The 57,671-nt window shown below is 61.0% G+C and carries 49 protein-coding genes, 3 tRNA genes and 1 pseudogene (1 of these 53 running past the window's edge); 12 read left to right on the top strand and 41 right to left on the bottom strand.

Annotated features, from left to right (window positions below; genetic code table 11):
* From BT116_RS22625 to BT116_RS22595, 7 genes are all read right to left on the bottom strand, one after another.
* A protein-coding gene (locus BT116_RS22625) for an autotransporter domain-containing protein (protein ID WP_371856179.1) crosses the window boundary here: on the bottom strand, positions 1-2,660 show its 5' portion. The gene continues 361 nt to the left of window position 1, outside the view; the window shows 2,660 of its 3,021 coding nt (coding positions 1-2,660); it begins with the start codon at positions 2,658-2,660; its stop codon lies beyond the left edge, outside the window.
* 250 nt (positions 2,661-2,910) lie between these two features.
* Entirely contained in the window at positions 2,911-4,260 is a 1,350-nt protein-coding gene (locus BT116_RS22620) for a TolC family outer membrane protein (protein WP_072347204.1), read from the bottom strand.
* Between the two features lie 14 nt (positions 4,261-4,274).
* Entirely contained in the window at positions 4,275-5,609 is a 1,335-nt protein-coding gene (locus BT116_RS22615; RefSeq protein ID WP_072347203.1) for an HlyD family type I secretion periplasmic adaptor subunit, read from the bottom strand.
* Positions 5,606-7,405 (bottom strand): type I secretion system permease/ATPase, encoded by a 1,800-nt coding sequence (locus BT116_RS22610; RefSeq protein WP_072347202.1) that lies wholly within the window; start codon positions 7,403-7,405, stop codon positions 5,606-5,608. The genes BT116_RS22615 and BT116_RS22610 overlap by 4 nt, the downstream gene beginning before the upstream one ends.
* 140 nt (positions 7,406-7,545) lie before the next feature.
* Positions 7,546-7,968 (bottom strand): AprI/Inh family metalloprotease inhibitor, encoded by a 423-nt coding sequence (locus tag BT116_RS22605; RefSeq protein WP_072347213.1) that lies wholly within the window; start codon positions 7,966-7,968, stop codon positions 7,546-7,548.
* 71 nt (positions 7,969-8,039) lie between these two features.
* Positions 8,040-9,497 carry a serralysin family metalloprotease gene (locus BT116_RS22600; protein ID WP_072347201.1) on the bottom strand — a complete coding sequence of 486 codons (1,458 nt, stop codon included), beginning with the start codon at positions 9,495-9,497 and terminating at the stop codon, positions 8,040-8,042.
* Positions 9,498-9,837: 340 nt separating this feature from the next.
* Positions 9,838-10,734 carry a LysR family transcriptional regulator gene (locus BT116_RS22595; RefSeq protein ID WP_072347200.1) on the bottom strand — a complete coding sequence of 299 codons (897 nt, stop codon included), beginning with the start codon at positions 10,732-10,734 and terminating at the stop codon, positions 9,838-9,840.
* A 132-nt stretch (positions 10,735-10,866) separates the two neighbouring features.
* On the opposite strand from BT116_RS22595, the gene BT116_RS22590 reads away from it, so the two are divergent.
* Together BT116_RS22590 and BT116_RS22585 are read left to right on the top strand one after the other, a co-directional pair.
* Positions 10,867-12,330 (top strand): MFS transporter, encoded by a 1,464-nt coding sequence (locus tag BT116_RS22590; protein WP_072347199.1) that lies wholly within the window; start codon positions 10,867-10,869, stop codon positions 12,328-12,330.
* Between the two features lie 193 nt (positions 12,331-12,523).
* Complete coding sequence (locus tag BT116_RS22585; RefSeq protein ID WP_003201764.1) at positions 12,524-12,802, top strand: DUF1652 domain-containing protein; 279 nt, start codon at positions 12,524-12,526, stop codon at positions 12,800-12,802.
* 24 nt (positions 12,803-12,826) lie between these two features.
* On the opposite strand, the gene BT116_RS30780 is transcribed toward BT116_RS22585, so the two are convergent.
* Both BT116_RS30780 and BT116_RS22580 read right to left on the bottom strand, forming a co-directional pair.
* The gene (locus BT116_RS30780) at positions 12,827-13,036 is read right to left on the bottom strand and encodes a hypothetical protein (RefSeq protein WP_139209480.1); all 210 of its coding nucleotides are present in this window, start codon (positions 13,034-13,036) and stop codon (positions 12,827-12,829) included.
* Between the two features lie 34 nt (positions 13,037-13,070).
* Positions 13,071-13,742 (bottom strand): Bax inhibitor-1/YccA family protein, encoded by a 672-nt coding sequence (locus BT116_RS22580; RefSeq protein ID WP_063321310.1) that lies wholly within the window; start codon positions 13,740-13,742, stop codon positions 13,071-13,073.
* Between the two features lie 124 nt (positions 13,743-13,866).
* On the opposite strand from BT116_RS22580, the gene BT116_RS22575 reads away from it, so the two are divergent.
* The 3 genes from BT116_RS22575 to BT116_RS22565 all read left to right on the top strand — a co-directional run bounded on the left by BT116_RS22575 (position 13,867) and on the right by BT116_RS22565 (position 16,966).
* Positions 13,867-13,954, top strand: a tRNA-Ser gene (locus BT116_RS22575).
* Between the two features lie 124 nt (positions 13,955-14,078).
* Positions 14,079-14,933 carry a prohibitin family protein gene (locus tag BT116_RS22570; RefSeq protein WP_083569183.1) on the top strand — a complete coding sequence of 285 codons (855 nt, stop codon included), beginning with the start codon at positions 14,079-14,081 and terminating at the stop codon, positions 14,931-14,933.
* A gap of 236 nt (positions 14,934-15,169) precedes the next feature.
* Complete coding sequence (locus BT116_RS22565) at positions 15,170-16,966, top strand: DAHL domain-containing protein (protein WP_072347198.1); 1,797 nt, start codon at positions 15,170-15,172, stop codon at positions 16,964-16,966.
* Positions 16,967-17,116: 150 nt separating this feature from the next.
* On the opposite strand, the gene BT116_RS31500 is transcribed toward BT116_RS22565, so the two are convergent.
* The gene (locus BT116_RS31500) at positions 17,117-17,308 is read right to left on the bottom strand and encodes a hypothetical protein (RefSeq protein WP_013693334.1); all 192 of its coding nucleotides are present in this window, start codon (positions 17,306-17,308) and stop codon (positions 17,117-17,119) included.
* Positions 17,309-17,411: 103 nt separating this feature from the next.
* A complete protein-coding gene (locus BT116_RS22555) occupies positions 17,412-18,311 on the bottom strand; it encodes a polysaccharide deacetylase family protein (RefSeq protein ID WP_072347212.1) in 900 nt (299 codons plus the stop codon).
* 230 nt (positions 18,312-18,541) lie between these two features.
* On the opposite strand from BT116_RS22555, the gene BT116_RS22550 reads away from it, so the two are divergent.
* From BT116_RS22550 to BT116_RS22540, 3 genes are all read left to right on the top strand, one after another.
* The gene (locus BT116_RS22550) at positions 18,542-18,796 is read left to right on the top strand and encodes a DUF6555 family protein (protein ID WP_072347197.1); all 255 of its coding nucleotides are present in this window, start codon (positions 18,542-18,544) and stop codon (positions 18,794-18,796) included.
* Between the two features lie 152 nt (positions 18,797-18,948).
* Positions 18,949-19,179: a hypothetical protein gene (locus tag BT116_RS22545; protein WP_072347196.1), complete on the top strand. Its 231-nt coding sequence runs from the start codon at positions 18,949-18,951 to the stop codon at positions 19,177-19,179.
* A gap of 123 nt (positions 19,180-19,302) precedes the next feature.
* Positions 19,303-19,728 carry a hypothetical protein gene (locus BT116_RS22540; protein ID WP_072347195.1) on the top strand — a complete coding sequence of 142 codons (426 nt, stop codon included), beginning with the start codon at positions 19,303-19,305 and terminating at the stop codon, positions 19,726-19,728.
* Between the two features lie 25 nt (positions 19,729-19,753).
* On the opposite strand, the gene BT116_RS22535 is transcribed toward BT116_RS22540, so the two are convergent.
* Together BT116_RS22535 and BT116_RS22530 are read right to left on the bottom strand one after the other, a co-directional pair.
* Complete coding sequence (locus BT116_RS22535; protein ID WP_042731642.1) at positions 19,754-19,981, bottom strand: PLD nuclease N-terminal domain-containing protein; 228 nt, start codon at positions 19,979-19,981, stop codon at positions 19,754-19,756.
* An 88-nt stretch (positions 19,982-20,069) separates the two neighbouring features.
* On the bottom strand, positions 20,070-20,255 hold the full coding sequence (locus BT116_RS22530) for a hypothetical protein (RefSeq protein ID WP_003201747.1): 186 nt from the start codon (positions 20,253-20,255) through the stop codon (positions 20,070-20,072).
* Positions 20,256-20,540: 285 nt separating this feature from the next.
* Between BT116_RS22530 and BT116_RS22525 the strand changes: the two genes are divergently transcribed.
* A complete protein-coding gene (locus BT116_RS22525) occupies positions 20,541-20,903 on the top strand; it encodes an NUDIX hydrolase (RefSeq protein ID WP_003201745.1) in 363 nt (120 codons plus the stop codon).
* A 128-nt stretch (positions 20,904-21,031) separates the two neighbouring features.
* Here BT116_RS22525 and BT116_RS22520 read toward each other — a convergent pair whose 3' ends face one another.
* From BT116_RS22520 to BT116_RS22510, 3 genes are all read right to left on the bottom strand, one after another.
* Positions 21,032-21,499, bottom strand: a complete 468-nt coding sequence (locus BT116_RS22520; protein WP_083569184.1) for a hypothetical protein — start codon at positions 21,497-21,499, stop codon at positions 21,032-21,034.
* A 230-nt stretch (positions 21,500-21,729) separates the two neighbouring features.
* Positions 21,730-21,816: transfer RNA gene (locus BT116_RS22515), tRNA-Leu, on the bottom strand.
* 192 nt (positions 21,817-22,008) lie between these two features.
* Positions 22,009-22,082, bottom strand: a tRNA-Cys gene (locus BT116_RS22510).
* 391 nt (positions 22,083-22,473) lie between these two features.
* Here BT116_RS22510 and BT116_RS22505 point away from each other — a divergent pair.
* Positions 22,474-23,253 carry a TSUP family transporter gene (locus BT116_RS22505; RefSeq protein WP_072347193.1) on the top strand — a complete coding sequence of 260 codons (780 nt, stop codon included), beginning with the start codon at positions 22,474-22,476 and terminating at the stop codon, positions 23,251-23,253.
* On the opposite strand, the gene nudC is transcribed toward BT116_RS22505, so the two are convergent.
* From nudC to BT116_RS22390, 23 genes are all read right to left on the bottom strand, one after another.
* Positions 23,221-24,051 (bottom strand): NAD(+) diphosphatase, encoded by an 831-nt coding sequence (gene nudC, locus BT116_RS22500; protein ID WP_072347192.1) that lies wholly within the window; start codon positions 24,049-24,051, stop codon positions 23,221-23,223. The two genes, BT116_RS22505 and nudC, sit on opposite strands and share 33 nt — an antisense overlap.
* A 6-nt stretch (positions 24,052-24,057) precedes the next feature.
* On the bottom strand, positions 24,058-24,870 hold the full coding sequence (locus BT116_RS22495; protein WP_072347191.1) for a crotonase/enoyl-CoA hydratase family protein: 813 nt from the start codon (positions 24,868-24,870) through the stop codon (positions 24,058-24,060).
* A 286-nt stretch (positions 24,871-25,156) separates the two neighbouring features.
* Entirely contained in the window at positions 25,157-26,632 is a 1,476-nt protein-coding gene (locus BT116_RS22490) for an efflux transporter outer membrane subunit (RefSeq protein ID WP_072347190.1), read from the bottom strand.
* A complete protein-coding gene (locus tag BT116_RS22485) occupies positions 26,629-29,733 on the bottom strand; it encodes an efflux RND transporter permease subunit (protein ID WP_072347189.1) in 3,105 nt (1,034 codons plus the stop codon). Before BT116_RS22485 ends, BT116_RS22490 begins: the two co-directional genes overlap by 4 nt.
* A gap of 199 nt (positions 29,734-29,932) precedes the next feature.
* On the bottom strand, positions 29,933-33,028 hold the full coding sequence (locus BT116_RS22480) for an MdtB/MuxB family multidrug efflux RND transporter permease subunit (RefSeq protein WP_072347188.1): 3,096 nt from the start codon (positions 33,026-33,028) through the stop codon (positions 29,933-29,935).
* Positions 33,025-34,341, bottom strand: a complete 1,317-nt coding sequence (locus BT116_RS22475) for an MdtA/MuxA family multidrug efflux RND transporter periplasmic adaptor subunit (protein WP_072347187.1) — start codon at positions 34,339-34,341, stop codon at positions 33,025-33,027. The genes BT116_RS22480 and BT116_RS22475 overlap by 4 nt, the downstream gene beginning before the upstream one ends.
* A 177-nt stretch (positions 34,342-34,518) precedes the next feature.
* Positions 34,519-35,019 carry a thiol peroxidase gene (tpx, locus tag BT116_RS22470; RefSeq protein ID WP_013693326.1) on the bottom strand — a complete coding sequence of 167 codons (501 nt, stop codon included), beginning with the start codon at positions 35,017-35,019 and terminating at the stop codon, positions 34,519-34,521.
* A gap of 127 nt (positions 35,020-35,146) precedes the next feature.
* Positions 35,147-35,818, bottom strand: a complete 672-nt coding sequence (locus BT116_RS22465; RefSeq protein ID WP_072347186.1) for a DUF3313 domain-containing protein — start codon at positions 35,816-35,818, stop codon at positions 35,147-35,149.
* A 92-nt stretch (positions 35,819-35,910) separates the two neighbouring features.
* A complete protein-coding gene (locus tag BT116_RS22460; RefSeq protein WP_072347185.1) occupies positions 35,911-36,405 on the bottom strand; it encodes a hypothetical protein in 495 nt (164 codons plus the stop codon).
* A 99-nt stretch (positions 36,406-36,504) separates the two neighbouring features.
* Positions 36,505-37,002 (bottom strand): GNAT family N-acetyltransferase, encoded by a 498-nt coding sequence (locus BT116_RS22455; RefSeq protein ID WP_072347184.1) that lies wholly within the window; start codon positions 37,000-37,002, stop codon positions 36,505-36,507.
* A gap of 143 nt (positions 37,003-37,145) precedes the next feature.
* Positions 37,146-38,126, bottom strand: coding sequence for a LysR family transcriptional regulator (locus BT116_RS22450; RefSeq protein WP_072347183.1), 981 nt, complete (start codon positions 38,124-38,126; stop codon positions 37,146-37,148).
* A gap of 218 nt (positions 38,127-38,344) precedes the next feature.
* On the bottom strand, positions 38,345-39,289 hold the full coding sequence (locus BT116_RS22445) for a peptidylprolyl isomerase (protein WP_072347182.1): 945 nt from the start codon (positions 39,287-39,289) through the stop codon (positions 38,345-38,347).
* The gene (locus BT116_RS22440; protein WP_072347181.1) at positions 39,286-39,765 is read right to left on the bottom strand and encodes a YbjN domain-containing protein; all 480 of its coding nucleotides are present in this window, start codon (positions 39,763-39,765) and stop codon (positions 39,286-39,288) included. The genes BT116_RS22445 and BT116_RS22440 overlap by 4 nt, the downstream gene beginning before the upstream one ends.
* A 22-nt stretch (positions 39,766-39,787) precedes the next feature.
* Complete coding sequence (locus tag BT116_RS22435; RefSeq protein WP_072347180.1) at positions 39,788-40,435, bottom strand: DNA repair protein; 648 nt, start codon at positions 40,433-40,435, stop codon at positions 39,788-39,790.
* A 15-nt stretch (positions 40,436-40,450) separates the two neighbouring features.
* Positions 40,451-42,142 carry a putative porin gene (locus BT116_RS22430; RefSeq protein WP_072347179.1) on the bottom strand — a complete coding sequence of 564 codons (1,692 nt, stop codon included), beginning with the start codon at positions 42,140-42,142 and terminating at the stop codon, positions 40,451-40,453.
* 39 nt (positions 42,143-42,181) lie between these two features.
* Entirely contained in the window at positions 42,182-42,886 is a 705-nt protein-coding gene (locus BT116_RS22425; RefSeq protein ID WP_072347178.1) for an energy transducer TonB family protein, read from the bottom strand.
* A gap of 2 nt (positions 42,887-42,888) precedes the next feature.
* Positions 42,889-43,317, bottom strand: coding sequence for an ExbD/TolR family protein (locus tag BT116_RS22420; RefSeq protein WP_072347177.1), 429 nt, complete (start codon positions 43,315-43,317; stop codon positions 42,889-42,891).
* Between the two features lie 10 nt (positions 43,318-43,327).
* The gene (locus tag BT116_RS22415; protein ID WP_072347176.1) at positions 43,328-45,127 is read right to left on the bottom strand and encodes a DUF2341 domain-containing protein; all 1,800 of its coding nucleotides are present in this window, start codon (positions 45,125-45,127) and stop codon (positions 43,328-43,330) included.
* A gap of 17 nt (positions 45,128-45,144) precedes the next feature.
* Entirely contained in the window at positions 45,145-46,749 is a 1,605-nt protein-coding gene (locus BT116_RS22410) for a ShlB/FhaC/HecB family hemolysin secretion/activation protein (protein ID WP_072347175.1), read from the bottom strand.
* 26 nt (positions 46,750-46,775) lie between these two features.
* A complete protein-coding gene (locus BT116_RS31915; protein WP_072347174.1) occupies positions 46,776-47,378 on the bottom strand; it encodes a transposase in 603 nt (200 codons plus the stop codon).
* A gap of 465 nt (positions 47,379-47,843) precedes the next feature.
* Complete coding sequence (locus BT116_RS22400) at positions 47,844-48,641, bottom strand: transglutaminase family protein (protein ID WP_072347173.1); 798 nt, start codon at positions 48,639-48,641, stop codon at positions 47,844-47,846.
* Entirely contained in the window at positions 48,638-49,588 is a 951-nt protein-coding gene (locus BT116_RS22395) for an alpha-E domain-containing protein (RefSeq protein ID WP_003201699.1), read from the bottom strand. The genes BT116_RS22400 and BT116_RS22395 overlap by 4 nt, the downstream gene beginning before the upstream one ends.
* Before the next feature lie 3 nt (positions 49,589-49,591).
* Complete coding sequence (locus BT116_RS22390; RefSeq protein WP_072347172.1) at positions 49,592-51,001, bottom strand: circularly permuted type 2 ATP-grasp protein; 1,410 nt, start codon at positions 50,999-51,001, stop codon at positions 49,592-49,594.
* 920 nt (positions 51,002-51,921) lie between these two features.
* On the opposite strand from BT116_RS22390, the gene BT116_RS22385 reads away from it, so the two are divergent.
* Positions 51,922-52,929 carry an acyltransferase family protein gene (locus tag BT116_RS22385; RefSeq protein ID WP_170845977.1) on the top strand — a complete coding sequence of 336 codons (1,008 nt, stop codon included), beginning with the start codon at positions 51,922-51,924 and terminating at the stop codon, positions 52,927-52,929.
* 69 nt (positions 52,930-52,998) lie between these two features.
* Here the strand turns inward: BT116_RS22385 and BT116_RS22380 are convergent, their stop codons facing one another.
* Positions 52,999-55,122: a TonB-dependent siderophore receptor gene (locus BT116_RS22380; RefSeq protein ID WP_072347171.1), complete on the bottom strand. Its 2,124-nt coding sequence runs from the start codon at positions 55,120-55,122 to the stop codon at positions 52,999-53,001.
* Between the two features lie 290 nt (positions 55,123-55,412).
* Between BT116_RS22380 and BT116_RS22375 the strand changes: the two genes are divergently transcribed.
* The gene (locus BT116_RS22375; protein ID WP_072347170.1) at positions 55,413-57,209 is read left to right on the top strand and encodes a methyl-accepting chemotaxis protein; all 1,797 of its coding nucleotides are present in this window, start codon (positions 55,413-55,415) and stop codon (positions 57,207-57,209) included.
* A gap of 182 nt (positions 57,210-57,391) precedes the next feature.
* Here BT116_RS22375 and BT116_RS22370 read toward each other — a convergent pair.
* Positions 57,392-57,671 (bottom strand): annotated as a pseudogene (locus BT116_RS22370) (IS110 family transposase); the annotation flags it as partial.

Genomic DNA, 57,671 nt, shown 5'->3' with positions numbered 1-57,671 from the left:
TTCTCATGGAAGCTGTCGCTGTCCAGGTGCACATAGGCCAGGTTGGCGAACGGCTCCAGGGCTACCGGTTGCAAGTTGAGGCGATACGCCGCTTCGGTGAAGAACTGGGTGGTCCGGGCATCGCGCTTGGTTTTCTCCCGGCCACTGACGTCGCCCCATTGCAGGTCCCGCTTGACGTCGATGCGATGCCAACTGTGGGCACCGCCAACGGTCAGGCGCAGCGCGTCGATTTCATGTCCCAGGTAGGCCCCCAGGTGATAGCTGTCGGCCTTGGCCGAGGAATGGGTGCCGTCACCCATGCTCAACGAACTGTCGCTGTAGCCGGTGACGAAGCCCAGTCGCGTCTGGTCGCTGATCAGTCCGTCGACACCGGCCAGCAGCCCGCCGATGGAACTGGTCGTACTGGCGTGATCATTTCCACCATCGTTTTTGCCCCAAGCGCCCAGCACCTTGAACCAGGCATTGCTGCTGGCATCGGTCGGCGTACCGGCGTCGTACAGGGCGTCCTGGCGCAGGCGATCACCCATGGCGTCGCGCAACTGACGACTGTCGTTGATCAACAGTGTGCCAATGGCCGGATGGATTTCACCGGACAGTTGCTCGAATGCCTGTTGCGCCACGGCGGCGCTGGGCGAAAGCAGCAAGGCTTCGTAGAGTCCGTTGCCCGCGCCCAGTCGTTCGGCGGCCGAGGCGACGGAGCGCTGGTTAGGTGTCAGGCCGAGGCTGGCAAATGACGCGTCGTTACGCTCGACCGCCAGTTGAATGCCACTGGTGCTGTACGCCAGGTCGCCCCCCAGAAACGCATAGTTGGGCAAGACGCCAGCGAAGTGCCCCTCAATACCATCGGCGGCCTGCAGGATATTGAACTGCCGGCCCAGCAGGCTTTTCACCTCGCCAGCCGTCAGCAGTGTCGGGCTGTTTTCCAGGGACAGCGACACCGTCGCTCCGTCAACGGACGCCTTGCCGCCCGCCACGATCAGGTCGCTGGCGGTGGGCGAGACTTCCACCGAGTAGTTCGAACCGGGTTGAAAGGTCACGTCGCCGGCCACCTGCAAGGTGCCGATGGAGTTGCCCGGCGCCACGCTGCCGCCGCGGCTGGCGGTCAGGCTGGCGATGCGCCCGTTGCCGCCGAGGATGCCGCCGTCGTTGACCGTAACGGCCGAGGCCAGCGAGCCATTGATCGCCAGTCGCCCTTGATTGACCAGGGTCGGCCCGCTGTAGGTGTTTGCGCCGGTGAGCACCAGGGTGCCGACGCCCTCCTTGGTCAGGCCGCCGTGGCCGGCGATGTCGTTGCGCCAAACGTCCAGGCCACATTGGATGCCACTGCACACCCGTTCCGTGGGTTTGCCGGCATCGATGATCGCGCCGATGCCCGGCAGGTCCACCACGAACTGGCCGGAACCATAGGCGCCATCGATACGAAACTCTGCGGGAATGTCCTGCTCGGTCACCAGCATCGATGGACCGTCGATGGCCTTGCCCAGGTTGATCATGCCCCAGCCATACAACGAATCGACGCCCGGCGCGCCCATGTCGGTGGCGGTGGTGCGCAGCACGCTGGCGACCTGGGCGCCGGTCATGTACGGAAAACGCTCCATCAACACCGCCACGCTGCCGGCAACATGGGGCGCGGCCATGGAGGTGCCGCTCTTGTTGGCGTAGCCGACAGTCAGGTCGTCGGCACGGGTGCCGCCGATCACGGCGCTGTAGACCCGGGTGCCGGGGGCCGACACGCAGAAACTGGCGGTGTAGCCGCAGCGCGACGAGAAGGTGCTGATGGTGTACGGATTGGCGCTGGCGGTGTCCGGATTGACTTGCAGCGCCGCCACGGTGAGCCAGTTCGGCGCGATGTCCGGCACAAAATACGCCAGGCCCGCGATGGCATCGGGGTTATTGAGGTTGTAGTCGTTGCCGGCGGCGAAAATCGTGACGATCCCGCTGCGAGCCGCGGCGATGGCGCCCTCATAGGCACCGCCAGGCTTGGTGCCCAGCAGCGGCTTGATCTGATCGAATTGCAGTTGCGCGTCCTGCACGGTGAAGTGCGGGAACGCCGGATCGCGGCCGCCCTGGTCGAAGCGATCGGTGATGCCAATGCCCCAGCTGTTGTTGATGATGCGTGCTCCGCTGGCGATCAACGCGTCCCAACCCGCCTTGTACACTGCGCCGTCGTTGCCCAGGATGATGCCGTCTTCGGGGCCCGGGTCGCCGTTGTCGGCGCTGATGATCTGCGCATCGTACGCCACGCCGTGCATCGGGCTGCCATCGCGACTGCCGGCAGCGATCCCGCCGACATGGGTGCCGTGGGAACCCAGCTTGCCATCGGAGCCAACGGTGGGCGAGCCGTCGTAGCGGAACGGATCACCGGCTTTCACCGGGATGTAGGGATCGGTGTACTCGCGGATACCGCTGGTGACCAAGGTCACGACTTTGCCAGTGCCGGAGAACTCCGGGTGCGCCGCATAGACCGGCTGGTCGAAGATCCCCAGCTTGACGCCCTTGCCGGTATACCCGGCGGCGTAGGCCTGCTGTGCGTTGATTGCCCCCAACCCCCATTCGGCGTTGAATTCGCTGCTGCGCCAACTGTCTGGATTACCCGCCCTGCCGCCCTCGACATAAGGCGCCGCCTGGGCCGCGCCCAAGGTCGCCAGTGCGCAGAGCATGGCGTGGTTGAGGGCCTTGAGCAGGAACAGGCGACCTGCCGGCCTGGGGTGTTTTTTGTTATCGATTTTCATCACGAACCATCCTTAGTAGCGCTTTATCAATTGTTGTAAATCCCTTCTGTGGCGAGGGGATTTATCCCCGCTCGACTGCGAAGCAGTCGCCTGAGGGCCCGAGGTCTGTCTGGAAGAACACGGTGTTTGGGGTGGGGCCGCTTCGCAGCCCAGCGGGGATAAATCCCCTCGCCACAGGTCATTGAATGGGCGCCCGGGACACAAACGCCTCGTCTACCTTCGCCAGGTCCTGCGGGCCGAGGGTGCCGGCGTAGTAATGCAGCTTGGTCCAGGCCATGAGGTAGTCGTAGCGGGCCTGGGCCAGGTCGCGGCGAGTGGTGTAGAGCTGTTGCTCGGCGTTGAGCGCGTCGAGGTTGACCCGCTCGCCGCCAAGGATGCTTTGCCGGGTCGATACCACCAGCGCTTCGGCGGAGCTCAGGGCCTTCTGATAAGCACGCAGCTTGTTCATCCCCGACACGCAGGCGCTGAACTGACGGCGCAGCTCGATCAGCGTCTCGCGGGTCTTGGCCTCCAGCTCGTATTCGGCCTGTTCCATAGTGCGGCTGGCCTGGCGGGTCGACGCCGAGACCCCGCCACCGGCGTACAGCGGCACGCTGACTTCCAGGCCGATGGTGTTGGTGTCGTAGCGTTGGTTGTAGGTATTGCCACTTTCCGATTCGTTCTGGCGCATCGTCGCGTAGGCGCTGACCTTGGGCAGGTGCCCGGCGCGGTTGCGCTCCACCTCGAAACGCGCCACGTCCACGGCTTGGCGCTGGGACGCCAGGCTGCTGTTGTTGCTCACCGCCAGCTCATGCCATGTGTCGAAACTGGCCGGTTGCAAGGCAAAGGTCTGGAAGGTGTCATGCAGCGGCGCCAGGTCGCCGATATCCAGGGCCGGGACGCCAATCAGCGAGCCCAGCTCACGCAAGGCGGCATCCTGCTCATCTCGCGCCTCGATCTCTTCGGCGATTGCCAGTTCATAGCGCGCCTGCGCCTCGAGGATGTCGGTGCGCGTACCTTCGCCCTGGCGAAACAGATGCTCGTTCTGGCGAAATTGCTGCTCGAACGCCTTTTTCTTGGCCTGGGCAATGTCGATCTGGTCCTGGGCGAACAGCGCCTGGGTGTAATGACTCAGCACCCGCACCAACAACTCCTGGCTTTTGCCACGAAAACTTTCGTCAGCGAACAACGCCTGGGCGACGCCCTTGCGGTAGGCCGCGTACGCCTCGTAGTCCAGCAGCGGTTGTTGCAACGTCAGGCTGGAACCGTAGCTGCTGTAGTTGCGATCATCATGCTGGCTGGCGCCGCGATCGTTGAGGTAAGTGACCTTGGACTGGTTGCGACCCTTGTTGTAGCTGTAGCCCAGGTGCGGCAACAGCCCGGCGCGGCCAATGGCGCGGTTCTCCAGGCCCGCATCGCGCTCCTTGATCGCGCCCAGGTAGACCGGGTCATTGCGCAGGGCTCGCTCGTAGAACTCGAAGGGCCCCATGGCCCAGGCGTTGTTGCACACGGAAGCGGCCAGCACGGCTACCCAATAGAAACGCTTCATACCGCCGGACATCCTTATTCTTCGGTCAACGCAGAGCCGGCTCGGTCGAGCAGCGGTTTGAACAGGTAGTTGAGCAATGAGCGCTCGCCGGTGCGCACGAACATCTCGGCCGGCATGCCGGGCTTGATCACCAGGCCGTTGAGCTTGTCCATCGCCACGTCGCTGACGCTGCTGCGCAGGACGTAATACGGCGCGCCGGTCTTCTCATCGAGCATTTGATCGGCAGAAATCAAGCTGACTTCCCCAGGCACCCTGGGCGTGCGGTTCTGGTTGAAGGCGGTAAACAGGATGTCCACCGGCAAATGCGTGCCGACCTTATCGATCAGGTGCACCGGAAGATGCCCTTCCACTTCCAACCGCGTGCCCTGGGGGACGATTTCCAGCAAGGTGTCGCCCTGGCGCACCACGGCGCCCTCGGTGTGCACCCCCAGGTTGACGGCGATGCCATCGGCGGTGGCAAGGATTTCGCTGTGTTGCAGCTCGAAGCCGGCGGATTTCAGTTGCTCTTGCAGGGTTTCGCTCTTGAGCTGGGCGTCGGCCAACTGGCTGCGCACCTCTTTCTGGTATTCCTCGTTGTGCTGCTGCAGCTTGAGCCGCGACTCGACGATCCCCTGCTCCACCCGTCCGCTTTCGCCGCTGTTCTGCGCCAGTTCCTGCTGCACTTGCGACAGCTGGCGTTGATAGTCCAGCAGGCGGTTGCGCGGGATGTAGCCGTTGTCGGCCAAGGGTTGCAGGTTGCCCAGTTGCAGACGCAGGGATTCGGCCTGGGCGGTCAGGTCGCTGCGGGCCCGACGCATACCCGCCAATTGCGCCGCCGCACCCTCGATGTTGGCGCGCAACGCCGCCTGCTCCCGGGCGAAGGCTTCGCGGCGGCTGCTGAACAGTTGCCGCTGGCCTTCAAGCACCAGGGCCAGGCGTGGATCGGGATCGCGACTCAGCTCAGCCGGGAAACTTACCTGCGCCAGGTTGTCCCGCTCGCTTTGCCAGCGCGCCAGGCTCGCCCAGGTCATCCGGTACTGCGCCTGCAGCGATTGCACATCGGCGGCGGCCTGGGTCTGGTCCAGGCGGAACAGCGGCTGGCCCTGCTTCACCGCTTCGCCTTCGCGCACCAGGATCCGGCTGACCACACCGCTGCTCATCGACTGCACCGCCTTGCGCTTGCCTGAAACCACCACGGTGCCCTGCACGGGGATGCCCTGGTCCAACGGCGCCAGGCAGGCCCAGGTGAAAAAACTGCCCGCGCCAACCAGCGCCAGTGCCCAGCCCACGCGCGTGAAGAAGTGGGCGTCGCGCTCCGGGCGCTCAACGTCCTGCGTATGTTCGAGATTCATGTCGAGCTCCTTGCTCATGCGCCACCGGGTTTACTGGCGGCCTGGTACTGGCGACTCATGCTCAGTCCGGTGGGGGCCACCTGGGGACTGTTCGGCGGTGAGCTGCGTGGCGCGTTGTCCTGTGAACCCGACTGGCCGGAAAGCGCCCGCAACACTTGCTGGCTTGGGCCGAAGGCTTGTAGCCGGCCTTCGTCGAGCACCAGCAACTTGTCGGCCTGGACCAGTGCCGAGGAACGATGAGTGACCAGCACGACACTGGTGCCCTGGGCCTTCATCTGCGCGATGGCACTGGCGAGCGCCGCTTCGCCAACCGTGTCGAGGTTGGAGTTGGGTTCATCGAGCACCACCAGGCTCGGCCGGTCGTACATCGCCCGGGCCAGCGCAACCCGTTGTTTCTGTCCGCCGGACAAACCACCGCCGTCCTCCCCCAGCACCGTGTCATAGCCCTGGGGCAGGCGCAGGATCAGCTCATGGACCCCGGCCTGCTGCGCGGCGGCGACGACCTTTTGCGGATCGGCTTGGCGAAACCGGGCGATGTTCTCGGCGATGCTGCCGCGAAACAGCTCGATGTCTTGTGGCAAATAGCCGATGTGCGGGCCGAGTTGCTCGCGATTCCAACGATGAATATCGGCCCCGTCGAGGCGCACCGTACCCGCCAGGGTCGGCCACACGCCCACCAGCACCCGGGCCAGGGTGGACTTGCCGGAACCGGACGCCCCCAGCACACCCAGCACTTCCCCCGCGGCCAGGCTGAAGCTGACCTGCTGCAGCGTCGCGTTGCGTTGCCCTGGCGGCCCGGCGCTGACGTGTTCAAAACTCACCTGGCCCTCAGGCGCAGGCAGCGTCATGCCGTCGTCCTGGGGCGCAAACGCTTGCAACAGCGCGTCGAGACGCCGGTAAGCCAGCTTGGCACCGCTCCACTGCTTCCACACGGCGATCAACTGGTCGATAGGGCTCAATACCCGGCCCATCAGGATCGAGCCGGCAATCATCATCCCGGCGGTCATGTCGCCCTTGATCACTAGCAGTGCACCCAAACCCAGCACCAGCGACTGCAGGCACAGGCGTAGGGTCTTGCTCAAGGAGCTGATGACCGCGCCGGTGTCGCTGGCCTGGTTCTGCAGGCCGAGAAACCGTGAGTGCACGGCGAACCAGCGGCTGCGCAGCGCGCCGAGCATGCCCATGGCCTGGATCGTCTCGGCGTTGTGCAAATGGCTGGTGGCCAGTTGACTGGATTGTTGCGAGTAGACGCTGGCCTGCCCCAAGGCCTTTTTGGTCATGGCCTCGTTCAGGCAGGCCAAGCCGATCAGCAGCAGCGTGCCGACGGAGGCAAACACGCCGAGCCACACGTTGAACAGGTAGATCACCAGTAGATAGATGGGAAACCACGGTGCGTCGAAGAACGCGAACAGCGCCGGCCCGGTGAGGAATTGGCGAATATGCGTGAGGTCGCCCAGGGATTGCCCGGCGTTGCCTTCACCCTGGCGCAGATTGCGCTCGAACGCGGCCTTGTACACCTGAAGATTGAAGCGTCGCTCCAACTGGCTGCCGATGCGGATGACCACGAAGCTGCGAACCATTTCCAGCAGCCCGATGAATACGAAGAAGCCGACGACCATCAATGACAACATCGCCAGCGTGGTCTCGTTCTGTGATGACAACCCGCGGTCATACACTTGGAGCATATAAATCGAAGGCGCGAGCATCAGGACATTGATCAACGCGGTAAAACATCCAACACTGATCAAAATATTTTTATAATCGCCCAGCGCTTTAAACAGCGGCGCCGCAGCAGCGCTCCTTACCCTATTCATGATCTTCCTTGTTGTTGGCTTCGCCAGCGAACTGGCCGTTATTCAACTTGCCAATCTTTGTTTTTTCGATTCGGCCGACACCGAAAAGCACGCCTGTTCAAACAAGCGCACTTCGTTCAAGACTCAATTGTGCTCATTCGTTAATGAGCACTCTGGGACTTATTCCGTTCAAGCCTGAGTATCAAGCCGGACTTCAACGTCATTTGATAACGGTCTCCCTGACGTAGGCCCAAGTGTGTCCTGGAGTCTTGTTTGCCAATCAGGGAAAGTCCGTCGGGTTCAGTGAACCAACGAACCGGCTCGTCCCCCAGCCATTGGCCCAGGCAATCGGTTTGCCCGCCCAGGGTCTGATCCGCCTTGAGTTCGACGAGGCAACTGTTGGACGGTTTGTCCTGCATCGCCTGGGTTTGCGTGTTGTCCTGCGGGCTCGACAAAACAGCCTGCCACTGACCGGCCAACTGCGAGGGTTCTGCTAACAACAGGCTGCGCGCCATGGCGGCTTCTCCACAAAACATCATCAGCGTAGCGAGCAACCCGGCGGTTGCTCGAACGCTATTGGACATGAGTTTCCTACGCATTTTTTTCATCCTGGCCGGGGTCCCGCAGGAGCAGCCGCCCCCACGGGACAGGGACATCAGGCCACGATATCCGAGACCGCAGCCTGGCCAACGGTGCTGACCAGGAAGTCAGCCACGCCGTGCCCGGAGAAGTCCACCGACAGCAGGCTGTTGCCACCCGATGTCGACAACACCGCATCGCCCGCCGCACCGGTGAACGCGCTCACGAAATGCAGGCCCGCGCCCTTGGTGATACCGGTCAGGTCGATCTTGTCCAGGCCGCTGACGAAATCGAGGATCTGGTCCGTCGCTCCAGGCCGCGAATCGGAACTGGCGGCGAACACGAACGTGTCCGACCCCGAGCCCCCCCAGAGTTTGTCTGCACCGCCGGCCCCCCAAAGGATATCGTTGCCCGCTGCGCCCTTGAGCTCGTTGGCTACCGTGTTGCCGATCAGCAAGTCGCTGCCCGAGCCGCCGATGGCGTTTTCGATGACGGCACCCTTGGCGATGGAGACGTTGCCTACCATGCCGCCAACATCGGAGAACGAGGCATCATTGAGGTTGATTTTCTGGTTCTGGGTAAAACCGGAGAAATCCAGGGTATCGCGGCCACCTGCGTCCCATACCGAAAACACCACTTTGTCCGACGACGATGACGCACTGAGAAAATCGCGACCGGTATTGGAGTTGAAACCGTAGGTCGAATCGCCGGTACGGGTCGTGGTGTTGGCACCGTAGAGCTTCTGGATGGCCGCGATGTCATCCATCAGCGGACCGGAGGCGTAGGCTTCGACGCCGCCCTTGCTGAAGTTCTGGTCGGTATTGCTTTCGCTCCAGTAGCTCATGACGCTGTAGCCACGGGTGTCCTGGCCATAAGTGGCGTCATCGTAGGTCGGGCTGCCTTCGCCGGCGTTGTAGTCACCCGGGTGGGCCAGGCCGAGGGTGTGGCCGATTTCGTGGGTCAGGGTCTGGCGGCCATAGTTGTTCAGGTCCGGGTTCTTGTTCTGGGTGTAGCTGCTGTTGATCAGGTACCAGGAGGTCCCGTCATAACCGGCCCCGGTCCCTGGCAGATAAGCAAACGCCGCCGCGCCATCCTGGCCGCCGCTGTAGTTGCCGAAGGTCATGTGAGCGTCGCCGCCGCTGGCTTTTTCGGTGAAGGTGACATTGGCCACGTCCGCCCAGGATTGCATGGCCAGGGCGGCCTGGCCTTTCTGCTGCGCACTGAACTGGCTGAAGCCGCTGATCCCATGCTTGTTCATGGTGCTGGAAGAGGCGGAAGTCAGGAAAGTGTAGGTCAGCTCGATCTTGCCGCTGCCGTCCCGGTCCTGGTAAGCCGCGCCGTCGCGCAGCAACTGAGTGGCCGCCTCGTCGACAGAGTACGACGGTTTGCCGTTGACGGTCAGGTTACCGCCCCGGTCGTATTGGTGACTGAAACTATTGATCTGGTTGAACGCATTACTGGCAGCCGCCAATGATTGCGGCGCCCAGAGGAGTTGTTCGGCAGAATCAATAGCGCTGCTTTTGACTTTCGACATAAACACACTTCCTTGTTTGCAAATGGAACAGTTTTAGTCAGACAGACAATCTCTGGCGAGATCGTCCTATCACTCGCCCAATGAGGACGTAAGAAACCTGACACAATTTGAAATCAAACGTCTAGCAATTTTTTTCGTTCAAATTCACGCCTTGCCCTTAACGCCCATAAACAATAGGGTTTTGCCTCGTTAGTGCCCCAACTAAACCGCCCGAGTTGCGGATTGTCGGACAAAAAACTATTTAAATATTAAATATCGATAACTAGCAATTTGCGTATGGCGTCGCACTTCTGCCAACTAAGTGCCAGCGAAATGCTATTAACGAATATCTACTAAATCTCTACGGTTTACGTGCGCACACTTCCCGCAGACAACTTCGAAGCCAACGATGCACAGGATCGGCGTCCATCCGTGGATGCCAGAGCATGGCGATCGTGAACCCAGGTACGGAAAACGGCAGCGTAAAACTGTGCAGGCCGACCCGCAGGCTCGCGGTGTAGCGTTCGGGCACGCTGGCGATCAGGTCACTGGAGCGGGCCAGTCCCAGCGCCGAGGAAAAGCCTGGCACCGTGGTGACGATTTCGCGGGACAGATTCAGAGCCGCAAGGGCCTGGTCGATGAGGCCATGATCCAGGCCGCGCATCGACACACCGACATGCCCACCTGCGGCATAACCGGCGGCACTCACCGTTGCCTGGCTCAGCGGGTGTCCCGCGCGCACAACCCCAATCAAGCGGTCGCTGAACAACGCCTGGGTTCGTAGTTCCGGGCTGGTGTCCTTGTCCACGACGGCGGTCTCCAGGTCCACGGTGCCGTCGCGAAGCGTCGTGCTGTCCCGGTCGGTCTTTTCCACAAAGCGCAGGCGCACGCCGGGCGCTTGCTCGTGGATGCGAGTGATCAGGTCAATGGCAAAGTTTTCCACGAACCCTTCACGGGTGCGCAACGTGAAGGTTCGGCTCAAGCGCCCAAGATCCGGGGTCGTCACTGGCCGCAGCACCGCCTGGGCCTGCTGCACCAGATGGCTGACCTGTTCGCGCAACTCCAGCGCACGAGGCGTCGGCACCAACCCTCGCCCGGCCCGAACCAACAGCGGGTCACCGGTGGTTTCACGCAACCGCGCCAGTGCCCGGCTCATGGCCGACGGGCTGAGCTGCAAGCGCCGGGCGGCCCGGGCCACGCTGCCTTCCGAGAGCAGCACATCAAGGGTGACGAGCAGATTGAGATCTGGCGAGAACATGGCGGTGTCTCGATTTCAACAGATGGCGTTTGCTGCAGCTATAACGTGCAAATGCTGCGTCTTCCGCCATGTTATGTCCAGGCGTAACGTTTTGACAGCTCCGTTTCGAGCGCCACGGATACAGGTGACACGATGAAACCCGTCAACACGCAACAAAACCGGCCGGCAACCGCGCCCGCACACCGGCTCTTTTCACCTCGCTGGGCCCTGGCGAGCCTTGCGCTCTCGACGCTGCTGGCCTCCCTTGGCGCCAGTGTGGCTGCGGTGGCACTGCCGACGCTGGCCGAGGCGCTCGGGGCCTCTTTCCAGCAGGTCCAATGGGTGGTGCTGGCCTACCTGCTGGCAATCACCACGCTGATTGTCAGTGTCGGCCGCCTGGGAGACCTGATGGGCCGGCGCAAGCTGCTATTGGCCGGTATCGCCCTGTTCACCTTGGCATCAGCGGTATGCGGCCTGGCGCCCTCGCTTTGGCTGCTGGTCGCAGGTCGGGCGCTGCAAGGCCTGGGGGCCGCCATCATGATGACGCTGACCCTGGCGCTGGTGGGCGAAACGGTCGACCAGGAAAAAACCGGCAGCGCCATGGGGCTACTGGCAACACTGTCGGCAGTGGGCACAGCCCTCGGACCGTCCTTTGGCGGCATGCTGATCAGCGGGTTCGGTTGGCCGGCGTTGTTCCTGGTCAACATCCCTCTGGGCCTGCTGACGCTAGGGCTGGCGTGGTATTCGCTACCGGTGCGGGAAGTGGTGCCGAAGGCCGAAGGAACCCGCTTCGATGTAACCGGTACCTTGCTGTTGGCAGTGACGCTCGCCGCCTATGCCTTGTCCATGACTTCCGGACGCGGAAGCTTTGGCGGATTGAATCTTGCGCTGCTGCTGATCGCACTCGTGGGCGCCGGGCTATTCATTCGGGCCCAGTCCCGGGCCGTATCGCCGTTGATTCCCTTGAAAGTGTTCCGCGACAGATCATTGGTATCAGGCCTGGTGACGAGCGCCCTGGTTGCGACGGTCATGATGGCGACGCTGCTGGTCGGGCCTTTTTACTTGTCCATCACCCTCGCACTGCCGGCGGCCTTCGTGGGACTGGCGCTGGCCGTAGGGCCATCTGTCGCGGCGCTGGCCGGAGTACCTGCCGGACGCCTGGTGGATCGCTTTGGCGTACACCCCATGCGGCTCGCCGGCCTGGCGAGCATGGGGCTCGGCTGCCTGATGTTATCACTGGTTCCCCCTACCCTTGGCACCGTCGGCTACCTCGCGGCCATCGTGGTGACGACCCTTGGCTATGCGTTCTTCCAGACGGCCAACAACACGGCAGTCATGGCCGATGTAGCAGCCCAGAGACGAGGCGTCATCGCCGGGCTGCTCAACTTGTCGCGCAACCTGGGTTTTTTCACCGGAGCCTCCGTGCTCGGCGCGGTGTTTGCAGCCGCGGCGGCGACGAATGACATTACCGGCGCCAGCCCCGCGGCTGTGACGAACGGTCTGCACATGACCTTCGCCGTCGCCCTGGCGATGATGATCCTGGCCCTGCTCATCGCCTGGAGAAGCCGCGTGCCAGAGCCATTGCCCAAGCCTCGGGACAACCCCAGCCAAGCGTGATGGCATTCTAAACATTGCCGCTTAAGTCGTGATCCAGATCAAAAAAAGTGAACCAATCGCAAAACGGACTGAAAAAATCCACATGAGCTTCATTTTCAGGTGCTATTTTTAGTTCTCACTGGTAGAGCCATGATGGCTCTTCCTTCCTGACATGAGCAAAAGGAAGCGCTCGATTGAAGAAGGCGGGCAACACATGAATAAAGGATCCTTCAGCAAGGTTACGTTCCCCAATGCTTGCCAGTTGATGCGCTGGCACTTCCATCCCATGGGATTCGAAGCAAGCATGGATGCGCCTGGCAGCATGGTTGCCCGGCTGTTTGACCGTGCCAGCGGCGAGACCATGATCGCCATTGCGGGTATCCCCTGCGCAACGGTGATGAATGCCCCGGATGTTGAACGAATAATCGAGGCCGTGGAGGCCGAGCTGGAAGCCTTTGTACCACCGGTGGGGTTGCGGCGGTTTGCCTCTTAAGTCCACTGCATGTGGCAATACCGTTTACCTGGGCTCCAAAAGCGGCACTTCCCTTTTTCCAAGGGTGGTGCCGTTTTTTTTGAGAGGGGTTCGGGATTTACTTGCCTTGGTGTGTATATCCGTTGCCGCAGAAATGGATATCCCCTCCCCCAAAAATGCACCTAAAAACGGAAAACCAAAAAAAACGGCGCTTTTCATCTCTGAAAAACGCCGTTGTTTCCAGGTGAGCAGCACGCCAAAGCGCGCTTCTCACTCATCACCCATGCAATCAGTCGTCGCGACCCATCAGGCCGAACAGCTGCAGCAGGCTGACGAACAGGTTGTAGATCGATACATACAGGCTGATGGTGGCCATGATGTAGTTACGCTCGCCGCCATGAATGATGGCGCTGGTCTGGTACAGGATGCAGACCGAGGAGAACAGCACGAAACCGGCGCTGATCGCCAGTTGCAGGCCGCTGATCTGGAAGAAGAAGCTGGCCAGCGTCGCCCCCAGCAACACGAAGAAACCTGCGGTGATAAAGCCACCCAGGAAGCTCATGTCCTTGCGGGAAATCAGCACGTAGGCCGACAGGCCGCCAAATACCAGTGCGGTCATTGCGAAGGCCGAGCTGACCACTTCGGCGCCGCCCTGCATTTGCAGGTAACGATTGAGGATCGGGCCGAGCAAAAAGCCCATGAAGCCGGTCAGGGCGAAAGTCGACACCAGGCCCCAGGCCGAATCACGGAGTTTGTTGGTGAGGAAGAAAAGGCCGTAGAAACCGATCAGCACGACGAAGATGTTCGGGTAACCCACCCGCATCTGTTGTGCGACATAAGCCATCACACCGCTGAAAGCGAGTGTGAGTGCCAGCAAGCCATAAGTGTTGCGCAGGACGCGGCTAACCTCTAGCTGCTCAGCCTGCACGCTGTTGTTCACTGCGTAATCCTGTTCGCGCATGGCGACACTCCTCCGGTTTTGAAACATTCAGTGGCAAGGATCATAACAGACGCTCTGTAACAAGCTACGTAGAGAGTTTGACAGTGTGTTTCATTCGGGTATTATGGCGCCCGCAACGCAATACGGAGGTGTGGCCGAGTGGTTTAAGGCAACGGTCTTGAAAACCGTCGACTGTAACAGGTCCATGAGTTCGAATCCCATCGCCTCCGCCATCTTTCAACGTTAAAGCCCTGATTATTCAGGGCTTTTTCGTGTCTGGCATTCAGAACGCCAATTGCAGCTTCGACATTGGACACAGCTATGGCAAACCCTCCCAAGCCAATCAAGGAAAGAAAAGTGACCAGTAAAACCATCGGTTCCATCGTTGCTGCAATCGCGGGCATCGTCCTGTTGTGCGTGTTCTTTGGCAGTTGGTACACGGTCGACGAAACCGAGCGTGGCGTACTGCTGCGCAACGGGGCGCTGGTCGGGGTGATTGAACCGGGACTGTCCTTCAAGACGCCCTTTATCGAGTCGGTACGCCTGATCAGCGTCCAGAGCCAAGTGACGGCTTATGAAGACCTCCAGGCCTACAGCAAGGACCAACAGTCCGCCCAGCTCAAGGTGTCCGTGTCCTGGCACATCGCGCCTTCCGATGTCGCGAAGGTCTATACCCAGTTCAAGGACCTGGAAGGTATCCGCGACCGGATGATCAGCCGCCAGGTGCCAACCCAGGTGGAAAACGTATTCGGCAAGTTCAACGCCGTGGCTGCCGTGCAGAACCGCGTCCAACTGGTCAATGACATTTCCACGGCCATCAAGGCGACCATTACCGGCCCCGTGATCATCGACAGCGTCCAGGTCGAGAACATTGATTTCAGTGACGCCTACGAAAAAGCCATCGAAGCGCGCATGGCTGCGGAAGTCCAGGTCAAGACCCGCGAGCAACAGCTCGCCACCGAGCAGGTGCAAGCACAGATTCGCGTGACTCAGGCCCAGGCGGAGGCCGATTCGCAAGTTGCACAGGCCAAGGCAGACGCACTGGCGACCGAGTTGCGCGGCAAAGCCGAAGCCGAAGCCATCAAGGCACGGGCCCAGGCCCTGGCCAGCAACCAGAACCTGGTGGAACTGACCAAGGCCGAACGCTGGAATGGTGTCTTGCCAACCACCGTGCTGCCAAACGGCGCCCTGCCCTTCATCGACATCAAGTAACGCCATCGGCGCGGCTACCCGGCCGCGCCTGCTTCACTGCGGCGCGCTGCGCAGCAAAGGTTAGCGCTACACTCAGCCATGAACCCGACGTTCATCGTTAGCAGGGAGCTCAACGTGTACCCAGGCCAAAGCAAACCGGCACGCCAACCCCGCACGACGTTTACCTTTCTCCCCTTCCGGCCCCCTCTCGAAAACTCACCGACTCCTTCGATAAGCGCCCTGAACAGGAGAAAAGCGTGACCATTATTATCAGAAAATATAAATGGCCCGCCCTATTGGCCATCGCGCTTGTTGTTTTTTCGGCTCTGATATTCTTTTTGATCAAGTCATACACGTACGACTCATCGACCTACTTCGAATCCCGCGACTTCATTCGCCAACTCAAGCAAGCCGACGCTAACTGGAACGTCAAGATCCTCAGGAAAAAGATCGGCGTGAACAACAACCTGTCGTTGACACCGCCACTCGAGGCCGGCAGTCGATGGGAGCAGTTGGAGCAGCTCAATAACGCTGGCCCACTGGCCGTTCTTTGGGCATCCAGACGCAACGGCTACGTGGAAGCAGTCAAGAACAAAACGGTGCTGGTCGATCAATTCCAGCAACACAACGCCAATCTGCGCACCGCCCTGGATGCGTTGCCGATGGTCGAGGATGGTATTCAAGCCTTGCTCGAGGGGATGCGCGCCGAAAGCCCGACGGAACATCTGGCAACAGCTTCCAATGTTCGTGAGCTGACGCTGACGACGCTGGAGTACGCACTTTATGTCACCTCGGACAAAGCCGAGGAAGTGCAGCGCCAATTGAGTGATCTGGAAAAATACGTCGATCAACTGCCTGCGACCAGCCAGCCCCTTTTCATTGCCCTGACCCAGCACGTCAAATCCATTATCCAGGAACAACCGATCGTCAATGATCTGCTGGATCGCATCAGCGTGATTCCGGTGGCCCAGGAACTGGACAACATCACCGAGCTATTGAACGAGACCCAGCGCAGGACCGCCGCTGCGGACCGTCAATACCATATCTACCTGGGCGCGTGTGCCAGCCTCATGGCGCTGTTGATGATCTACCTGGCAGTGAGACTGGTTCGCAGCTACGCCGTCATCAACCAGATCAACCAGCAACTGCAAACGTCCAATGAACGGCTCGAAGAGCGCGTGCAGGAGCGCACCCGAGAACTGATGGAGGCCGAACGCGAACTGGTAGATGCGGCGCGAATGGCGGGTATGGCCGAAATCGCCACGAATGTGTTGCACAACGTCGGGAATGTGCTCAATAGCGTGAACATTTCAGCCGAACTCGTCACCCGCAAGTTGAGGAACAGCAAGACGACCGGGCTCACCAAGGCGGTCAAAATGATGAATGAACATGCCGAAGATCTTGGCCAGTTCATCACCCATGATGAAAAAGGTCGGTTGCTGCCGCGTTATTTCAACGAACTGGTCGACTCCATCGCCGCAGAACAAGCCGTGCTTATCGATGAGCTGGCGCAGTTGACCAAGAGCATCGATCACATCAAGGAAATCGTCACCACTCAACAAACCTATGCAGGGGCAGCCAGGCTGATCGAACCGCTCAATGTCAGCGATCTGTTCGAAGATGCGCTACGCATGAACTCGGGCGCGCTCAGTCGGCATCACGTCACCGTCATCAAGGAGTATCAGGACGTTCCTGCGATCATGGGGGACAAGCATAGGTTGCTGCTGATCCTGATCAACCTGATCAGCAACGCCAAATTCGCGATGTCGCACACCAGCGAGCACCCACGGGAGATGACCCTGGGGATCCGCATCCTCGACGAAACGACACTATGCCTCAGCGTCAAGGACCGAGGCGAAGGCATTTCCCCGGAGAACCTGGCCCGCATCTTCAATCACGGTTTCACGACCCGCAAGGACGGCCATGGGTTTGGCTTGCACAGCTGCGCCCTGGCGGCGGTTGAAATGAATGGTCGCCTTTATGTCCATAGCGACGGACCGGGGCAAGGTGCTCTGTTTACCCTGGAAGTCCCGCTGGAATTGGCCCGCGCCTGATCACCGTGACGGGCGCAGGCTGGCCCGCCGGCATCGCGAGCAAGCTGCTCCCACAGGTTTTTTTGGTGAACAGCCAGAAAAACCGTGGGAGCGAGCTTGCTCGCGATAGCGGTGTACCTGTCACCGAGAGATTGGATGTACCGGCCCCCTCTATTTCGTGTTTACAGGCCGGCCGCTACGGGCTCTTCGGGTGGGCAACGCGGCGGCATAGGCCAGCGCTTCCTCACGGGAAGCAAAGGAACCCAATCGGTCAGCCTGGGTGCAGACCCTCCACGGGCCGCTGTTTACGCTAAGCACGTCATAACCGTTGATGTGCATTTTCGTCAGCATCGCAGTACTCATTGGTCACCTCCGACTTTAACCAAGGGTGCACGGCCTACCATACACGCGGATTGCGCTGGGTGGCCAACCGAACGTCGCGACGCCCGCCGTATTCGTGGCGCCCTCAGTGGGAGTCCGAATCCCACAACCAGTCCCACAGCCCCGGCAAATGCACGGGCTCAGCGCTGTGATCGACCGTCCGAGCCAAGGCCGCTCGCTCCAGCGCCTGGTGGTCATCATAGAACGGCTTGGTGTCAGTCCTCACTCCGGTAGCCTTGGCACTCTCGAGCAGGATTTGCAGGTATTCGCGAGCATGCCGGGCGGTATAACGATTGATGTCGTGAAACGTCACCACCACCGGAATAACCCCATCCACCTCTGGCAGTTGCCCGGCGGCGATGCGCTCGCGCACTTCGGAGAGTTGCCGGGTCAGGTTGATCCGCCGCCGCGGGCTCATCGTGATGCCCCAGACTTTGCCGTCATTGGCACTCAGGTCGGTCAACAGAATGTGCAGGCCATGCTGTCGGTAGGCGGCCGCGGTGCGCTTGTCGAAGCTCCAGAATGGCGGCCTCACCAAGATCGGTGCCGCACCGCTAATGGCAGCGATGTCGCTCCCACCATTGCTGAGCGATTGCTCCAGCTCATCAGGGCTCAGCGACCGATGATTGGTGTGCCAGTGGGTCGCCGTATGAAAGGCCAGCACATGGCCTTCCTGCTGTTCACGGCGCATGACCGAGCGGCCAATATCACTGCCACCAGCACGTGGTGCGCGAGTCTGCAGGAAAAATACCGCCTTGATGCCGGGCTGTACCGGATTGTCTGCGAGTGCGTCGAGCACCTCCAGGCTAGGGTTCCAGAAAGACGAGGCACTGGGACCATCATCGAATGTCAGCAGGAAACGGATCGGGGGGTGTTCGCGCAAACGTTGCTCGGTTTGCGGCGTCAGTTCGATGGGGGCGCCAATACAACCCGACAAACCGATGGAGAGGGCTGCGACGAACAGCACCCTGGCGATTATTTTCATGTTTTGCCTTTTGTTGATGCCGCGCTGCGTCGCCTTTGATCCCTGGTCTACGGTGTTGAAGCTCACCTTGGTGAAGGGTAACCGGGTTTGGTTCCTTGCCGCGAACTCCGACCGCCTTGGTGTTGCTCCGTGCTCGAGCCTGAGCGGTATTAATTTGACCGCCTGGAAATTCGATGGAATTTTCCGCATGCCTTTGTATCCATCCGTATAGGACTAATTAGGGAGGATTTATGGGCGGGCCATCGCTTTACATCATCGACTACATGCTTCATGGCGAACCCAAGTCATTCATTATTCGCGCAGAAGCGATGAATAACTCCGAGGCTTGGCATTGGGCCAGTTGCGACGCGGGGGTCGGGCGCATACCGAAATTCGGGAGAGAAAAGGTCAAGCGGGTCTCCAAGCCCCTGGCTGAGAAATACGGTATTACCGACGTGCGCTGGCGGACGAGCGTCACGCCGTCCTGGGTCAAGGAGTCCAGCTGACACCATTGGCATTGTTTCCGACGCACCGGCTGTCCAGCCGGACGCCGGATTCTTCGACAAACCTGAAATAACTCAACTACGCTTAAACCACGGCACAGCCCGCCCCTGGCGGGTTTTGTGCTGCCTCATCAACCCCTGAATGGAGGTGTGACATGTCCGAAAAAGAGTCCATCACCACCCTGCTCACCTTGCTCGAATCGCGTCAGGCCAGGCTCACGGCAGCCTGCAAGGAAATCGCCGACTGGGTCGACCACCAAGGCGGGCATCCCACCGCAGTGCGCATCCGGGACCGGCTCAACGACATCGACAAAGATGCCCCGTCGATCCAAAGCGCGCTAATGTCGCTCAAGCCTGCTGACCCCCCTCTGCCCAAGTTTCGCTGACGCGCTGCGCCAGACCTGTTTCTCCCTGAATTCTACCGGGCTGGAAAACCGATGGAACGCAGGCTTTTTTTGCACCTCGAAATGGATAGGCACCGGTGCAGAAACCGCAAAGGGAGAAAACTCATGAATGCCAGAATCCTGCTATTGATCGTTTGTGCCAGCCCCGCCGCCGTCTTGGCCCAAGGCTGCGATGTCATCACTCGATCCCAGAGCCAGGCCGTCCCAGTAATCGAAAGCCACAGTTGCTACGAATACAAAGGCATGCCCGCGGAAACCCTCGATTGGTCTTGCAGTAATGAAAGCAAAGGAACGCTCACGACCCAAAAGCGTAAAGTCGAGCGTTGTGCCCAGGGATACGTGGCGACATGCCAGGCGAAGCCGACCCAGGAAGCGTTGGCCAACCCGCACTCAACCAGCAAGGACAAGCGCGGAGGGTCGGCCACCCTTCCCGATCATGCAAAAGTGACGTGGTACTACTACGGTATCGAGCAGTTGCAGCAGGCCCAGGAAGACTGCGAAACCACCGGCGGCAATTGGATAAACCAGTGAGGTGGCTGCCACAGCCGTTTCCTGGCTAGCCCTTGCTGTGCTCCGGCGATGAGGGGCCCTCCTTGATCCCGCGAGGCCCGGCTACACCCCAGATGACCAGGCCCAGCACTGGCAAAATGATCAGCAGCAGGGCCCAGCCAGCCTTGGTGCCGGCCGACTTGTCGCTTCGAAAGACACTGACGATCGCCCACAAATCGACGAGCAGCAACAGCACCGCAACAGCGATCCAGAAATAACTGGCTAATTCAGACATGGCCTAATCCTCTTGTCGGTTCAAGGATTAGGCAGAGCCATTAAGGCGCCGTTCAAAGAATTTGCACCCTCACGATGCGCATTGGCGGCTATCCCCGCTCGTTCAGATAAGCGACCCACTGCTCATAGGCCTCATGTTGACGCTGGACCGCCTCATCCCAAGTCGATCCACTCATTTGGTGAACACATATGAGCTTCATCATTTCCGATGTCGCCGTGTCGAGCTCCACCAGGAGCTCATGGGATTTGATCTTGAAGTCTTCAACGGTGGTCATTTCTCGCTTCCTTCCCCTATCGAGGACGGCCAATGCACCCAACATGGATTCATTTTTTTGAAGCTGATTCATTTGAGGCGATAACCGGTCGAAAACCTAGTGCTAGTGGTCGGAGAGATGGATTGGAGCGATGGCAGGCATGAATAAGCTCAGTCTTCTCCGCTCCATCGCGGTCGTATTGGATAAGACCTTGAAAAATTCGATATTTGAACGAAGCAGCTAATGCCAGGCTCAAATATTGCAGTTATATTTCACTTTAATGACAGTCACAGATCGAGCACGGCCATGAAAATTCGAGCGACCGTCATCTGCGAGGAAAATCGCCACATCCTCCTGGTTCGCAAAGCCAATAGCCGCTGGGCGTTGCCCGGCGGTACCGTCGAGCGCGGCGAAACCCATGCCGGCGCAGCCATACGGGAGTTGGCAGAGGAAACCGGCCTGGACGTCGAGAACCTGCTCTACTTGATGCGAATCAGTGACGGGCAGACCGAACATCATGTGTTCGAAGCATCGGTCAGCGACTCGACGGCGGCCAAGCCACAGAATGAAATCAGCGATTGCCTTTGGCACCCGCTGGACGCCATTGCCCAACTGCAAATGAAAAAGGGAACGCGGGACATTCTCGAGGCGTTTCGGCGGCGGCTGTGAGGCACCGGCACTGATGATCAACGTCGAATAGGTTGCATGAGGAAAATCATACAACCTATTGTTTTATAAGTATTAGATGATCAGAGAATGCCTGAAAACCTGCCATCAAGCCACTGGGGGCTATGGGCTCACTTTTTCTGCCAGGCAGTACTGATCGGATTGACCACGGTATTTTTTTCCTGCGTATAGGTCCCGTTTTGCTGGGCTATCGCCTCGCCAGTGTCGACAATTGCGTTCTGGATAAATACGTTTTGTTCATCACCTCGAATAAAGGTGAGTTGGTGATACGCCGTTTTATTTCCCCAATCCGGGGATGGCAGGGAAATGAACTTTACGGTGTATGTCTCGTCGGTGTGTTGACCCTGCAAGACGTAGACTCCGTAATGATTTTCTCCCTGAGAGATGATCTTGTACAAACCGTTGCTGTAGTAATAAATTTCCGCATCGGGAAAAGGCTTCTTATCGTACATTTTCCGATAGTGCAGAACCTGCTTGACGGTCGGCTCGCCAAAGTTCACGGCCAGCGATTTCCCATCAACGGAGGTTGTCTCCCCAGCGTATACAGCGCTGCTGCTCATCAAGGCCAACAGACTCATCGTTGCGATTGTTTTCACTCGTTACCTCTCCATGGCTAGGATTAGCGTACTGGGCAAGGCCTGGAGGATTTGACCGCCTGGATACTCACCTTGCTAATCTCGACGCCGAGTGTGGGGGCTTGTGCCTGAAAATACCCGCAGGCTGGGACTCCATTTCCGCAGCAATTTTCCAGAAGCAGAAACGAACAAGGGTTTGCATTAGCTTTCGCTCGCAAACCCTTGATTTTAGATGGTGCCCGAAGCCGGAATCGAACCGGCACGCCCTTACGAGCGGGGGATTTTAAGTCCCATGCGTCTACCAGTTTCGCCATTCGGGCGGTAGCGCGGTTAGCCATGGAAATATCGGCAAAATCCAATGGCCGATGTTCTGGCTGTGCAGCAAGAGGGGGGAATATATACATCCCTCCCCCGCGAAGCAAGGTAGCTCATGTCCTTTTCAATACAAAAGCTTTCAATGCTTCGAAATAAAAAAGCTCCGTAAATCATAGATCTACAGAGCTTTTTAAAAGTGGAGGCCGAAGTCGGAATCGAACCGGCGTAGGTGGATTTGCAATCCACTGCATAACCATTTTGCTATTCGGCCTCAGAACGTTTGATGCGATGTTGCCACATCAACCGCGGTACAAACTGATCAGGAAACAAGCCACTTGCTTAGCGCTATCTCCTTGAAAACATTGAGATTTTTTACGTCCCAGTGCGTTCGATGGGCGCAATTATGTACTCATTTGCCTAGGCTGGCAACCCCTTGATTTCAAAAAAAAATCGTCCAGCGGTCTCGGTGTGCCAGGTAGATATCAGAAGCCTTTTGCGACTGCTGCGCAGCGCTGCGTGAGCAGGCTCCTCGCCACGGGCGATTTACGGGGTTGAGGTCTACGGTGCAACGTCCCAACCGGCTGTCGCAGCCCTGCACCATTATGGGTAACATACCGGCCTTCCCCGCAGCCCTTCTGCGACCTGCTAAATAAGCCTATTCCATGCCTTTTGAACTCAGCGTTGACCTCACTACCCTCGCTATCCTTGCTGTTGTCGCATTCATTGCCGGTTTCATCGATGCCATTGCCGGTGGCGGTGGGTTGCTGACCACGCCAGCCCTGCTGACGGCAGGCTTGCCGCCTCATCTGGTCCTGGGGACCAACAAACTCAGTTCGACCTTCGGCTCGGCGACGGCCAGCTTCACCTTCTACAAGCGCAAGCTGTTCCACCCAAGGCAGTGGACTCATGCCCTCGTCGGCACGCTGGTCGGGGCCCTGACCGGCGCCATCGTCGCCCATTACTTGCCCGCCGAGTGGCTGAACAAGATGCTGCCGGTGATCGTTTTCGCCTGCGGCCTGTATCTGTTGTTCGGCGGCACGCCCAAGGCACCGCTGGACAGCGACGCGCCGATCAAGAAGACATGGCAATTGCCCCAAGGCTTCAGCCTGGGTTTCTATGACGGTGTGGCCGGGCCGGGTACGGGGGCGTTCTGGACGGTGAGTAGCCTGCTGCTCTACCCCATCGACCTGGTCAAGGCCAGTGGCGTGGCCCGTAGCATGAACTTCGTCAGCAACATCGCGGCGCTGTCGGTGTTCATCTTTTCCGGGCAAGTGGACTGGGTCATCGGCCTGAGCATGGGCCTGTCGGTGATGATCGGCGCGTTCTTCGGCGCTCGCACCGCCATCAGCGGCGGTGCGAAGTTCATCCGACCGGTGTTCATCACCGTGGTGCTGGGCTTGACCGTGCGCCTAGCCTGGCAGCACTGGTTCAGCGTGGCCTAAGCGCCGCGCCACATACAGATCGATCAGGTAGCGGGCGATGGAGCGCGAGGCCGGCAATGGTGGCAAGTCATAGACGTTGAACCACTGGGCGTCCTCGATTTCATCTTCCTGGGGCACAATGTCGCCACCGGCATATTCAGCGTGGAAACCGAGCATCATCGAATGGGGGAACGGCCAGCATTGGCTGCCCATGTACTGAATGTTCTTCACCTCGATACTGACTTCCTCGCGAACCTCGCGCACCAGGCAATCCTCGGCCGATTCGCCAGGCTCGGCAAACCCTGCCAGGGTGCTGTAGACGCCCGGGACGAAACGCGGCGAACGGGCCAGCAGGACTTCATCGCCGCGAGTGATCAACACGATCATGCTCGGTGAAATCCGCGGATAGTGCCGCAGCTCACAGGCATCGCAATACATGGCCCGTTCCAACGGAATCTGGCCCATGCGCTTGCCGCAACTGCCACAGAAACGGTGTTCGCGGGCCCAGGTGCCGATCTGCGCGGCATAGCCCAACACTTTGTACAGCGTGTGGTCATCCTCGAGCATGAACGCCCGCAGGCCTTTCCAGTTACAGCCCGGGATGTCCAGCGAGCTGTGCAATTCCAGCAGGTAGACCGGTTCGCCATCCAGGTGACCGATGCCGTGCTCGGCGAGGACCGACAGGTCTTGGCGCTTGAGCCATTCGCGGGGAAACAGCGCGCCGTTGTCATCGAACAGAAAGCCCTCAGGGCTGCGGGCGACGGCCCAGCCGCCAGCAAGAGCGGTATCGAGTACTGCGGTGGTCCAGCGTGAAATCATGGTCGATCAATCCTGAAATTCAGGTTTCTGTTTGCTCATATGGGCGGCCATGGCCACGCGCAGGTCGGTCGATTGCAACATGGCGGCGTTCCAGGTGGCGACGTATTCCAAGCCATCGTCGATGCGGTGGTCGCGCATGTAGCTGATCATTGCCTTGGTGCCGGTCACGGCAATCGGCGACTTGGCGGCGATTTCCCGGGCGATGCCCATCACACCGTCGAGCAGGCTGGCAGTGTCACTGTAGACACGATTGACCAGGCCGATGCTGCGCGCTTCGTCGGCACCGAAGGTGCGCCCCGTATAAGCGAGTTCACGCAGCATGCCGTCCCCGATGATCCGGGGCAAGCGTTGCAGTGTGCCAACATCGGCGGCCATGCCGATATCGATCTCCTTGATGGAGAACTGGGCGTCCTCGGCCGCGTAACGCACGTCGCAGGCGGCAATCAGGTCGATGGCCCCGCCCAGGCAGTAGCCCTGGATCGCGGCGAGCACGGGTTTGCGGCAGTTGTCCACGGCGTTGAACGAGGCTTGCAGTTGCAGGATCTTGCGCCGCAGCAGGCGTGCATTGCGCCCTACGTCCTTGCCCAATTCGTTGGCCACGCCCGCCAGCATCATCAGGTCTATCCCCGAGGAGAAATGCTTGCCGGCGCCGCTGAGCACCACCACCCGTGCGGCGTCGGTGTCGTCGATCCAGTGGAAGATCTCGATGATCTCGCTCCAGAACGCGGCGTTCATCGAGTTGATCTTTTCCGGGCGATTGATCTGCACATGGGCAATGTTGTCTACAAGTTCGACGTTGAACGCTTGGTATTGCGACATGGCAGTGATCCTTTACCGGCTGAAAAGAGGCTTGAACTATAACAAGCCAGCGCGACAGGACGTAGGCAGTGCATCGGCCAAAAGCGGGACTTGCCGGCGACCCAGCAAAGGCGCCACCCTGCCCCCAGTCCAAATACCCCCCTGTGGCGAGGGGATTCATCCCCGCTGGGGCGCGAAGCGCCTCCCTGATCCTGCCTGACACACCGCAGTGGCAGAAGTATTTGGGGCTGCTGCGCAGCCCAGCGGGGATGAATCCCCTCGCCACAGGGACCTGCTTCGCTCGGGCTTACTCATCCGTCTCTAGCTGCCCATCCCAACCCCCCCCCAACGCCGCAATCAACTGCACGCTGGCGATCAACCGGCTCTGTTGCAGGCTCAGCACGCTGCGTTCGTTGCTCAGGGCGGTAGCCTGGACGGTCACCACATCGAGGTAGGCAATCAACCCGGCCTTGTACTGGTTCTGCGTCAGGCGCAGGGATTCGCGGGCGGCGTCGAGGGCTTCCTGGCGCACGCGGGCTTCGTCTTCCAGCACTTTGAGCTGGATCATGTAATTTTCCACCTCGCGCAAGCCGTCGAGCACGGTCTGGCGATAGGTGGCGACGGTCTGATCGTAGGCCGCGACAGTACGGTCGACCTCTGCCGAACGCTGGCCGCCATCGAACAGCGTCATCGCCAGTTGTGGCCCTACCGACCAGAACCGGTTCGGCACGCTCACCCAGTTGTCGTAGGTACTGCTGCTGTAGCCGCCACTGAGGCTCAGGGTCAGGTCCGGGTAATACGCGGCCTTGGCGACCCCGATGTTGGCGTTGGCGGCCATCACCGAACGTTCCGCCGAGGCGATATCCGGCCGGCGCTCGAGCAGTTGCGACGGCAGCGCCACCGGGATCTGCGGCAGAGACGGAATGTCCTGGGTCTCGGCCAGGTTGAACTCGGTCGGCGGCAGGCCGACCAGTACGGCAATGGCGTTTTCAAACTGGGCCCGTTGCCAGATCAGGTCGATCAGGTCGCCCTGGGTGGTCTTGAGCTGGTTTTGCGCCTGAGCGACCGCGTCCTTGCCGGACACCCCGGCGCGGTACTGGTTTTCGGTCATTTTCAGGGAGCGCTGATAGTTGTCGACGGTGGTCTGCAACAGGCGCTTCTGTTCATCGATCACCCGCAACTGCAGGTAGTTCTGCACCAGTTCCGATTGCTGGCTCAGGCGCATCGCGGCCAGGTCGGCAAAACTGGCTTGGGCGCTTGCCTCGTCGGCTTCCAGGGTGCGGCGCAACTTGCCCCACACGTCCGCCTCCCAGCTGACGCCGGCCTGGGCGCTGTAGGTGTCGCGAATGCCGCTGGACGAACTGCTCAAGCTCGAACTGCTGCTGCCGGTGCCCTGGCTGGAGCGCGTCTTGCCAACGCTCAGGTCCACGGTGGGGAAAAACGCGCCACGGGCATTGCGCACCAGTGCCCGGGCCTGGCGGTATTGGGCTTCGGCCTGGGCCACGGTCTGGTTGGAGGCATTGAGCTTGTCCACCAGTCCGTTGAGTTGCGTATCGCCGTAGAGCTCCCACCAGGCGCCCCGCTCCAGCGCATCGCTGGGGTTGGCCTGGCGCCAGCCCTGGGCCTCCTTGTACTGCACCGGGGCCGCCGCCGCGGGGCGCTGGTAATCCGGGCCGACGGCGCAGGCGCTGAGCATCGCCACGCACAGCACCAGGCTCAGTACCCGCGAGCCACGGGCGGTCGCCAGCGTTGCGGCAAGATTGAAAGGCGAACGGTCGGTCATAGCGGAGTTTCCAGGGCAGCATCGGTGCGCACGCCGCGCCAGCGGTTGAAGCGATGGCGCAGCTTGTCGAGATAAAGGTAAACCACCGGCGTGGTATAGAGCGTCAGTACCTGGCTGAACACCAGCCCACCGATGATGGTCAGGCCCAGCGGCTGGCGCATTTCCGCGCCTTCGGCGGTGCCGAGCAGCAGCGGCAAGGCCCCCAGGATCGCCGCCAGCGTGGTCATCAGGATGGGCCGCAACCGCAGCAGGCAAGCGCTGCGGATCGATTCCAGTGGCGTCTGCCCGGCACGTTCCAGTTGCAGCGCCAGATCGATCATCAGGATGGCGTTTTTCTTCACCACGCCGATCAGCAGGAACAGCCCCAACAGCGAGATCAGGCTGAACTCGCTGCCCAGTGCGTAAATCGACAACAAGGCGCCGACCCCGGCCGATGGCAAGGTGGACAGGATCGTCAGCGGATGAATATAGCTTTCATACAGCACGCCCAGCACCAGGTACACCGCCAGCAACGCGCCGAGGATCATGAACGGCTGGCTCTTCTGGGTGGCGGCGAACGCGTCGGCGGTGCCGGCCATTTTCGCGATAACGTCCTCGGGCATCCCGAGCCTGGCAATCGCCCGCTCGATGGCCGCGGTGCCCTGCTCCACCGTGACACTTTCGGCCATGTCGAAGGAAATGCCCTCGGAAGCGAACTGGCCTTCGTGACTGACCCGATCGTCCTCCAGGCTGTTCTCATAATGGGCAATGGCCGACAGCGGCACCCGCGCGCCGTCGGCGGTGATCACCTGGACCTGCTCGAGGGTGCTGGGGTCCTGGGCATACTTGGGATTGACCTCCATCACCACCTGGTACTGGTTGAGGCTGTCATAGATGGTGGAAATCTGCCGCTGGCTGTAGGCGTTGTTGAGCACCGCGGTGACCATGTCCATGTCGATGCCCAGGCGCTTGGCCTGGTCGCGGTCCACCACCAGCGTCACCTGCTGCGCCCCGCCACCGTCCCGGGCGTCGATGGCGGTCAGCTCCGGCAAGGCCCGGAAGGCGGCCACGACCTTGGGGTACCAGGTGCGCAGTGACGCCAGGTCGGCGCTTTGCAGGATGTAGGAATACTGCGAAGTGGTCTGTTCGCGACCGCCACCGAATTGCAGGTCCTGGTCAGCCATCAACATCAATTGGCCGCCAGGGACCTTGGGCATTTCCTTGCGCAGGCGTTCGATGACTTTCTGCGCGGAAATCGCCCGCTCCTTGATCGGCTTGAGGCGCACCAGCATGAAGGCGTTGTTGGTGCCGTTGTTGCCGCCGATGAAGCCGGCGACGCTTTGCACTGCCTCGTCCTTGAGCACGGCACGGCGGAAGGTTTCCATCTTCGGCTGCATCACATTGAACGACAGCCCGTCGTCGCCGCGCACGAAACCGATCAGTTGGCCGGTGTCCTGCTGTGGCATGAAGGTTTTCGGCACCACCACATACAACGCGACGTTCACGCCGATGGTCACCAGCAGGCTCAGCAAGGTCAGGCGCCGGTGGCGCAGCACCCAGTCCAGGCTGGTGGCGTAACCACGGACCATCCGCTCATTGAGCCCCTGGCTCCAGCGCTGCAAGCGGTTTTCCTGCCCCGGTACGTGAGGCTTGAGCCAGCGGGCGCAGAGCATCGGTGTGAGCGTCAGCGACACCACCAGCGAAACCACGATGGAGGCCGCCAGGGTGATGGAAAATTCGCGGAACAGGCTCTCGATGATGCCGCCCATGAACAGGATCGACAGGAATACCGCCACCAGCGAGACGTTCATCGACAGCAAGGTGAAGCCGACTTCTTCGGCGCCCATATAGGCGGCTTTCATCGGTGGAACGCCTTCGTCGATGTGCCGGGAAATGTTCTCCAGCACCACGATGGCATCATCCACCACCAACCCGGTCGCCAGGATCAACGCCATCAGCGACAGGTTGTTCAAGGAGAAGCCGTAGAGGTACATCACCGCGAACGTGCCCACCAGCGACACCGGTACCGCCAGGGTCGGGATCAGCGAGGCGCGGAAGTTGCCGAGGAACAGGAACACCACCAGCACCACCAGGGCCACGGCGATCAGCAAGGTCATTTCCGCTTCATGCAGGGTGGCCTTGATCACCGGCGAGCGGTCCATGGCCAGGTTCAGCTTGACGCTGGCCGGCAGCACCGCCTGCAACGCCGGCAGCTGCGCCTTGATCTCGTTGACCGTCTCGATGATGTTGGCCCCGGCCTGGCGGTTGATCACCAGCAGCACGGCGGCATCGTTGTTGAAGAAACCGCTGTTGTAGCGATCCTCGACGCTGTCGGTGACTTTCGCCACGTCCTTGAGCCGCAGGACCGAGCCGTCCTGGTAGCGGATGATCAGCGTTTCGTAGTCCTTGGCCTTCTCCAACTGGTCGTTGGCCTGGACCTGCCACATGCGCCGGTCGTCCTCCACCGAACCCTTGGGCCGGCGTACGTTGCTGTCGGCGATGGCGGTGCGCACATCGTCCAGGGCCACGCCGTACTGATTGAGCAACTGTGGCTCAAGTTCGATGCGCACCGCTGGCAACGAGCTGCCGCCGATCTGCACCTCGCCGACGCCCGACACCTGGGACAGGCTCTGGGACAGGATGGTGGACGCCAGGTCGTAGAGCTGGCCTTTTTCCAACACCTCCGAGGTCAGCGACAGCACCATGATCGGCGCCTGGGACGGGTTGACCTTCTTGTAGGTGGGCATGCTACGCATGCCACTGGGCAACAGGTTGCGCGACGCATTGATGGCCGCCTGCACTTCCCGGGCGGCACCGTTGATGTCGCGGTCCAGGTCGAATTGCAGGATGACCCGCGTAGAACCCTGGCTGGAACGGCTGCTCATGGTGTTGACCCCGGCAATAGCGCCGAAGGAACGCTCAAGGGGCGTTGCCACTGTCGAAGCCATCACCTCGGGACTGGCCCCTGGCAGGTTGGCCTGGACCACGATCACCGGAAAATCCATTTGCGGCAGCGGTGAAACCGGCAGCAGGCCGAAGCACACGCCACCGAGCAGCATGATGGCGAAGCTCAGGAGCATGGTCGCCACGGGGCGCCGGATGAAGGGGCCGGAAAGGTTCATCGGCCACCGCTCCGGGCTTCAGACCAAAGACCGAAAAGAATGACCGGGCTTTTGTGGCGAGGGGATTTATCCCCGCTGGGCTGCGCAGCGGCCCCTTTTGTGAGCGCTGCGCACTCAAGCGGGGATAAATCCCCTCGCCACAAAAAGCGCACTTGCCCCGAGTTCTGCGGCGCAGGGTCCAGCCGGAAGCTCCCGACCGTCATACCCGCACCTCTTTCCCTTCCGGCTTGGCAAACCGGCGTCCCAGGCGATCGAAATACAGGTAGATCACCGGCGTGGTGAACAACGTCAGGACCTGGCTCACCAACAACCCGCCCACCATCACCAAGCCCAGGGGCTGGCGCAGTTCGGCGCCGGAACCGGTGGCGAACATCAGAGGTATTGCGCCGAACAAGGCCGCCAGGGTAGTCATCAGGATCGGGCGGAAGCGCAGCAACGCCGCCTGGTAGATCGCCGTCTGCGGGTCGACGCCCTGGTTGCGTTCGGCGTCGAGGGCGAAGTCGATCATCATGATCGCGTTCTTCTTGACGATGCCGATCAGCAGGATGATGCCGATGATCGCGATCATGCCCAGGTCATTGCCGCTGAGGATCAACGCCAGCAAGGCGCCGATGGCCGCCGAGGGCAAGGTGGACAGGATGGTGATCGGATGGATGTAGCTTTCGTACAGCACACCCAGGACGATGTACATGGTCACCACCGCCGCCAGGATCAGCAGCAAGGTACTTGACAACGACGCCTGGAACGCCTGGGCCGCGCCCTGGAACTCGGTCTGCACGCCCACCGGCATGCCGATGTCGCGCTGGACCTTTTCGATCACGTCCACCGCATGCCCCAGGGCCACGCCCGGCGCAAGGTTGAACGACATCATCACCGCCGGAAACTGGCCGATGTGGGCAATCGCCAGTTGCGCCTGGCGCTCTTCGACCCGAGCCAGGCTCGACAGCCGTACCTGCCCACCGTCGGTGGTCTTGACGTGAATCTGGTCCAGCGCCTGGGGCCCGATCCGTTCCCCGGCCTGGGCCTGCAACACCACCCGGTACTGGCTGGCCTGGGTGTAGATGGTGGAAATCTGCCGCTGGCCGAAGGCGTCATAGAGGGCATCGGTGATGTTCGATACCGAGACGCCCAGGCGCGAGGCGGCGTCGCGGTCGATCACCAGGTAGACCTGCAAACCCTTGTCCTGCAGGTCGCTGGCCACATCGGTCAGCTCCGCCTGTCGGGCCAGGGCTTCGACCAGGCGCCCGCTCCAGAGGCTGAGCAATTCGGCGTCCGGCGACGACAGGCTGAATTGGTACTGGGTCCGGCTGACCCGGTCTTCGATGGTCAGGTCCTGCACTGGCTGCATGAACAGGCGAATGCCCACCAGCCGATCCAATTGCGGCTGCAAGCGGGCGATGATCTCGGCGGCACTGTCATCCCGTTCACTGTGGGGCTTGAGGTTGATCAGCAAGCGACCGCTGTTGAGCGTGGCGTTGTCGCCGTCCACGCCGATGTAGGATGACAGACTCTCCACCGCCGGGTCCGCCAGGATCACTTTCGCCAGTTGCTGCTGCCGCTCGCTCATAGCGGCAAAGGAGATCGATTGCGGTGCCTCGGAAATGCCCTGGATCACCCCGGTGTCCTGCACCGGAAAGAACCCCTTGGGCACGGCCAGGTACAGCACCACCGTCAGTACCAGGCTACCCACCGCCACCAGCAGGGTCAGCGGCTGGTGCTTGAGCACCCATTGCAACTTGCGTCCGTAGGCGGCGATCAACCAGTCGATCCAGGCGCCGCTGGCGCGGTAGAAACGGCCCTGCTCTGCTTCCTCGGGCTCACGCTTGAGCAAGCGGGCACACATCATCGGCGTCAGGGTCAGGGAGACCACCAGGGAAATCAGAATCGCCACCGCCAGGGTGATGGCGAACTCGCGAAACAAGCGTCCGACCACGTCGGCCATGAACAGCAGCGGGATCAACACGGCGATCAGCGACAGCGTCAGGGAAATCAGCGTGAAGCCGATCTGCTTCGCGCCCTTGAGCGCGGCCTGCAGCGGGCTGTCGCCCTCCTCGATGAAACGAGCAATGTTCTCCAGCATGACGATTGCATCGTCCACCACAAAACCGGTGGCGATGGTCAGGGCCATCAAGGTCAGGTTATTGACGGAAAAACCGGCCAGGTACATCACACCGAAGGTGCCGATCAGCGACAACGGCACGGCCACCGACGGAATGATCGTGGCGCTGACGCGACGCAGGAACAGGAAGGTCACCATGACCACCAGGGCGATGGCGATCAGTAATTCATGCTGCACGTCGGTGACCGAAGCTCGGATGGTCTGGGTGCGGTCGGTCAGCACGGTGACATCCAGGCCGGCCGGCAAGTTGTCGGTGATGCTCGGCAGCAGGGCCTTGATCCGGTCCACCACTTCGATGACGTTGGCCCCCGGCTGGCGCTGGATGTTCAGCAGCACCGCCTGGTTTTCGTTGGCCCAGGCGGCAAGGCGTTCGTTTTCGGCGCCGTCGACGATCTGCGCCACGTCCTTGAGCCGCAACGGCGCGCCGTTGGCGTAGGCCAGGATCAGTTCGGCGTAGTCCTTGGGCGAGGTCAACTGGTCGTTGGCGTCGAGCATCGAGACCCGGGTCGGGCCGTCGAAATTGCCCTTGGGCTGGTTGACGTTGGAGGCACCGATCAGCGTGCGCACATCCGCCAGGTTCAGGCCGTTGGCCGCCAGGGCCTCGGGGTTGACCTTGATCCGCACGGCCTGGCGCTGGCCGCCGGCGATGGTGACCATGCCCACGCCATTGATCTGGGCGATTTTCTGCGCCATGCGGGTGTCCACCAAGTCGTTGAGCTTGGGCAGCAGCATGGTCTTGGAGGTGATCGCCAGGGTCAGCACCGGGGTGTCGGCCGGGTTGACCTTGTTGTACACCGGCGGTGCCGGCAAGTCCGTGGGCAGCAGGTTGGTGGCCGCGTTGATCGCCGCCTGCACCTGCTGCTCGGCGACGTCCATGTTGATGTCGAGGTTGAAGCGCAGGGTAATCACCGAGGCACCACCGGAACTGGTGGAGGCCATCTGCGTCAGGCCCGGCATCTGCCCGAACTGGCGCTCCAGGGGCGCGGTCACCGCGCTGGTCATCACATCGGGACTGGCGCCCGGGTACAGGGTCATCACGCGGATGGTCGGGTAATCGACCTGGGGCAAGGCCGACACCGGCAGCAGCCGATAGGCGATCAGGCCGGCCAGGATGATCGCCAGCATGCTCAGGGTGGTGGCGACCGGGCGAAGGATGAACAGCCGCGAGAGATTCATGCGCCGCCCTTTTTCGCCTTGTCGGCCGCAACCGGCTCTGGGGGCACCGCTGCGGACTTGCCCTGCAGGTGCTCGGTCGGCGTGGTGGGCACTTCCTGGCTGTCGCTGACCACTTCCACTTCACTGCCTTCCTTCAAGCGATCGGTGCCTTCGAGCACCACCCGGTCACCGGCGGCCAGGCCTTCGGTGACCACGGTATTCGTACCGTCGCTGGCGCCGATCTTCAGCTTTTTGATGGTGACCTTCTTGTCGCCCTCCAGGGCATAGACGAAGGTGCCATTGGTGCCGAACTGAATGGCCGCCGTCGGCGCCAGGGTCACGCCTTTGAGGGTGTCGGCCAGCAGGCGGACATTGACGAACTGATTGGGAAACAGCGACTGGTCGCGGTTCTCGTAGCGGGCCTTGAATTTCAAGGTGCCAGTGGTGACATCGATCTGGTTGTCCAGGCTTTGCAGCACGCCGCTGGCCTGCAGCTTCACATCGCCCCGGTCCCAGGCCTCGACGGGCAGTTTCGCCCCGCTGCGATAACGGGCGAGCACGGTGTCGAGGTTGTTTTCCGGCAAGGTGAACACGACGCTGATGGGTTGGGTCTGGGTGATGACTGCCAGGGCCGTGGTGTCGTTGGCCGCCACCAGGTTGCCGATATCCAGTTGCCGCAAACCGACCCGCCCGGAGATGGGCGCACGGATCTTGGTGAATTCGAGGTTGAGCTTGGCGTCGTTGACCGCCGCCTGGTTGGTCTTGACCGTGCCCTGGTACTGGCCCACCAGCGCCGCGGCGGTGTCGAGGGTTTGCTTGGCAATGCTGTCTTCGGCGTACAGGCCGCGATAGCGCTCAAAGTCTACCTGGGCATTTTTCAGCTGGGCCTGGTTCTGCAACAACGTGCCTTCGGCCTGGAGCAAGGCGTTCTGGTACGGACGCGGGTCGATCTCGGCCAACAAGTCCCCGGCCTTGACCATCTGCCCCTCTTCGAAGGCGATCTTGACCAGTTCGCCCCCCACGCGGCTGCGCACGTTGATGGTATTGAGCGCCGTGACCGTGCCCAGCGCCTTGAAGTACAGCGGGAAATCCCCGGTCACCGCCGGCGCCACCCGTACCGGAATCGGCCCCGTCGCCCCACCGAACCCTGGTCGCATGCCACCCGAGCGCCCCATGTGCCCCGCCGCGGCCTTATCCCCTGCCCCAGGCTTCTGCGCCGAGCCACTGGGCCAGAACTTCCAGGTCAGCGCCGCGACGACCAATACGATGAACAGGCCGAACAGCCAGCGACGGGAATTGCGGGAAACAGAGGATTGCATGGAGTGATCAACCATTGGACGCGTGGACTTCTTTTACGGGAGGCTGAACGATAAGCACTGGCGGGTGTTTAGCAAAGCGCCTTTACCGGCAATTTACGTTGGGCTTACCTTTCGAATAGTCAGCTAAGACGTTGAAGCACAAAAGAAAACGGCCTGGACAGGGCCAGGCCGTTAACAATTGTAATAAATACTTTATTTCAGAACGGCCAGCGCAGCGTCGTAGTTCGGCTCTTCACCGATTTCCTTGACCAACTCGCTGTGCAGCACGGTGTCGTTTTCGTCCAGCACCACCACGGCACGGGCGGTCAGGCCTTTCAGCGGGCCATCGGCGATCGCCACGCCGTAGTCCTGGATGAACTCGGCACCGCGCAGGGTCGACAGGTTCTGGACATTTTCCAGGCCTTCAGCGCCGCAGAAACGCGCCTGGGCAAACGGCAGATCGGCGGAGATGCAGAGCACCACAGTGTTGGTCAGGCCGTTGGCCTGGGCATTGAACTTGCGCACGGAGGTGGCGCAGGTCGGCGTGTCGACACTTGGGAAAATGTTCAGCACTTTACGCTTGCCGGCGAAGTCCTTCAGGGAAACGTCCGACAGATTGCCGGCAACCAGGGAAAAGGCTGGCGCCTTGCTACCGGCTTGTGGCAACTGGCCGTTGACTTGGACCGGGTTGCCTTTGAGGGTGACTTGAGCCATGAACGGATTCCTTCTGACAGGTTTGAAAAAGGTGAAGGCCGGAGTTAACCACGAAATGCTTGCGCGACCTATGGTTGGACATAAAAAGTCGTGGTTTGGACGCCGGCGCGTGAGGTTGCGGCGGTGGCTATTTAGCCTTGAATTTCAGAAACGACTGATGCAAATCCGACGCCCAGCCATCGATGACCCCTTTGACGTCATCGGGCTTCATCACCTGGGACTCGTTGGACAACGGCTTGCCCGTGCCCTTGCGTACCACCTGGGCGACCACCGCGTTGTTGCCACCGTCGAGAAAAACCGCTTCGGTGCCCAGGGTGGTTTCCTGGTCGCGAATACCGCTTGCCGTGCTGACAGCGGCCGCCACCAGCGCAATCGGGATCACCTCATAAGGTTTCAAGCCTTCGGTCTTGCTGCCGACAGCCGTTATGGCCGCCCGCATCACCAATACACCTGGCCCAGGCGCTGTCGCCAGGGGCAAGGATTTTCCTGCTTCCCGCTTGAGGGCCTGATCGTAGTAGGCGGTGATACCCGACAGCGTCGCCTGAGGGATCTTCTCGGTCGGCTGCGGCTTGGGGTAAAGCTGTGTCGGCTCGATATAGAGACTGGTGTACTTGCCTGGGTCGATCTTCGGATCGACCCAACGCATCACCTCAGCCCCCGACGGCGACTTTTCTTCCTTGAGCCGACTGTAATCCCCCAGGAAGCCGGAGTACTCATCCGGCTGTGTGACTTTGCTGGAGCAACCCGCCAAGGCGAGCGAGGCAATGCACACAGTGCCGATCATCGACGAAAACTTCATGCTGTCACTCCTGTAAGCCACACGAGGCGGGGCCGGAACTACAGGTATAGCCAATGGACAGGTTTTTGCCTGCTCTGAAAAGAATGCGCGATTCAGCCGCGCTCGCGCGGTATCAGGCTCTGCAACTGTTGTGCGAGGAAGTTGGCCTCGAACGCAAACGTGTCGGGATCCTTCAACCCGTTGGTCCGGCGCCATTGCCATTGCACCGACGGTGGTTGGCAAACCAGGGAAATACTGCCGTGACGGGTAGCGGCGAGGCCAATGATCGACAAAGAAATCAGCCCACCTACGCCCATCACCTCCGGCACGAATTCCACCGGTCTACCGGTAATGGTCAAGGTCAGTTTTTCAGTCTTGAAAGCGGACGTCTCTACCGGCGCACTCGGCCCGTGCGCCACATACGTCTCACGGCTCAGTTCCAGCAGACCGAGCGACATGACAGGCGCCAGCCATTGCTCGATTTGCCCGTACAGTGCCTTGATCTGCTCTGCCCAAACCATCGACTGGGCCTGGTGCAATTGTTTCTTGTGTGCTTCGCTGTCGGCGTAGTGACGAAGCATCTCGCCCAATTGCTGTACATCGTCCATGGGCCGGTCCTCGATTAAGGGAGTGCTGCGAAGAGCGATGATGACAGGTTCAAGACGTAGGCGTACGTAAAAGCCCTCTTTGCCTGCGTGCTGGGTCCTTCAGCGCAACCGTGCCATGGCCAGGGTGTCCACCCAGCGTCCGTCACGCACGGCGTAGTCGCGCATCAGGCCTTCGGTTTCGAAGCCAAACTTGCGGTACAGCCCGATGGCCGCTTCGTTGTCGGCGTACACCGTCAACTCGACCCGCCGCAAGTTCATCCAGTTGTCCGCAACGTCCAACGCGGCGGCCAGCAACATCGAGCCCACACCCTTGCCCTGCCAGGCGACCGCCACGCCCATGCCGAGGCTGCCGCAATGGGCACGACGCACTCGGGAAAACTGCTCCAGCCCCAGGTTGCCGACAACTTCACCCTCGTGCAGGGCCACCAGTTTCAATAAGCGCTCGTCGTCCATTGCCAGGCGCTTGCGCCAGACTTCGGTGGACTGGAAAGGCATCTGCAGCACCTGGCGAGTCACCGCCGGGTCGTTGTAGAGCGCGGTGACACCGGCGATGTGGATTTCAGTGAAGCGTACGAGGGTGATCGACGATTCGGACATGCGGCTCCTCCCTGGAGACGTGACAAGGCCGATCACTATAAGCCGCGCCACGCGCTATGGGGAACCTGTGGGAGCGGTGGTTCAGTTGGACGCCGCTATCGCGAGCAAGCTCGCTCCCACAAGGGCGAGACACTTTTTTTCGGTTATGCCTGGAACCAATCCCGACGCTCATCCAGCGTGTGATGGATCAGTTCACGAAGCATCTGCACCTCTGGCGAGCCTTCGGCCTGGACATTGACGGCCATCCACAAGTGCCGCTGCATCGACAGGCCGAACACTTGCGGCAATGCCACCAGGCCTCGGTCGAAACGGCTCATGTACTGCGGCAACAGGCCGATGCAGGCGCTGCAGCGAATCATTTCCAGCATCAGTTCGTAGGATTGCACCTGCACCACACCGGCCCGGCGTTGTTCTATCAGGGCGTTCCACGGGGCGAAGCCGTCCACGTGTCGGTCCGCCTGCCATTGCACCAGCATGTAATCGTTCAGGTCGTCCAGGCAGTCCGGGCGCGTGGCTGAGCGGGAGTAGCGCTTGGCAATGTGCGGCACATAGTCCAGCCGCGCCAGGCGATCCGCAGGCAACGTGGCGAAACTCGGCCCCTGCCCCAACGTGTGGGCATCGCTCAACCACAGCACCAGGTCGGCGCTGACGGCTTGCAGCGCCAGGTCACTGTCCAGGGTAATGATCTGCAGTCGCACGCGGGCATTGCGCCGTAGCAACGAGATCAGGTCGCGTCCCAGGATGTCATGCAGAATCGACTCGGCCACGGCGAGGCGAATCATGGGTTGTTCGTTCAACGGCGGCGCGCTTTCGTGGGCCAGAGTAATCAATCGCGCCTGCAACTGCCGGCCTTCGCGAGTGAGGGTCAAGGCGCTGCCTTGGAAGCTGAACAACGAGCGTTGCAGCCGCGCCTCCAACTGCGCCAACTGCTTGCGCAGCAGGGTTGCCTTGACGTTGAGGCTACGGGCCGCTTGCATGAAGCAGCCGCAACGGGCACTGACCAGGAAACACTGCGCCACCTGCGGTTCAATACCGCCGGCCAATGTCAGCCAGGGATCGGGGGCACGCAACGGTGTGCGGTATGCGGTGACAGCCTGGCGTCCTGCGGGCTCGGTGAAGGTCATGGGTGACTCCCTGTCGGTTGTACGAAGTGGCGAGGGGATTTATCCCCGTGGGTCGCGAAGCGGCCCCCTTGGCTTGAAATCCATCAGGTCTGACACTGAGGGATATTGATGGGGCTGCTACGCAGCCCGACGGGGATAAATCCCCTCGCCACAAAAATCCCCTCGCCACAAAGAAATCCTCTTGCCACAAAGGTGTTCACATCAAACAAAGTACTGGTCTAAAGCCCCTCCTCCAGCACCTTGCTCAACTGCGCGCCATCGATGCTCAATGTGGCCGTGTCGAGCATACCGTCCAGGTAGGCCTTGGCGATCTGTTCCTGGCGCTGGGCACGCAAGGCCTGGGTCAGGCGATCGCGGACTTCGTCCAGGGTCGCTTCCCGGGCCGGCTGTTGATCGGTGAGCTTGATGACATGGAACCCTGCCGGGCTCTGCACCGGGTCCGATACCGCGCCGACCTTCAGGCGTGCCACCGCCTCCCGCACCGGCGGGACCAACTGCTGCAACGGCTGGTAACCGCTGTCACCGCCGCGCTCGGCACTGGTGCGGTCCTGGGAGAAACGACTGGCCAGGGCGGCAAACTCGGCGGGTGACGTCTGGGCCTTTTTACTCAGTTCCAGCGCTTGCCGGCGCACCGCCTCTACGGTTTGCGGCTCGGTGGCTGCCAGGAAAATCTGGCTGACGCGGTACAACGCTGGTGCGGTCCAGTTGGCTTTCCCGGCGTCGTAAGCCTGCTTCAGTTCTTCGTCACTGGGATACCCGTCCGGCACCTGGCTGACCGACTGCATGTAGTCGCGAAACACGATCTGCTCAGCCGCCGCTCGCGTCTGCCGCCGCACCTCGGGCCGCTCGCGCCAACCCTGGGCGTCGGCCTGCTCCAACACGGCCTTTTCCGCCAGGCGCGCACGGATCCAGCCTTCCAGTGCAGCGCGATTGCCACGCATTTGCTGGCGAACCTCCGGGGCCAGTGCGGCCAGCAAGGTCTTGAGCTCTTCGGGGCTGACCTGCTGGTTGCCCAGTCGTGCCAAACTCGGCGTGTCGGCCGAAACAACACTGGCGGTCTGCACCGCGGCGACCGGATCGCTGCCCGGCCGCAGGCCCAGCACCAGCGCCACGGCGATCAGCCCCAGCGCGGCGGCGCTGATGACGAAGGTCGGCTTTTTCACGATGCGACGGCCTCCTGCGATGGCGCTTCGACGGGCTCGGCCGGGGTTTGCAGGCGCGCCGCGTTCTGGCTGTACTCACGCAGGTAGACGATGAATTCCTGCAACAGGCGATCCCACAGTTCCAGGTGGCTGCGCAGATGATCGGCACTCACGCCCGCAGCAACCACGACGTCCATTTCCATCACCAGGAATTCGCCCTGCAGCGACAACCGGGCAAAGCGACGCGAGGCGTTCCACAACGCCACCAACCCAACTGGCAACTCGCCCTGTACCCGCAAGGCACAACTGAACGTGAAGTCCAGGTACTGGCCCGCTGTCGGCGCAGGATTACCCAACCGCACCGCAAAGCCGATGCCCTGGCTGGCACTGAGCAGCTGCACGATACCGTTCTGCTCGGTTTCGTTGACCCGATAACCCGCGGCCTGCAACCACTCGGTCAGGGATTTTGCACCAACGTATTCAATCATTGAGGTCATGTTCGCTTCTTCCTTGTTCTGTTCAGTGAGTGATCGAGGCCTGTGGCGCATCGAAACGGTTCTTGTAGAGATCATCGCCGAACCCCTGGGCCAGCTCTTCGAAACGCACCCGGGCCTTGGCCGCGAACGGCTGGCGGATCTTCATGATGTCGGTCACATCAATGGTTTCGTAGGCATGCAGCAGCGCCTTGGCGACTTCGTACATTTGCTGATTCTTGACCGAACATTGCTGCACTTGTGTGTCACGCTCGGTCAATTGCGCCTCCAGGCGAGCGCGCTCGGCCTCTTTGCCGCGGGCCAGGACCAGCAGCTCGTCGTAGGCTTTCTTGAACTTGCCAATTTGCTCGTTGCTGGCCGCCACCTGGGCCTGGGCCTGGCTTTGCAGGTTTTGCTGATGCCCAGCCAGTTGCTCATTCAGGGCCTGGGCCTTGCTCAATTGCGCGGTCAATTGCTTGATCTGCGCCTGGGCTTCTCTGGCCTGGCTCTCGGCAGCCTGACGAGCGGCGCTGGCCTGGGCCTGCTCGCTTTGCAGGGCCTGCAACTGGGCGGTGGTGCTGCGCAGTTGTGCCCGCAGCCGCTCTTCCAGGCCTTCGCCATGAGCCACGCCACTGAGCAGCAGGCCCAGCACCAATAACGCGGCCGGGCATGGGTATTTGGCTCGCCTTTTCATGAGGCCTCCCTGCGCTTAGAAGCGCGTGTTGATTTCAAGCTGCAAGACATCGATGTCGTACGGCGCGCCGTACACCGCTTCGGAACTCAACCAGCGACCGGTGGCGAAAACGTTGCTCGCCAGGCCATAGTTGCCGCCCAGGAAATAACCCTTGGCGTTGGTGCCACCCAGATGGAATGACGAATCGTTGAAGCCGTCCGGCAAGGCATCGGGCTGGATGTACTTGTAGCCGGCGAACAGGTTCCAGTCGCCCTCGCGCTTGAGCTCCAGCGAGTTGCCAAGGGTGAACTGGAGCATCCAGGCGTTGGCGCCGCTTTCCACCTCGCCATCGCTGTCCAGGTTGTTGGCGAACTGCCCCTCAGAGCGCTTGCGCATCTCGCCTTCGTCGTAGCCCAGGTTGTGGACGTAGTGGGCCTGGCTGCGCAGTTTCAGGTCTTCGGGAAGATCGGTATCCCACGCGACGTTCAGGTCCAGCAGGTTGAACTCCGAGGCCAGGCCGACGTATTGCGGCTGTGGCGTGGTCGATGGGTTGAGAGGGTTGGGCGTGATGTCGCGCAACAGGAACACGGTGTTGCCCTTCTGCATGAACGCTATCCGCGAACCGTCGCTGTCACAGCCTGGATCACCGGCCCAGGGCTGGCATGGCGAAGAGCGCTGGCCTTCGATGTCGTCGAAGCGGTAATAGGCCAACGCGCCCTTGATGCGGTTGCTGTCATTGATGGCCCAGTTGGCCCCCAGTTGCGCGCCGTACAGCCACTTGTTGTCGCTCTCTTCCTTGTCGCTGCCATTGCTGGTGCTGGTGTCGTTGGTGTACTCCACCGGGAACGCGCCAACAGTACCGAACACGCCCCAATCCTGATTGAGCTTGTGGTTGAAGTTCGCCGCCACACCGTCGAAGTTCAGGTCACCGGAATACAACAGGTCGGTGGAGAAGAACGGGTTGGCGAAACGCCCGCCGGTGAGGGTCAATTCGTCCGAAGGCTTCCAGGTCAGGTAGCCCTGGTCGAGCCAGATGTCTTTCTTGCCAAAGCCACCACCGAGGGTCTGAGTGGTGGACACCGGGTTGTTGTCCGAGCCGGTGCCGATGCGGATGCCCGCCGTCCATTGCGGGGCAATCACGGCCTTCATGCCCAGGCGTGCGCGCAGGCGGAACAGGTTCTCGCGGTCTTCACGGGTGTTGAGCAACGGCGGCAGGCTGGAGCTGCTGTTGGGGTTGACGTCGTAGGGCCCCTTGTCGTTGAGCCGGGCGAAGTCGACGATTTCGTTGCTGTTGGTGCCCGAGTAATAGCGCGACTCATCCCGCAGGCGAATGTCGCCGTCAAAACTGATGCGCGAAACCCAGTCCGGGAAAGTATTGGGTTGGGCCCAGTTTTCCTGCTTGGCGGTGGCCATGACTTCAGCCTTGACCTGGTCGCGAATCTGCTCACGCACAATGTTCGGCACGTATTGCACCCGCACGTCCCCCGGCGCACCGGCCGGCGTCGCGGCGACTGCCGTGGCGGCTTGGCGGGCCTGCACGGCTTCCCGTTCGGCCTGGGCAATCAGGCCGTCGGCCTGGTCCTGCTTCAATACGCCCTGCTGCACCAGCAGGCGGATCAGATTGATCGTGGCGTTTTCCGAAGGCGCCGGGGCGGCCAACGCGTGCCCGGACAGGCCCAGAACGATCAGGCCGATCGCCCACGATAATCGATTCACATTGGAAATCATCTGCACACAACTCCTGTTGGCAAACTTTCAAATAGTCGGTTAACCCGGCCGCCGTCCCTGCAAGGACAGGCGCACGGGTAAAGTCAGGGAGGCCGGTGGCCGTTCACTCAAATGGGGTGCGGCACGCAGGGCGGAAATCACTTGTTCGTCCACTTGCGGGTTGCCGCTGGACTTGACCAGCTCGACCCGAGTGATTTCGCCCACGGCACTGAGCCAGACATCGGCCTGCAGCGAGAACGCCAGACTGCGCAGGTCGGGGTTCTCCCGCAGCAAGCGCTGGAAGGTGAACGCCAGGAACTGGCTGTAAGTGCCATTGCCGAGGCGTCCGCCCCCGGCCCCGGCCATGCCACCACCCTTGCCGGCACCGATGTTGAAGGCGTCATTGCCGGATTGGGCATCGCCGTCCATCTGCATCGGATTCGCCAGGTCATCGACTGGCGACGGTGGCGCCTCTTCCTCGGGCTTGACCTCTTCAGGCTCCGGAGTCGGTTCTGGCTCGACCACCTTCTCCTCGACCTGAGGTTCCGGCTCCTTGGGTTTCTCTGGCGGTGGTGGGGGCGGAGGCGGCAACGGGATGATGGTCGGCACCTTCGGTGCTTCACGGCGCACGCCACTCATGTCGTTGGCCCACTGCCACAGCAGCCAGGCCGCCACGGCGACGAGCACCAGGCCAACGGCCCACTTGAGCAGGCGCAGCGGCGAAGTCTTCACCGGGGGCGGATCGATGGGGAGTCTGGCGGTCATGATCAGCCCTGGCTCGGTTTGCCGGTCACCAGACCGACCTGGGACAGTTCCAGACGCCGCAACAGATCCAGCACTTCAATGACTTTCTGGTACTGCACCGTCGCGTCGCCGCGCACGATCACCGGGAAGTCAGGGCTCTGGGCCTTTTCGATGCGCAGGCGCTCTTCCAGCTCGACCAGGGTCACCGGATAGGCATCGAGGAAAACCTGCCCGCCGTCGTTCACCGAAATCGCCTTGGTCTTGGCCTCGGACAACGACACCGAGGCACTGGCCTTGGGCAGGTTGATCTGGATACCCGACACCTGGGCCGTGGCCGTGAGGATGAACATCACCAGCACCACCATGAGCACATCCACCAGCGGTGTGATGTTGATGCTGTCGACTGCGGCATCATCATCGTCGTCATCATGTGAGGCGTTTACGCTAGCCATGGCGATTTCCTCAGGCCGGTACGGACGATGGGGCGTGATGATTGCGGCGATGCGCCGCTTCACCGGACTGGCCTTCGCCGTGCATCTCCGCCAGGCGCGTGATGAACTCGTCGACGAACACGCGCATGTCGGCGCTGACTTCCTTGTTGCGGGTGATCAGGCGGTTGTAGCCAAACAGTGCAGGGATCGCGACGAACAGCCCCATCGCCGTGGCGAGCAAAGCCGCGGCCATGCCCGGGGCAATGGCGTTGATGTTCACATCACCGGCCATGGCCGTGCCGAGGAATACCACCATGATCCCCAGCACGGTGCCAAGCAGGCCGATATACGGGCCGCCGGCGATGGCGTTGGAGAGGGTCGAGAGCTTCGAGCTGAGCTGCTGGTTTTCCCGGGTGCGCACGCCATCCATGGAACAGCGGATCGCTTCGATGGTGGCCGCCGACACCGACGAAGTGTCAGCGCCCTGCTCACGGCGAGTGCGGATTTCCTTGACGGCCACCAGGTACAAGCGCCACAGCGATGAATGTTGCAGGCGCTGGGCGAGGTCCTGGTCGTCGGCGAACATCTCCAGGCGTGTGCCGATCCTGGCGAATTGTTCACGGAAGGCTTCGTTGGCCGCGCTGAGACGGCTGATCATGCGGTTCTTGCGGATCATGATGATCCACGACTGGAACATCATCAGCACCAGCACCCCGATGATCACCCAGGCGTCCATCGGCACGGCGTTGAGCAGGAAACCCAGGCTGCCGAAACCGAAGCCAGACTGCTCTTCATCGACCCCGTAGGCCACCAGTTTCGACTCGGCGCCCTGGGCATTGGCGTCGGCCAACAACAGTGGCGCCGGACGGGCGACCTTGGACAGGCGCGCTTCGTCCATGGCCCCACCAAATGGCGCGAAGGCACCGGCGGACACGTCTGCGCCCAAGGCCATCGGCGAGTTGAACGCGGGCATCGCCACCGCCAGGCTCGCGGTTTCACGCCCGTTGACGTAGAGCACGACCCGGTCGCCCGAGGCGGTCAACGCCAGGTGCTGCCACTGGCCAGGATTCAGCGGCTGGGTCGAGACCGCACGCTGGTCATTGATCGCAACGAACGGCACCCCCTGGTTCACGCCAATCAACAGGCTGGTGGTGGCTTCGCGACGGGCCAGGATGATCTGTTCGCCACTGGCCTGGTCCTGACGCAGCCAGGTACTGAAGGTGAACGCCGCACCGGCACTGTGTTGCAACGAAGGGCTGGCGGGCAACAGTAGCGGCTGGCCGTTGAACTGCAGGGCATGCCCGATCACGCCGTCGATGCTGACACCGGCTGCGCCCTGGGCATTGTTGCCGTAGGCCGTGGTATCCCGGGGCGGTACACCGGTGGCGCCTTCAAAGTGGTACAACGCGGTGTAGTCCGGGTCGAAGGTCAACTGGCCGCTGCCTGTGGCTGGCGCCTTCTGGTTGCCGTAATACATCCACACGTCCTGGCGCTGACCGCCCTCCACGTTGGGCACATCGACCCAGATCAGCGCCATGCCCATCAGCGGGTCGAAGCTTTCGATCTGGTGATTGAGCACGGTCTTGTCGTCGGCACTGACGAAACGCAGGTCCGAGCCGTCGTCCTTGACCCCGTCGAAGGTGAAGTTGCCGGTGTGCAGGCGCACCAGCAACGCCGTGCGACCCAGCGCCTGGGCGATGGCCGCGCCCTGTGGCGTGGTGTCCACCGAAATCTGTTTGCGATAGTGCCAGTCGTCCTGCCACCAGGCGTTGGCGGTCGCCGGAAGCACCAGCCCCAGGCAGATAAACAGGGATAACAATAAGCGTTGCATGGACATGACTCCTGGGTTCAAAACGTCGCTTGCAGGTTGAAGTGCAGGCGCGATTCCTGTTTCGAGGTGTTCGGCCCTTCGAGCAGCGGATAGCCCCAATCGAGGCTGCCGGACAGCCATTTGCTCAGGCTTGCGCGGGTGCCGAGGCCGACGCTGGCGAGGCTGTAGTCGGCTTCCTGGTCGGGCAGTTCGTCACGCAGGTACAACTGCGCGCCTTCGGCGAAGGCATAGAAGCGCCACTCCTGGACGTAGCTGCCGAGGAATTTGGCGAGGGACGGTGTGCGCAGCTCCTGGGACAGCAGGTAACCGTCGTCCCCGGTGCGCTCGGCGGCCAGGTAGCCGCGTACCGAGGTCGCGCCACCGGCAGAGAATTGTTCGTTGGAAACCAGTGGCCCGGAGGCGAGCTGGAAGGCGGCCTTGGAGGCAGTCTGCCAATCATTGGCGAAGGTGAAGGTGTAATTGCCGTCGCCCTTGAGCACGGCGAAGCTGGGGCTGGCGCGATAGCGCTTGTAGTCGAATTCTTCGTCGGAGCTGCCGTAGCCCAGCAGACTGCGGGTACCCGCCACCAGGCTCAGGCCGAGGCCCAGCTGGCTGGTTTCGGTGTAGCGAAAGCCGTTGTAGGCGAAGGTGAACGGCGCGTACTTGAGCGGTGCCTTGTCGCTGGCGCCGCCGAGGTTGAGCTCCTCCTCGAAATCCTTGAAATCGACCCCGACGGAAAAACTGTTGGCCCACGCTCCGCTGGAGGGCAGGCTGTAGATCGCCGACACCCCGTAGGAATGGCCTTTGCCCAACACGTTGCTACCGCCGACGGTCGCCACGTTGCTGTCGGACTGATAACCAGAGAACTGCACGCTCCAGCGTTCGCTCAACGGCGCGGTGTAGGAACCCGACCAGACCTTGGCATTCTCGGTGTCCTGGGGCGCCGTGAAGAAGGTCAGCGAAACGCTGTGGCCCAGTTGCCAAAGGTTGTTGTAACCCAGGCTGGCAACGGTGCGCAGTTTCTCGGTGTCGGCGCTGTAGTCGTTGTTCACCCCCAGGCTGGCCTGCCAGGGGTCCTGGTCTTCGACTTGCAAATCCACGTCCATGGTGCCGGGGCGCTGGCCTTCGCGCACCAGCGGCATGACCTGGCGCCCCGGGGTTTTATTAAGCAGCGCCAGTTCAGCCTGGACCTGGGCGAAATCGGGCACCTCGCCTTCCTTGAGCGCTGGCACGTCATCACGGATTTCGACCGGGGAATAATGCTTGGCCCCCACCACCCGCACCCGGCCAATCTTGGTCTCGCTGACTTGCAGGTAGACGATGCCATCTTCCACTTTCTGCTCTGGCAGTTCGACGAACACCGATTGATACCCCCGGGCCTGATAAGCCTTCTGCAAGGCTTCCCGGGCGCCCTCGATGTCGCTCAAGGCCTTTTGCGGGCCGAGGAACGGGTACACTGCTTCCTCGATGGCCCGGGCATCGAGCACGGTGTTGCCTCGCACGAAATACTCGTTCACGTCTACCAGGCGCGTCGGTGCCGCTTCGGCCTCCTGCCCTCCTTCTGCAGCGATTGCCGCCGGCCCCCCGACCGCCAGCAGCAACCAGCCCCACAGCGCCGGCCGCGATTTGAAGAAATGCTCCACACCACCCCCTGAATTCAAAGTACGGCTCAATTGCTTGCGGTCGATGTCGTGGCGTGCCGGGCCAGCCAGGTGTGCAAAAGCGCGAAGTTCAAGGAGAACTCCGGCATTTGCAGCAAGGCGCCACAGAACACTTCACCGATGATTTTCTGGATGAGCCGCACTGCCCGCGCGTCGCCCAGCAGTGTGGCGAGGTCTTTGCTCAGGACGTTGAAGCTCCAGACCTTCTGGTTCAGGTCCAGGCCGACGAACCAGCGAAACAGCAGGTTGTAGTTGAGTTGTTCGTAGAGTTGCTGTTCGCTGGGCACCGAATAGAGCAGCTGCAGCAGGAGGATATGCATGGCGGTTTGCGGTGCGATCAGCATCTGGGCGCTGGCATTGAGCCCCTGCAACACATCGCGATGGTCATCCAGCAGGTCGTCGATCTGCGGACGCAGCAAGACCAGTGAATGGCCTTGCGGAATGTAGCTGGACACTTCCTTGAGCGCGCCCTGCCAGTCATCCTGGGAAACAATCCAGACCCACGGCGCGCCGTAGCGATACACCGAAACCGGCTGCTTGCGCGCCGCCTCGACGATCTTCGACAGCCGCTGGTCAAGCTCCTGCATGCCCACTTTCGAATAACGTTCCATAGTCCCCATCGCCTCACTCCCGGCTTCGCGCCCCGGCTCCAAAACGACCTGAAAGGTCCCCTTGAACACGTCACACTGGCATGACGGGAATGGCGATGTGCTACCGAACTTTTGTCATGAAAGCTTCATTTTGGAGGGCAAGAAGGGAGTGAAATCTTGTGGGAGTGTTCAACCCTGTGATGGGCGACAGCGAACCCCCTGTGGCGAGGGAGCTTGCTCCCGTTGGGGCGCGAAGCGGCCCCGGGACCTGCCGACTCAGTGTGTCAGGAAAATACCTTGGGGGCCGCTGCGCAGCCCAGCGGGAGCAAGCTCCCTCGCCACAGACGGTCCGGGGCAATGAGTACCGGCCTTATCGCGACCGGGTCGCTCCCACAACAGGTTCTCGGGTGTTCACGACAATGACGTCCACCGTCAATCTCCTGTGGAAGCGAGCCTGCTCGCGATGAGGCCGCCAGGCTCCGCAGGCTATTGGTGCTGCACCTGCACCATCGAACTCACCTGCACCCGCGCCTGCATCTGTTCCGCCCCGCCACCCCGGCGCATGCCGCGTACCGGGCAGGCGTCGAGGTAGTCCAGGCCGACCGCCAGTTTCAGATGGCGGTCTGGAAGGGTCAGGCGGTTGGTCACGTCGAAGCTGTACCAGCCATCATCCAGCCAGGCCTCCGCCCAGGCGTGGCTCGCCAGGTGGCTTTCATCTTCGGTGCACAAATACCCGGAAACATAGCGCGCAGGAATGCCCAGGCTACGAGCGCAGGCCAGGAACGCGTGGGTATGGTCCTGGCAAACCCCCGTCCCACCGGCAAACGCCTCGGCGGCCGTGCTGTTGACCGCCGTCGTGCCAGGGCTGTAGGGCATCCGCGCCGCCAAACCGTTCATCAGATCGGTCAAGGCCGAACGATCACGCCGACCGGCGCATTGCTCGACGGCGAAGGCGCTGAGGGTCTCATCCGCCTGGGTCAGGCGACTGGTGCGCAGAAAAGGCAGCGGCGACTGGTTGTCCGGTTCCATCGCGATGGACTGATGGATTTCCACCTCGCCATAAGCTGTCAGGATCAAGGCACCGTGGGGCTCGTCCATGGTCATCACATGCAAGATGTTGCCATAGGGATCAAGCTGGCTACGTACCAGTCGCGGCAGTTCCAGGTGCCATTGCAGGATACGCTGGCGCTGAGTGTCCCGGGGCGTCAGGCGCAGGAACTGGATGCTGGTGCAGACTTCATCGGCGTAGCTGTAGGTCGTGTCGTGGCGTATGGACAGTTTCATACGACCTCCAGGTAAGACTCATGGACGGTCTGGCCCAAGTGGCGGATCTGCCCGATCAAGTCGGTCAACCATTGATGCAGGCCCGACGCCAGGATCTCATCGATCCCCGAATAACGCAGGCGTGCATTCAGTTCGGCGGCCAGGCGTTGCGCTGGCCGACCGTTGTTGCCCGGCAGGCTGGCGAGAATGTGGTCCAGCTCCTCGATGCAGGCATGCAGCGAGCGCGGGACGTCAGCGCGCAGCAGCAACATCTCGGAAACCTGCTCGGCATTGGGCGCATTGCGGTAGATTTCGTTGAACGCCTCGAACGAAGACAGCGCACGCAACAAGGCACTCCACTGGTAATAACCACGGGCCGAGTTGTCGCTGACCTCCTCCGATTCCTCGCCGAACATTTCATAGCGCGCATCCAGCAGGCGCAGGGTGTTGTCGGCCCGTTCGATGAAGGTCCCCAGGCGAATGAAACAGTAGGCATCGTTGCGCATGATGGTGCCCGACGTCGCGCCACGAAACAGGTGCGAACGCTCCTTGACCCACTCGCAGAAATGGCTGATGCCGTAGCGGCCCAGGCCGTTGCTGGCGATGTTGCGCATTTCCAGCCAGGTGGCGTTGATGTTCTCCCACATGTCGGCGGTGATGCGCCCGCGCACGGCATGGGCATTGGTCCGCGCGGCCCGCAGGCAACTGTAGATACTGCCGGGGTTGGTTTCATCCAGCGCGAAGAAATGCAGCATGCGCTCGGTGTTGAGTGCGTCATAACGGGCGTTGTAGTCGTCCAGCGTACCGGCCGCCAGCAGCGACATCGCCAGCTCCGCATGGCCATCGCTGCGCCCGGCCTGGGGCATCAGCGACAGCGAATAGCTGACTTCGAGCATGCGCGCCAGGTTCTCGGCGCGCTCCAGGTAGCGGGACATCCAATAGAGGTCCGAAGCAGTTCTTGAAAGCATGTCTTAGTCCTCCACTACCCAAGTGTCTTTGGTGCCACCGCCCTGGGACGAGTTCACCACCAGCGAGCCTTCGCGCAGCGCCACGCGGGTCAGCCCGCCAGGCACCAGGCGCGTTTCCTTGCCCGACAGTACGAACGGACGCAGGTCGATGTGGCGCGGTGCGATGCCGCTCTCGACAAAGGTTGGACACGTGGACAGACTCAAGGTGGGCTGGGCGATGTAGGCTTCGGGACGAGCCTTGAGGCGCGCGCGGAAGTCTTCGATCTCCGCCGCGCTGGCGGCCGGCCCGACCAGCATGCCGTAGCCGCCGGAGCCCTGGGTTTCCTTGACCACCAGATCCGGCAGGTTGGCCAGCACATGGGACAGGTCCTGGGGCTTGCGACACTGCCAGGTGGGCACGTTTTTCAGAATCGGCTCTTCGGTAAGGTAGAAGCGGATCATCTCGTCGACGTAGGGGTAGATCGACTTGTCATCGGCCACGCCGGTGCCGACCGCGTTCGCCAGCACCACATTGCCCGCGCGGTAAACGGCGATCAGCCCAGGCACGCCCAACATCGAATCGGGGTTGAACGACAGCGGGTCGAGGTAGGCATCGTCAAGGCGACGATAAATCACGTCCACCTGTCGTGGGCCGGCGGTGGTGCGCATGTACACATGGTCGTCCCGCACGAACAGGTCGGCCCCCTCCACCAGTTCCACGCCCATTTCACGGGCCAGGAACGCGTGCTCGAAATAGGCACTGTTGAAGCGCCCCGGGGTCAGCACCACGGCGGTGGGGTTCTCGAGGGGGCTTGAGCTTTTGAGGGTGTCGAGCAGCAGGTTCGGGTAATGATCGATGGGGGCCACGCGCTGGGCGGCGAAGAGCTCGGGGAACAGGCGCATCATCATCTTGCGGTCTTCGAGCATGTAGCTCACGCCGCTGGGGGTACGCAGGTTGTCTTCCAGCACGTAGTAGCTGCCGTCACCGTCGCGAACCAGGTCGACACCGGCGATATGGGCGTAGATGCCCCGGTGCAAGTTCAGGCCCTGCATCGCGATCTGGTAGCCCTCGTTGGCGAGCACCTGCTCGGGCGGGATGATGCCTTCCTTGAGGATGTGCTGCCCATGGTAGATGTCGGCCAGGAACATGTTCAGGGCCTGGACCCGCTGAATGCAGCCACGCTCGACCATCTGCCATTCGCTGGCCTTGATGCTGCGGGGAATGATATCGAAGGGGATCAGGCGCTCGGTGCCCTGCTCGTCCCCATAGAGAGTGAAGGTGATGCCGGCTCGATGGAACAGCAGGTCGGCTTCGCGGCGGCGTTGTTCAAGCAGTTCAAGCGGGGTGTCCGCCAGCCAGCGCGAGAAGGCTTGGTAATGCGGGCGGCAGTCACCCTGGGCGTCATACATTTCATTAAAAAAAGCGTGGGGCATAGCCAACTCCCAGCCGCGTTCTACACGGCATTTCTTATCACTTCGTCATTCCGACGGTTCGGCCTTGCCTTGCTTTAAACCCTGCTTGATTGAGTGCGGTCTTGGGATTGCCCTCTGTTGCTCTTGATGGATGGTGTGTCCTGGCCTGAAAGGCCGGGTTTTCAATCCTTAGCAAAGGGTGTGCCTAAGCGTGACGGTGTCACGTACTGGATAGAAGAAGTATTGCAAAACCCCAAAAAGGCGAAATTATTTTTCGATCTGGCGACATTAACGACCATAAATGCGGGCGCCCTTTTCTCTCGAACGGGGCTTGAAAGGCTCTTGAGCGAGTGGAATGGGACAGCCGTGCCCCACAAGAGGGAAGTTTTTACTCATTCATCCACGGCTAACCCCTCACGCGCCGCGCTCAACCCCAAGCAGTGAAAACCTGAACGCACTGCAACGTTGCAGGAAAATGCACGGATTCATACCGTCGCCCCAGCTTGAAGCAGCCAGCCGTTCACCTCAGCTCATCGAAGAGGGGGCGGTGATCGAACCATTGGCGATTTCCAAAGGCCTACGTCCTCGGGACCTGTCGCGGGTGACCCGAAACAATCACATGCCTGTGCACGAAGCGTAGACCACTTCCCTCAAGGTCGCGGGCAGGTTGCCTTCGGTCTCCTTCCAGGCGGCCCCGGACAACCATTCTGATGTGCCGCGTCCGCAATTGATGGTGTTGCGCCCCCCTGTTCATCCCGTGGACAGCAAGTGGTGTCGGCGTTTCGCTGAGGCGTTCGTCATCGCGAGCAGGCTCGCGATAGGCATCCACCTGAAACAATAGTGTCAAATCTGCCAATTATCCCCACTACCCCGCCGCCGCCCCGCAAACCACTATTAACGGCTCGCAAAGCCACATAACTTATCGCGCAATTTGTTTAAGGATGATGCGCGTGGGAGCTTATCGGTTGCTGCTGGCCGTGCTCGTGGCCGTTTCTCATATGGGCGTGACGTTCATGGGTATTAACCCCGGCGCTGTTGCCGTGGTGTCCTTTCTGATCATCAGCGGCTTCGTGATGACCTCGCTGATCGAGAGGACCTACAACACCCCCGGCCAAATCCGCCTGTTCTACATGGATCGATTGCTAAGGCTGTACCCACAGTTTCTGGTGTACTTCGTCCTGTCCTGCGCGGTCATCCATTTCCTTCTGCCGGGAACGCCCCCGGCGGCCGCGCTGACGCTCGAAAACATCGCCACCAGCCTGCCGATCGTGCCGCTGGGCTTTTACATGTTCGGCATCACCGTGCCCGAGATCCTGCCACCCGCTTGGTCCTTGGGTCTGGAAATGTGCTTTTACCTGTTGATCCCGTTCCTGATTCTCTACAGGATGCGGGGTATCGCCTTTGCGCTGTCCGTAACGGTGTTCATGGTAGCCTCGCTGGGTTACCTCGACACCGACATCTACGGCTACCGCCTGCTGCCGGGCGTGCTGTTCATTTTCCTCTGCGGCAGCTATCTGTATCGGGCCCAGGCCAAGGGGCTATGGATCGCATCAATCACCATCGCTGTTGCAGCCTTGATGTTCCTCACCATTATCGTGGGGATCATCCCCCGCCGGCCTTTAACCGCCGAGGTGACCCTGGGTATCGCCCTGGGCCTGCCGACGGTGTTTCTGCTCAGCAGGTTGAAGCATCACCGGCTGGATGAGTTCCTGGGAAATATCAGCTACGGCGTGTTCCTCAACCATTTTGTGGTGATATACGTGTTGCGCGCATTCTGGCCGGTGGAGTACAGCATCCTGATCATCACGGTGGTGCTGGTGCTGTCGTTAGCGATGAGCGGCGTGTCTTACTACGCGGTCGAAAGACCGGCGCTGAAACTTCGTCATGCTCTCAGGGCGGGCGTTAAAGACGGCGTCATGCAGACGCCCGTTGGCAGCACGGCGGCTTAGCCGCTGACGGCCATACAAAAATGCCCGGAACGCAGGTCCCGGGCATTTTTGTGTTTCAGCGCAGCCGAATCAGAACGTCACGCTGGCGCTCAGCTTGGCAGTACGCGGCTCGCCGACATTGACCTGCAACTGGCTCCCAGTGGAGGACGGGTAGTACTGCTTGTCGAACAGATTGTCGACGTTCAGTTGCAGCGAAGTCTTGTGCCCCAGCACCGGCGACTCCCAGCGCAGGAAGGCGTCGGCGACGGTGTAGCTGCTCAGCCAGAAATCGTTGGCGTTGTTGGCGGCGCGTTCGCCGACGTAACGAGCGCCGGCCCCCGCATGCCAGGCACCGAATTCGGCGGGTACGTTCAGGTGGTGGGACAGGTAGAGGCTGGCGGTGTGTTTAGGCGCGTCGGAGAGGCGGTGGCCTTCGTTCTTAGGGTCATCAAGTATTTCCGTATGGGTATAAGCGTATGTGCCGATCAGATCCCAGCGGTCGGCCAGGCGGCCAGTGATGTCGAGCTCCAGGCCTTGGGAACCCACCTTGCCAGCGGCTTCTGCGATGTTCTTTCCGCCGACCACAGTGGTTGTTACTACGTTCTTTTTGACGATATCGAACAAGGCGAGGTTGATATTCAGCCCAGGCATCGGGTCGTATTTGGCACCCACTTCGTAGCTACGCCCTTCTTCCGGCTTGAAGGTGCTGAGGTTGTCGTCGACGGTATCGTTGGGCTTGAATGACCGGCTGTAATTACCATAAAGAGACAGGGTATCGGCAGCTTTATAGACCAATCCCAGGAATGGAACGAAGGCGTCGCCATTATCGTCGCGAACCCCCTCTCGCTTGATCATGCCTTGTTCAGCGAATTGGTCGTAATGCTGGTAGCGACCACCGAAGACCAGTATCCAGCGATCATCCAGGTGCCAGTTGTCCTTGAGATAAATGGAGCTGGAGGTCAGTTGGTTACTCAGGTTGCTCTGTTTTGCATTCAACTTGCTGGGTTCTGTCAGCCCACCATAAACCGGCGCAGTGATGTCGAACCCTCCTTGCGCATCCCCACGGTAGGTCTTGCCACGAAACTGATCGGACACTTGATTATCGACGCCAACCAACAGGTCATGGCGCTGGCCGAACAACTCCTGCTTGCCGATGAAGTCCCAACTGGCGTAGCGCGTTTCGTCATCGTAATGAGCGCCGTTGGATTTTCTGCTCAGTTGATTTCCCGTCAAATCATCGGGCTGCGCAATCGAAAGACTGTACCGATCATTGTTCCAGCCATAGGTGACCCGCGTTTTCCACGCCTCGCTCAGCTCATACTCAAACCGCGCTGTCGCCGTTTCGCGAATGCCGACACTCTTGGCCCAAGGCTCATCCAGGCGTTTGTCATAGTCGATATCCACCGGATGCCCGTTCCTGAACACCGTCCCACGATCAAACGGATTGGAATATTCGTTGTACTCATAGCTGAGATTCAACGAAGCCCGCTCCCCCGTCCAGGCCAGGGACGGCGCCACCAGCGTGCTCTCGTTGACCCCATAGTTGCGCCAGTAGTCCTCATGACCACGTTCGGCAATCAAGCGATAGGCCAGGCCGGTGTCTCCCAATGGCCCGGTGGTGTCCAAGGCCATGGTGCCGCCGCCTTCGCTGTAGGCCGAGCCGCTTAAGGTGGTGCTTTGCGTGTATTCCGGTTTCTTGCTGATGACGTTGACCAGGCCGCCGGGCTCCAGCGCGCCGTACAACATCGAGGCCGGGCCCTTGAGCACTTCGACGCGGTCGGTGGTGGCGCTGAAGTTGTGGCCCAGGTTCGAACGCACGCCGTCGCGCAGGATCGAGCCGTCGTCGTTGGTGCCGAACCCGCGCTTGACCAGCGAGTCCCTCGAGCCGCCCAGGGTGTTGCCCTGGCTGACGCCGCTGACGAACTTCATCGCGTCGTTCAGCGAGCGCACCTGATAGTCGGCCAGGGTCTGCTGGGTCACCACGTTGATCGATTGCGCTTCTTCCTTGATCGGTACATCGCTCTTGCTCGCCGTGCTGGCTTGCGACGTCGTATAGCCCTCGTCCTGAGTGACGCGACTGCCCTGGATGTCCGTGGCCGGCAGTTCGAGAGCGTCCTGTGCCCACAATGGGCTCGCTATGAAACAGCAGGACAGCGTTGGTAACACACACTTGATAAAGACGTTGCGATTAGCGAGGGGGGTGGAACGTTTCAAGACGCGCACTCATGGAAGGGACGTTAATGAGAGCAAATATACTTTGAGAATCATTCCCAGTAAATCTTTTGTATCAAATGATGATTGCCGCAAACCCTTGTAGAAGCGGGCTTGTTCACAATAGCGGCGGTGCATCCAACATCAATGCAATAGCCTCATTGCCATCGCGAGCAAACTCGCTCCCACAGATTTCGCGAACGGTGATATCAAATCGCCCTGCCACCCTAAAGCTTTGGCGTGCGCGGTCGAATGTATTCCATTGAGAGATTTTTTTGCCCAGGAGCAGCGGCATGCAGACGTTAAAGGCCTTGTACGAGTCTATCGAGATGCAGTTTTTCGATACCCTCACCAAAAAACTATCGAGCCTTTTCCTGTTGGTGCTGGTCAGTGGCTTGCTGTACTGGGTGGCCCTCAGCGCCCGCGCCGAGATCGTGCTGCAGTTGCGCAATGCGCAGTTGGACAGCGCGTTGCTTGGGCAGATCGAAGGTCGGCTCGACAGCCTCACCCATGCCCTGCTCTTCGGCGCGTTCCTGACGCTGTGCATGATCAGCTTCATGGTCTGGTATTTCCGTCACCTCATCGTGCGCCCCGTCACCGCCATGACCAAGGCCCTGGAAGAGATCGCCAACGGCGAAGGTGACCTGTCCAAGGACCTGCCGCTGGTGACTCACGACGAAATCCGCGTGCTGGCCGGCACTTGCAACCGTTTCCTGGCCAAGCAGCGGGAGATCATCAGCAACGTCCAGGCTCTGACCGTACACATCGCCGTCGAATCGGCGCGTTCGTTGAAGAACATCAGCGACTCCAGCGACAGTGCCACCCACCAGGCACGCTTCGCCAAGGAAGTCATGGACCAAAGCAACACCGCCGTGGGCCGTATCGAAGAAGTCTCGCGCCAGACCCAGGGCATTTCCAGCACCACTGCCCAGAACCTGAGCATGGCCCGCGACTCCTACGCCGAGCTGCTGGAAGTGACCGGCAACATCAGCGAAATCTCCAGCAGCCTCGGTGAATTTGCCACGCTGGTAAGCGCCTTGAACCAGCGTTCCTCAAGCATCAAGTCGATTGTCGGGTTGATCCAGCAGATCTCTGCCCAGACCAACCTGCTGGCCCTCAATGCCGCCATCGAAGCCGCCCGGGCCGGCGAAAGCGGTCGGGGCTTCGCGGTGGTCGCCGATGAAGTGCGGACCCTGGCACAAAACGTCAGCCGGGCCACCGATGACATCTCACGCAACATCGACGCCATGCTCGAGGAAGTCAGCTCAACCCACGAACAGACTACCCAGATCAGCCACAGCGCCCGGGAAACCCAGAAAGTGGTGGAGCGCGCCTCCGGCCATTTTGAAAGCATGATCGGCGACTTCGAATCCACCAACGGCAAGCTGGCGGACATCGCGACCCATATCCAGCAGTTCGCCGACAGCAACACGGGGATCAACGACCGAGTCACTCAGATCCACGCCGACAGCCAGTTGATCGACCAACGTATGCAGCATTCGGCAACGGCCACCCGCGACCTGTCCGGCGTGGCCGAAAAGGTCCAGGCGTTGCTGGGTCGGTTCGTGCTCGGCCACGGCAAGCTGGACGCCGCCATCACCCGCGCCAGCGAGTGCCGCGACACGCTCCAGGTTCGCCTGGAGGCGCTGCAAGGTGAAGGCCTGAACCTGTTCGATCAGAACTACCAACCGATTCCCGGCACCGACCCCAAGCAGTACATGACCAGCTACACCGAACGCTTTGCCCAGGTCTGCCAGGAGGAATGCGACAAACTCACCCGCAGCACGCCGGGTGGCAAGGTTTCGTTCATTGTCGACAGCAAGGGCTACTGCCCGGTGAACAACAGCTGGGTCTCCAAGCCGCCGACCGGCGACCGGGCGGTGGATTTGCCGGTGTGCCGCAACAAGCGAATCTTCAACGACCCGATCGGCCTGCGTGCGGCGAGCAACGTCCAGCGTTTCCTGCTCCAGACCTATCTGCGCGATACCGGGGAAATCATGACCGAGATCGACGTACCGTTCTTCTTCGGCGGCCGTCATTGGGGCAATTTGCGGGTGGGCTTCGATGCGGCGGTGTTGTTGGCGGAGTGATCAACAGCGCAATCAAGCCAGACAACCACCCTGTGGCGAGGGAGCTTGCTCCCGCTCGGCTGCGCAGCAGTCGCAAAACCGGCTGATACAGTCGGCCTGAAGGACCGCCGGGGCCTGCTTCGCACGCCAGCGGGAGCAAGCTCTCATCAAACAAAATACAACCCTCTGTTTTTAAAAAGCTTTTAAGCTGCATCGACCACCCTCATACCCAACTTAGTAGCCTTGCGTTGCAAGGCTCTAATTTGGCGATTACGACTTTGGGCCTCAAACTCCTCTATGCCTTTTTCCACATACGGCTGTCCTTTGGTCAGCATGGCGTAGATCAACCGGGCCAGTTGATGGGCGGTAGCTTTGATCGCGCATGAGGTATCCATGCGGGCCAGTCTGGCGCGGTGACTGGCGCCAATAAAGCTCTTGTCGTTACGGGCACTGGAAGCAGCCTGCTTCAGGGCCTGCGCGGCT

Source organism: Pseudomonas sp. NFACC16-2, assembly GCF_900119205.1.
Lineage (GTDB): Bacteria > Pseudomonadota > Gammaproteobacteria > Pseudomonadales > Pseudomonadaceae > Aquipseudomonas > Aquipseudomonas fluorescens_Q.
The sequence above is the reverse complement of the archived record's forward strand: the minus strand, read 5'-3'. Positions and strand labels throughout refer to the sequence as shown.

Coding starts and splice junctions, on each gene's coding strand:
- BT116_RS22620 (WP_072347204.1), bottom strand. CDS start 4,260: ATGAAGCGTTTCTATTGGGTAGCCGTGCTGGCCGCTTCCGTGTGCAAC.
- BT116_RS22615 (WP_072347203.1), bottom strand. CDS start 5,609: ATGAGCAAGGAGCTCGACATGAATCTCGAACATACGCAGGACGTTGAG.
- BT116_RS22610 (WP_072347202.1), bottom strand. CDS start 7,405: ATGAATAGGGTAAGGAGCGCTGCTGCGGCGCCGCTGTTTAAAGCGCTG.
- BT116_RS22605 (WP_072347213.1), bottom strand. CDS start 7,968: ATGTCCAATAGCGTTCGAGCAACCGCCGGGTTGCTCGCTACGCTGATG.
- BT116_RS22600 (WP_072347201.1), bottom strand. CDS start 9,497: ATGTCGAAAGTCAAAAGCAGCGCTATTGATTCTGCCGAACAACTCCTC.
- BT116_RS22595 (WP_072347200.1), bottom strand. CDS start 10,734: ATGTTCTCGCCAGATCTCAATCTGCTCGTCACCCTTGATGTGCTGCTC.
- BT116_RS22590 (WP_072347199.1), top strand. CDS start 10,867: ATGAAACCCGTCAACACGCAACAAAACCGGCCGGCAACCGCGCCCGCA.
- BT116_RS22585 (WP_003201764.1), top strand. CDS start 12,524: ATGAATAAAGGATCCTTCAGCAAGGTTACGTTCCCCAATGCTTGCCAG.
- BT116_RS22580 (WP_063321310.1), bottom strand. CDS start 13,742: ATGCGCGAACAGGATTACGCAGTGAACAACAGCGTGCAGGCTGAGCAG.
- BT116_RS31500 (WP_013693334.1), bottom strand. CDS start 17,308: ATGAGTACTGCGATGCTGACGAAAATGCACATCAACGGTTATGACGTG.
- BT116_RS22555 (WP_072347212.1), bottom strand. CDS start 18,311: ATGAAAATAATCGCCAGGGTGCTGTTCGTCGCAGCCCTCTCCATCGGT.
- BT116_RS22550 (WP_072347197.1), top strand. CDS start 18,542: ATGGGCGGGCCATCGCTTTACATCATCGACTACATGCTTCATGGCGAA.
- BT116_RS22545 (WP_072347196.1), top strand. CDS start 18,949: ATGTCCGAAAAAGAGTCCATCACCACCCTGCTCACCTTGCTCGAATCG.
- BT116_RS22540 (WP_072347195.1), top strand. CDS start 19,303: ATGAATGCCAGAATCCTGCTATTGATCGTTTGTGCCAGCCCCGCCGCC.
- BT116_RS22535 (WP_042731642.1), bottom strand. CDS start 19,981: ATGTCTGAATTAGCCAGTTATTTCTGGATCGCTGTTGCGGTGCTGTTG.
- BT116_RS22530 (WP_003201747.1), bottom strand. CDS start 20,255: ATGACCACCGTTGAAGACTTCAAGATCAAATCCCATGAGCTCCTGGTG.
- BT116_RS22525 (WP_003201745.1), top strand. CDS start 20,541: ATGAAAATTCGAGCGACCGTCATCTGCGAGGAAAATCGCCACATCCTC.
- BT116_RS22520 (WP_083569184.1), bottom strand. CDS start 21,499: ATGAGTCTGTTGGCCTTGATGAGCAGCAGCGCTGTATACGCTGGGGAG.
- BT116_RS22505 (WP_072347193.1), top strand. CDS start 22,474: ATGCCTTTTGAACTCAGCGTTGACCTCACTACCCTCGCTATCCTTGCT.
- nudC (WP_072347192.1), bottom strand. CDS start 24,051: ATGATTTCACGCTGGACCACCGCAGTACTCGATACCGCTCTTGCTGGC.
- BT116_RS22495 (WP_072347191.1), bottom strand. CDS start 24,870: ATGTCGCAATACCAAGCGTTCAACGTCGAACTTGTAGACAACATTGCC.
- BT116_RS22490 (WP_072347190.1), bottom strand. CDS start 26,632: ATGACCGACCGTTCGCCTTTCAATCTTGCCGCAACGCTGGCGACCGCC.
- BT116_RS22485 (WP_072347189.1), bottom strand. CDS start 29,733: ATGAACCTTTCCGGCCCCTTCATCCGGCGCCCCGTGGCGACCATGCTC.
- BT116_RS22480 (WP_072347188.1), bottom strand. CDS start 33,028: ATGAATCTCTCGCGGCTGTTCATCCTTCGCCCGGTCGCCACCACCCTG.
- BT116_RS22475 (WP_072347187.1), bottom strand. CDS start 34,341: ATGGTTGATCACTCCATGCAATCCTCTGTTTCCCGCAATTCCCGTCGC.
- tpx (WP_013693326.1), bottom strand. CDS start 35,019: ATGGCTCAAGTCACCCTCAAAGGCAACCCGGTCCAAGTCAACGGCCAG.
- BT116_RS22465 (WP_072347186.1), bottom strand. CDS start 35,818: ATGAAGTTTTCGTCGATGATCGGCACTGTGTGCATTGCCTCGCTCGCC.
- BT116_RS22460 (WP_072347185.1), bottom strand. CDS start 36,405: ATGGACGATGTACAGCAATTGGGCGAGATGCTTCGTCACTACGCCGAC.
- BT116_RS22455 (WP_072347184.1), bottom strand. CDS start 37,002: ATGTCCGAATCGTCGATCACCCTCGTACGCTTCACTGAAATCCACATC.
- BT116_RS22450 (WP_072347183.1), bottom strand. CDS start 38,126: ATGACCTTCACCGAGCCCGCAGGACGCCAGGCTGTCACCGCATACCGC.
- BT116_RS22440 (WP_072347181.1), bottom strand. CDS start 39,765: ATGACCTCAATGATTGAATACGTTGGTGCAAAATCCCTGACCGAGTGG.
- BT116_RS22435 (WP_072347180.1), bottom strand. CDS start 40,435: ATGAAAAGGCGAGCCAAATACCCATGCCCGGCCGCGTTATTGGTGCTG.
- BT116_RS22430 (WP_072347179.1), bottom strand. CDS start 42,142: ATGATTTCCAATGTGAATCGATTATCGTGGGCGATCGGCCTGATCGTT.
- BT116_RS22425 (WP_072347178.1), bottom strand. CDS start 42,886: ATGACCGCCAGACTCCCCATCGATCCGCCCCCGGTGAAGACTTCGCCG.
- BT116_RS22420 (WP_072347177.1), bottom strand. CDS start 43,317: ATGGCTAGCGTAAACGCCTCACATGATGACGACGATGATGATGCCGCA.
- BT116_RS22415 (WP_072347176.1), bottom strand. CDS start 45,127: ATGCAACGCTTATTGTTATCCCTGTTTATCTGCCTGGGGCTGGTGCTT.
- BT116_RS31915 (WP_072347174.1), bottom strand. CDS start 47,378: ATGGAACGTTATTCGAAAGTGGGCATGCAGGAGCTTGACCAGCGGCTG.
- BT116_RS22400 (WP_072347173.1), bottom strand. CDS start 48,641: ATGAAACTGTCCATACGCCACGACACGACCTACAGCTACGCCGATGAA.
- BT116_RS22395 (WP_003201699.1), bottom strand. CDS start 49,588: ATGCTTTCAAGAACTGCTTCGGACCTCTATTGGATGTCCCGCTACCTG.
- BT116_RS22390 (WP_072347172.1), bottom strand. CDS start 51,001: ATGCCCCACGCTTTTTTTAATGAAATGTATGACGCCCAGGGTGACTGC.
- BT116_RS22385 (WP_170845977.1), top strand. CDS start 51,922: ATGATGCGCGTGGGAGCTTATCGGTTGCTGCTGGCCGTGCTCGTGGCC.
- BT116_RS22375 (WP_072347170.1), top strand. CDS start 55,413: ATGCAGACGTTAAAGGCCTTGTACGAGTCTATCGAGATGCAGTTTTTC.